The organism is Cupriavidus sp. 2KB_3 (assembly GCF_052115685.1).
Classification (GTDB): domain Bacteria; phylum Pseudomonadota; class Gammaproteobacteria; order Burkholderiales; family Burkholderiaceae; genus Cupriavidus; species Cupriavidus campinensis.
On record NZ_JBFRHD010000011.1, the window covers coordinates 57,672 to 113,509 of the forward strand.

Here is a 55,838-nt window from a genome sequence, read left to right on the forward strand (position 1 = left end):
TCATGAGCGTGAACACGGCGCTGATTTCCGCGATTTTTCCGATGCACCGGCTCGGGCGCGGGCTGGGGCTGAACGCGCTGATCGTCGGAGTGTCGTTCGCCGTCGGGCCGACCGTGGCATCCGTCATTCTCTCGTTCGGCACCTGGCCGTGGCTGTTCGCCGTGAACCTGCCGATCGGGCTGCTGGCGCTGTCGATCGGCTGGCGCTCGCTGCCGGAAAGCAAGCGCAGCACGCATGGCTTCGACCCCGTGGCGGCCGTGCTCAACGTCATCACCTTCGCGGCGCTGATCTTCGCGCTCGGCGAGGGCGTGCAGCGCGAGCCAGTGGAATACGTGGTGGCTGCCGCCGCGGTGTTCGCCATCGCTTTCGTGCTGCTGCTGCGCCGCGAGCGCGGCCACCCGGCGCCGATGCTGCCGGTGGACCTCTTCCGCCGGCCAATGTTCGCGCTCTCCACGCTGACCGCCGTCTGCTCGTTTGCCGCGCAGGGGCTGGCCTTTGTGTCGCTGCCGTTCTATTTCGAGCATGTGCTGGGGCGCAACCCGGTGGAAACCGGCTTCCTGCTCACCCCTTGGTCTGCCGTGGTGGCCCTGATGGCGCCGCTGGCGGGGCGCCTGTCTGACCGCTATCCGCCCGGCCTGCTCGGCGGGGTGGGGCTGGCCGTGATGGCGGCCGGCATGGCGTCGCTGGCGATGATGCCGGCGGACGCCAGCGCGCTGAACATCGGCATCCGCATGGCGATCTGTGGGGCTGGTTTTGGCTTCTTCCAGTCGCCGAACCTCAAGGCGTTGATGGGCAGCGCACCGCGCGAGCGCTCGGGCGGTGCGAGCGGGGTGATTGCCACGGCCCGCCTGATCGGCCAGGCCATGGGCGCTGCGCTGGTGGCGCTGTCCTTCAGCATCGCCGGCGAACATGGCCCGACTCTGGCGCTGTCGCTCGGCGCCGGCTTTGCCGGGCTGGCGGCCATCGCCAGCGGCCTGCGGCTGGTGACGCCGCAAAGTGCGGACAGCGCGGACAGCGCCGCCATGCGGGCCACCGGCAAGTAAGCGGCAAATAGGCGGGAAATAAGCGGCGCCGCTTTGTGCGCGCACGGCTTGTAGAAACTGCATGCCGTGAGTGAATTATTCGCCACACCGAGCGCCCGCCGGGCTCGGTATGAAACTTGCCGTTTCTTCCGTATCGGGGCCGCGACTCGCGCCCCAGTCCATGGAGGAACGCAATGAAGCGATCAGACGACTATGGCCAACGCCGGTGGCCGGACCAGCGTTACGGCGGCTCGGAGCAAGGCTACGGTCACGTACCGGGCGATGATCGGAACTGGCGGGGACGGGACCTGTCGGGCGGCCGGTACGGCAACACGCGCGACCGCAATCCCTACGACGCCAGCGACAACGCCTGGAACGCGCCCGAAGACAGCGTGCGTGATGGCGGCGCCTGGCGACGCGGCCGCACGGAGGGGAGCCAGTGGGGTCGCCAGGGCAACCAGGCGCGTGGGGGCCCGGTCTACTATCCGGCCCGCTCCACCTTCGACGAGAACCGCGACGAGAGCGCGCCCCACAACCGGGGCTACGTCAGCGCCTACAGCAGCGGCTATGAGGATGGCTATCAGGCCGCCTCGCGCTCCCCGGCAGAGCCCGCCCGGGGCGCCGACTCCTATCCGCCGCACGAGCCCTCCCAGCCCTCCCAGCCCTACCAGCCCCAGCGCGGCTACGAGGCAGACGCCGGCCGCAACTACCGCCAGCGTTCACGCGGCGACCAGTCATTCGGGCAGGAGCGGTCGCCCTATGGCTATTCGCGCCGGGTGGGGCCGAAGAACTACACGCGCAGCGACGAGCGCATCCGCGAGGAACTTTGTGAACGGCTGGCCCATGAGTCTGGGCTGGACGTGAGCGAGGTGGATGTCACCGTCATGGGCAGCATCGTCACCCTGACCGGCTCGGTGGACAACCGGCGCATCAAGTACGAGGTGGAAGACATCGCCGATGACACCTTCGGCGTGACGGATGTGATCAACAAGCTCCACATCCGCCCATATGGCGTGCTGGCATCGGAATAAGCCGGTCCCACGCCCAATACGATGCCCCGGTCCGCCGGGGCATTTTTCATGGCGGGTTTCATGGCCGGGAGGGCGACCTACAGATCGCTGCCGTTGGGCGGATTCTCCATGCGCTTGTCGGTCTGGTCGGCGCGGTCGACCGGGGTGTCGGACGGCAGGGATTCGGCGGCGCGCTGTACTTCCTCAGAGATCTCGTCCTCGGGGTTGTCTTCCTCGGTGGCAACGTGGAGGTCGCGCTCGGTCTGTCCCATTTCGAGTTCCAGTTCGCGTTCCAGGTCGCCGGCATCGGTGTCGAGGTTGGGGTCGAGCGTGCTCGGGATGCTTGCGGGGTCGCTGGCGCCGGTCTGGTCCGCTTGTCGGGCCGGCGTGTCATGCGGATGGCGGGACCTTTTGCTCATGATGGGGCTCCTGATGATCGTTTTCACATGTCCTTCGACTCGGAAGGGCGGCAAGTTGCATGCCAGTCGGCACATCCCGCGCGGCAGGGCGGCCAGCATGCGCTACGGCACGGACGAGGGTTTTCACCAAGACCCGCCGCCGCCTATAGTTCCAGGCAGGGGACCGCGACACACATGCGTCATGCAGACCGCCCGCCAGAGGCTGGAATGCCAATTGCTCAGGGATGGTGGGCTGCGTGACCCACGCGGTGCAGGGCACCGCCGGGCGTCAGCCAGGGAGATCACGATGAACTTGTCCGGCATCCTGGTGACGATGAGCCTCGCCTCATCGGTGGCCGTCTCCTCCACGCCCGTGGAAAAACAACTCCTCTCGATCAGTCCGCGCGACTTCGCCCACCAGTTCAACGCGGTGGCCACGGGCGCTGGGTCTCGCCTCACGCTGCCCGATTTCCGCGCCAAACCCGGCTGGCATCGCGCTACCACCAGCGAGGGCATTTCCGTGCTCGTGCGCGCGGCCCACACCGGGTACGCCATCGACGAGGTGGTGGTGGTCTGCCGCGCCGTGGAACAATGCCTGATGACGATCTGCACGGCTGCGCTCGCCATCGACGCCACGGTGGACCCGGTGCTGCTCCAGCGCTTCATTGCCGCGCGCATCGCTGCGCAACTGGGCGAGGTGGCCCTGGTCATGTCGGGTCTGGTGTATCTGGTGGTGTCGCCCAAGAACGACGATTACGTGGCGTTGGTGATCCGGCCGTACCAGCCGCAACAGGAACTGACCGCGCCGCGCCAGGCGGGGCTGCTGCACGCCGCCTATCCGCAAGGCTAGGACGCTCCCGTCTTCCTTCTACCGTCTAATGTACCGGCGGACTCATGCGCCGGGAGGCCATGCCCGCAGCCCGCGCCGGGGAGAACTCGGCCACACGCTGTTCCAGCAGCCGTTGCAATTCTGTCGCGCCCCGGTAGTAGTGCGCAAGCAGCAGCCGCAGGTCCGGGTCGTCGATCGGCTCGCGCAGCAGCGCGCCATAGGCGCTGGCCGCTCGGCCCGCCTGTTGTGCCGCGTGGCGCAGCAGCAGCAACTCGCCGGCGTCCGCCGAGGGCATGCCGGCGCTGCCCGGCGCGTCGCGGCGCGGCGGGGGCACGGAAGCGCCGTGCAAAGTACCGTGTCCGTCGCCCAGCGTGGCCCCGGCCCGGACGGCGAGTTCGGCCGCCGCACAGCGCTGCATATTCGCGCGATGGGCCAGCACGGCGCGCATCTGCGGGTCAGACGCCGCGGCGACCACGGCGGACAACGACTCTGCGCACGACTGGGCATGTTGGCTCAATCGGGCGAGTGTAGTAGTCAATGCATCCATCAACGTCTCCGTCATGTCCTTGCGGTTGTCTTGTCATGTCTCACTGTAGGAGACCGCAGCCGCTCCGGGACGAAAGGCCGATCCATATCTCCCTGAAATTTCGTGCAGATCAGTCTTGCACGCATGCAAGCCGCGCAATACGTGCACCACGCGCAAGCGCCAAAGCGCCGCCCCGCTGCAAGACGCAGTTGGGCGGCGCGGGGCCGGTCGGCGGGCTGGTTGAGAATTAGCGCTTGGTGCCCGGGGCCGGGTCCGGCGAATCACCCTTCGGGCCGGATGGCGCATCGGCGGTCGGCACGGCCGGGGCGCCTTGCTCGCGCGGCTTCTTCGAGCGTGCCGTGGAATCCTTCTTGGTCGTGGTGCTGTCCTTTTGCATGGTCGAGCCGCTGCTCATCGTGCCGCTGCCGCCGGGTTGGGTGGCGGAAGGCAGCGTGCCGCGCTGCGTGCTGGGGCCTTCCGGGGCCGGGGGTGCGCTGGGGTTCGGCACGTTCGGCGAGACGGGGGCCTGGCCGCCCCCCTGGGCCATGGCGGGCATCGCGATCAGTGCGCTGAGGGCGAGGGCGGTGGCGGTAAGCGTGCGTTTCATGTTGGTTTCTCCAAGATTGTGTCCTCACGGTACTTCCACGATATTCGGGACGGCCGCCGGCCACTTGGGGGCGATGCCTGAAACACATGTAGGACATCGACTACTTGCCCGCCGCGCCGGTGCAGGCTTTTGCACCTTTTATATCGGCATGTAAAAGGGGGACGGGGCGAGCACGCCCGGCGTGCGCCGTGGAGCGCACGAGCCCCGTTGCAGCGTGCGGTATGGAATTTGCGTCCCTGGTCAAAGGCAACCGCGTGGCGCGGCACGACAGCGCCGCGATCGACGATCAACCGGAGATCGACATGAACCAGGGCAACAACAGGGGCAACTACGGGGGCGGCGGGTCTGACGACCGCGCCTCGGGCGGCAACGGCAGTGACCGCGACGACGATCGCAACACCGACGACCAACGCGACCAACGCAGCAGCGCCCAGCGCGCCGGTTGGCAGAATCAGGGCGGCAACCACTGGCAGGCGCAGCGCCAGCAACAGGCCGACAGCGGCGGCTGGCTGTCCCATCAGCAGCAAGGGAACCCGCAACAAGGCGGCGGCTCGGACTGGCAAGGACGCGCCAGCCAGCAGCAGGGCGGCGGCAACGACTGGCAGAACAACTGGCAGGGCAGCGGCCAGCAAGGTGCTGACCGGTCATCGTCGCAGGAATCCTCCGTGCGGACGGGAAGCGGCTACGGCGGCTATCAGGGTCAGGCCGAGCGCTACGGCAATGAGCAGAACGAGCGCAGCCGGGGCGAGCGTGAACGTTATGGTGACGATCCATCGTCTTCGTCCCTCTACGGCCAGCGCAGCGGCTATGGCGGCGAGCCGCGCCGCATGGAAGCCCACCGCTACGGCGGCAACCGCGCTGGCGAGGGCTGGAACCCCGGCGGCGGGCGCGATCTGGGCGGCCCCAGTGGCTATGGCGAAGACCGCTATGGCGAATATGGCGAAGGCCAGCAGCGCGGATCCCGCGAGCGCTTCGTCGGCGCGGGCGAGCGCGAGCGCTGGGGCGACTGGCATCAGGAAGGCCGTGCGGGACGTGGCAGTGAATGGTCGAGCCAGCAAGGGAGTGCGAGAGATGAATGGCGCCAGGGCCGCAGCCCGAGGGGCGGGCAGGACTGGAGCCAGGGCCGCGCGCGCGGCGGCTGGGAAAGCCAGCAGCAGAACCGGCGCATGCAGGAGCAGTCCCCCCGCATGCAGGAGCGCAGCCGCCAGATGAGCGGGCAGTGGCCCAACACGTCGCGCAGCAGCGGAGCACCGTGGGAGGAGCCGAGTCGTTCGCCGGACATGCGCACTCACTATCCCGGGGCCTATGGCGTGTCCGATTACGAAACGTCCGGCGGTCAGCAGGGCACCCGCAACTGGGGTGGGCCGGCCTCCGGCTCACGGGGGTACGGCGGCTACGGCGGCTACGGCGGCTACGGCGGCGCCAACCGCTCGGCAGGCTTCGACCGGGCCGGGTATGACCGCGACGACCGGGCTTACGAGCAGTTCACCGGCGCCAATGAGCGCAGTTCTCTCAATCGCGGCCATGGCGGGGCGGGCGGCTCGGCGGCGGCGCGTGCCCAGCGCGTGGCGCCCAAGGGTTACCAGCGCTCCGACGAACGCATTCGCGAAGACCTCTGCGAGCGCCTGACCCACAGCGGCCGCCTCAACGTCCGCGACGTGGAGGTGACGGTGTCAGGCGGCGTGGTCACCCTGAGCGGCTCGGTGATGGACCGCCAGCAGAAGTACCGCATCGAGGATATGGCCGACGACGTGTTCGGCGTGAAGGACGTGCAGAACCAGTTGCGGGTCCAGCGCGAGGGGGCTGCCCAGTCCGGCAGCCAATCGGACAGGCAATCGGACAGGCAATCGGGCACCCAATCCGGCAGCCGCCTCAGCGGGATGAGCAGCTCGGGGAGCGCCACCGGATCCTCCGCCAGCAGCTATACGGGCGGGCTGGAGGCCGGCAAGAGCGGCAAGGCGCCCGCGATTGAGCAGCACCTTGGCTCGACCACGCCGGGGAAATCATCGACCTGAGCATCGACCTGAGCATCGACCCGAGCATCGACCTGAGCATCGACCCGAGCGTCTGGTTGACCGCCGGTACCGCATCGCGACGCCGCAGCGCGCCGCGATGCGGCGGTCCCCCCAAATCAGGAGCCACCATGACTGAACTGAACCCGGCGCCCGGCAGCCAGCGCGCCACGCGCGTGCGCTCCGATGCGTCGCTGCAGGACCTGCTCTGCGAATGCCTCTGGCGCAGCGGGATCGATGTCAGCGAGGTGTCGCTGACCGTACGGGAAGGCGAGGTGACGCTGGAAGGCGCCATCGGCACCCGCGCAGACCGCGCGCGCATCGAGGACACCATCGACCACATTCCCGGCGTGCGCGCCGTGGAGAACCGCGTCCGCGTGGCGCCTGACCGCACCGGGGCAGGCCGCTAGCGGAGACGGAGACACCCAAGCCGGACGTTGCAACGCAGGACGACCATCCGCATCACAGCAAGAAGAAGGAGACGCCCATGCCATTCGCCTATGCAGGAACGCGCCGCCGGCGCAATCGGGACCGCCGTCGCGCCCATGATGCGATCGGCGCCGATGCTGGCCAGCGCGGCGACAACCCGCAGGCCCCGCAGCCCAGCACGGAGTCGGGCCCGCAGTCCAGCCCGCAGTCCAGTCCGCAGTCGGGCCCGCAATCAAACCCGCTGGAGGAGCGGGGCAAGCAGGAAGGGCGGGGCAATGCGCCGCCCGGCGTGGGCGAGCAGGACCTCCACGACCCGGGCAGCCGGGACCCCGATGCGCCGCCGGTGGACAACCGCTCCTGACACGCCTCCCCAACGCAAAAACGCCCCCGAGGGGGCGTTGTCACAGGGAGGGATGGGGCTGGACGGGCCTGGACGGGCCTGGACGCGGGTCAGGCCGCAGCCATGCGCGCAATCCCGCAATCCGTCTGGAACTTGGGGGGGCCGCCGGACGTATCGGCCTGCCCCTCTGCCACCTCTGCCACCTCTGCTACCGCTTCGGCTTCCTCAGCCTGTTCGTCCTCCACGCGCAGCGAGACCTTCAGGCGTGCCGCCGCCGCCCGGCCCACCCGGATGGCTTCGTCCCGGGTCTTGTGACGGCTGATGGCGCGCGGCACGCCGTCGGCGCGCAGATCCCAAAAGCCGTCGTTCAACACGATGTGAAAATTCTTCGGCATGGTGAAAGTGCTCCTGGTCGCTTCCCGAATGATGAGAGGTCCGTCTCCACGCGGACTGCCAATATTCTCGGATGGCGACGCCGGCACGTTGCATCGGCGTTTGTCTGACAGGGCTGTCGGTGGCCGCCGCGTGGCGTGTGATGCGGGCGGCCGGGGCAGGGTCAGCCGCCCCGCCATGTTCATGTTTCGCCGCCTGTTCAACCGGGCTGAACAGCGCGAAAAGTTGAACAGCGGCGTCCTTTGGTCCATGATCGGGGTTACCTTTCCCGATTCCCGTTCGGCGACCTGGAGGACGCAGCCATGGACCAGAAGGCGGGCGATATCGACTGGGTGGAGGCCGCGCTGGTGGCGCTGCACCGCACCACCGGCATGCAGGCCCGCATCCGCCATGGCCGGCGCGATCCGGGCGGCGAGGCGCCGGTGGCCGCCATTTCCCTGCGGCGCGGCGACGCCGCCCATCGCTACGCGGTGGAGTGCCGGCGCTCGGTGCGCACGGTGGCGGACCTCTCCGTGGTGCGCGCCCAGTTGCAGGAGCGTGCGCCGGGCCTGCTGGTTACCACCTACCTGACGCCGGCGCTGGCCGGGCAATGCCGCGAAATGGGGCTCCAGTTCCTCGACACGGCTGGTAATACCTTCCTCGACGCCCCGGAGTTGTTCGTCTTCGTCATCGGCCAGACCCCGCCGGACAGCGTGGTGCGGCCCGCCGTGCGCATCAGCGGCAATCCGAGTTCGCAACGGATGGTGTTCGCGCTGCTGTGCCAGCCGGAACTGCTCCAGGCCACGTACCGGGAGATCGCCCGGGTCAGCGGCATTGCGCTGGGCTCGGTGGGGGCGGTGTTCAACGGCCTCTCCGCGCGCGGCTGGCTGCTGGAGACGCGCGAGGACGAGGGACGCCGCCTGACCGCGCCGGACCGGCTGCTCGATGAATGGGTGGCCAACTATCCGACCATCCTGCGCCACCGGTTGCAGCCGCGCCGCTTCAGCGCGCCGGCGGCCGACTGGTGGCAGGCGGTCAACGCGGCGGAGCTGGAGGGCTACTGGAGTGGCGAGGTCGCGGCGGCGGCGATGGTCGGCGGCATCCGTCCGGCCAGCCAGACGCTCTATATTGCGCCCGCGCGGATGGCGGCGGCGCTCCAGGTGCTGACCCAGAAACACCGGCTGCGGCCCGACCCGGACGGCATGGTGGAAGTGCTGGAAGCGTTCTGGGACCCATCGGTGGAAGGCGGGGAGACGCCGGCACCGGGCCGCACAGACCTGGCGCCGCCGGTCCTGGTCTATGCCGACCTGATGGCCACGCTCGATGCGGACCACCTCGCGGCGGCCACGCAGCTGCGCAAGGCGCGCATCAAGGACGTGCTGGACCGGTTCTGACGCTCCCGGCCCACCATCGCCCGATCCTGCCTTACTGGTTCTTCATCGCCGCTGCCAGCCGCGCGATGATCTCGCCCTCGCTCTTGAATGCCTTCTGCGCATAGGCCGAATACTGCTCCGGGCCCATGTAGTTGGTCACCATGCCGTACTGGCGCGTCACGTTCAGGAACTTGGGGTCCTTGAGCGCGTTGCGGAACGCTTCGTCCAGCCGCTTGACCACGGCGGGCTTCATGCCGGCCGGCCCGATCACCCCGAACGGCGAGTTCGACCAGACCGGATAGCCGATCTCCTTGAGCGTGGGGGCATCCGGGAAGTCCGCCGCGCGCTTCTCCGACAGCGTGGCCAGCACCCGCATCTGGCCGCTCTGCACATAGGGCAGCAGGGTGTTGGACAGCACCGCCACGTCCGACGAGCCGCTCAGCAGGGCGGTGATGGCCTCGGCGTCGCCCTTATAGGGCACGTGGGTCCAGTTCGATTGGGTGACACGCGCCAGCTCGGAGATCGTCAGATGCTGGCTGCCATAGATGCCGGTGGTGCCGTAGCTGATGCCGCGCTTGTCGGCCTTGGCCTCGGCAATCAGCTCCTGCATGGTCTGCCATTTGGCGTCCTTCTTCACCGCTACCGCGAAGTTGTAGTCCGCGATCATCGACACGTAGGTCAGGTCCTTGAGCGGGTCGTAGCGCATCTTCTGCACGTGCGGCAGGCGGAAGATCACCACCGGCGCCATGCTGAGGGTGTAGCCGTCCGGCTCGGTGGTCACCATCTGCGTGGCGCCCAGTGTGCCGCTGACGCCCGGCTTGTTCTCCACCACGATGGTCTGGCCCAGCTCGCGCCCGGCGGCATCGGCCAGCGCACGGGCCACCTGGTCGGTCACGCCGCCGGCGCCGTAGGGCACGATCAGGCGGATCGGGCGGGTGGGGAATTCATCGGCGGCCTGGGCGACGCCCGGCAGGATGCCGGCGCCCGTGGCGGCCACGGCGGCGCCGGCCATGGCGAAGCGGACGAAGGTACGACGTTGCATGTGGTCTCCTTGGGTTCATCACGCCGGATCGTGGTTGTCCGGCTGGCAATACATCTGCCGCAGTATGACCGGGAGACAGGGCGCGCGGGGCGGCCTTGCAGGGGGTGCGAGCCCGCTATCCGTCGATTTCATCGACGTCATGCGCCGGCTGCATTGGCGCCTCCGGGTAAGTCCGGAGGCGGCGGTGAGGGCGGTGAGGGCGGTGAGGAGCGCTGCCCGACGAATGTCAGGCGGCGATCACGCGGGTGCGGATGAAGGCCTCGTCACGCATCAGCGCCTCGGCCCAGCCGGCGGGCGGGACCAGGCTGATATCGGTGATGGCGTAGCCGATATCGCCGGCGGTCTGCAACTGCTGCGCCACGATATTGGCGCCAATCTCGGCCAGCGCCTGGTTGAAGTGCGACAGCGTGCCGGGCCGGTTGTAGTGGATGTTGAGGATGCGCGCCGGGGCCTCGAGCGGGTTCGGCTGGATCTCGGGCAGGTTCACCGCCCCGATGGTCGCGCCCGTTTCCAGAAAGTTGGCCAGCTTGGTTGCCACTTCCACGCCGATGTTCTCCTGCGCCTCTTCGGTGCTGCCGCCCACGTGCGGGGTCAGGATGACATTGGGCTTGCCCTGCAGCGGCGTGACGAACGGATCGGTGTTGCTGCGCGGCTCTTCCGGGAACACGTCGATGGCGGCGCCGGCCAGGTGGCCATCGTCCAGATGCTGGGCGAGGGCGGCAATATCCACCACCGTGCCGCGCGAGGCGTTGAGCAGGATGGCGCCGCGCTTCATGGCCGAGAGCGCCCGGGCGTTGATCAGGCCGCGCGTCTGCGGGGTGGCGGGCACGTGCAGCGTCACCACGTCGGCCTGCGCCAGCGCGTCTTCCAGCGTGTGGGCGGGCATGGCCGAGCCGATCGAGAGGCGCGGGCGGATGTCGTAGAACACCACGCGCATGCCCATGGCTTCGGCCAGGATGCCAACCTGCGCGCCGATATTGCCGTAGCCGATCACGGCCATGGTCTTGCCGCGGATCTCGAACGAACCCTTGGCGGATTTCTGCCACTCGCCCAGATGGGCCGCGCGGCTTTTCTCGGGGATACGGCGCATCAGCATGATCGCCTGGCCGATCACCAGTTCGGCCACGGAGCGCGTGTTCGAGAACGGGGCGTTGAACACCGGAATGCCGGCGTGGGCTGCCGCGCCGAGGTCGACCTGCGAGGTGCCGATGCAGAAGCAGCCCACCGTCAGCAGCTTGCCGGGCTGGGCGAAGGTTTCCGCCGTGAGCGTGGTGGCGGACCGGATGCCAAGCAGTTCGTGCCCCTGCACGGCGTGCTGAAGGGCCTCGCCGGCGAGGGCCTTGCCCTGCGTGGCGACGTCGATCTGGTGGCGCCCAAGCATCTGCTGGGCGCTGGCGTGGATATTTTCGAGGAGGATGGCGGTGGCCATGAGGATCTGCCGGTGGATCAGGAAGGTTGGAGGTCTTGTGCGGGCGCGCAGCCATGAGGAACTGAGGGCCGGCGCGCCGATGCGCTCACCTTATCACTGTCCGTTACCCGTGCTCATGACGTGGGCATGGCGGGCCACTCGCCGGGCGACGTCGGGAAGATGTCTTTGTCATCGTACAACTAGGGCAATTCAAGGCAATTGCCGCCAACATCCCCCAACTGAATGCTTGCGGCGCCGCTTTTGTTCTCATATGATGTCCGATAACTATAACGAGGACGGAGACAAAACGATGCAAGACACCCCATTCGACGCGCGCCGGCGGACGCTGCTGAAAGCCGGCGGCGCGGCCGCAGCGGCCGCAGCGGCTACAGCCAGCGGCGGGGCCCTCGCCCAGGCGTTCGAGTTCAAGCCGAGCCAGCGCTATCCCGACGCGGCGGTGGAAATCCTCGATCCCAGCTTCGCCAAATACCGGCTGTACAGTTCGACCGTGGAGCAACTCGCCACGGGCTTCCGCTGGGTGGAAGGGCCGGTCTGGTTCGGCGACGGGCGCTACCTGCTGTTTTCGGACATCCCCAACAACCGCATCATTCGCTACGACGAAGCCGCCAACCAGTGGAGCGTATTCCGCCAGCCGGCCAACTTCAGCAACGGCCACTGCCGCGACAGGCAGGGCCGGCTGGTCAGCTGCGAACACCTGACGCGCCGCGTCACCCGCACCGAGTACGACGGTTCCATCACGGTCCTGGCCGATCGCTACCAGGGCAAGCGCTTCAATTCCCCCAACGACATCATCTGCAAGTCCGACGGATCGCTCTGGTTCTCCGATCCGCCCTTCGGCATCGCCGGCGAGTGGGAGGGGGACAAGGCCACGCCAGAACTGCCGCATGCTGTCTATCGGATTGATCCGAAAGACAACTCGGTTACGCAGGTCATTGCCGATCTCAACGGCCCCAACGGCCTGTGCTTCTCGCCGGACGAGAAGAAGCTCTACGTGATCGAGGCGCGCGCGCAGCCGCACCGCGTGGCCTGGGCCTATGACGTGGCGGCGGACGGCGGTTTGTCGAACAAGACCAAGCTGATCGACGCCAACGGCCCCGGCGCGCTGGACGGCATGAAGTGCGATGTGGACGGCAATATCTGGGCGGGCTGGGGCAGCAGCGGGGCGCCCGGTGCGGACCCGGCCAAGCTGGATGGCGTGCGGGTGTTCAATCCGCAGGGCAAGGCCATCGGCCATATCCACCTGCCGGAACGCTGCCCGAACCTCTGCTTTGGCGGCCCCAAGCGCAACCGTCTCTATATGGCGTCCAGCCACTCGCTGTACGCGCTGTACGTGGAGACGCGCGGCGCAGTCTGAGGTCTCGGAAAGGCGCCGAACATCGCTCAACCGCGCTGAAAAGTTTCAACTCGCCGACGAGAAAACTGAATTCCATTCCGTACGGATTCTGTCAGCATGCCTGCATGCTGGCAGATACGGGATGGAGGCAATCAATGGTCGGGAAGTCGCTTCTGTACGGCGCGGTGGCGTGCGGCGCGGGCCTGCTCCCGCTGGCCGCGCAGGCCACGGAAGGGGCGCTGGGCCGCCCGGTGTCTGGCACCAGCGTGCAGGCCAACGCTGGCGTGGTGCCGCCCGAGCCGGTCTGGGTGGTCAACTTCGGCGAGATCTACCTGAACGGCTCCGTGGGCGGCGACCGGCAGGTGCCCATCGGCGGTCGGACCACGCTCGGTGTGGAAGCCAAGATTGCCTTCACGCTGGCCACCGCCATGAAGGTCTGGGACACCGGCCCCGGCGCGTGGAACTTCGCCTCCAGCTTCACGCTGCCCTATGTCTGGACCACCGTGCACGCCACGGCCGGCGCCAGCGGCGCCCTGGGCACCTTCTCGACCGGCACGTCGGACCGGGCTTCGAACTTGTTCGATATCTACTTCGCCCCGATCATCGCCGGCTATCACTTCTCCAAGACCAGCCACATGGCGTTGAGCTTCAACGTCTGGGCGCCCACCGGCCAGTACAACAAGGACGCGCTGGCCAACCCGAGCCTGAACAACTGGACCTTCATCCCGCAGGTGGCCTTCACCCACCTGATGCCGCAGTACGGACTGGAATTCAACACCGTGGCCGCGTTCCAGTTCTACACGCGCAATACGGCCACCGACTACCAGAACGCGCCGCTGTTCACGCTGGACGTGATGGGCGTGAAGCGCTTCGGCCCATGGGGCGTGGGGCTGGTCATGGGCACGGTGCAGCAGCTGGGCGGCGACAGCGGCCCCACGGCGGACCTGCTGCACGGCTTCCACGGCCACGACTTTGCGATGGGGCCGATCGTCACGTACGACACCAAGCTCGGCGGCAAGCATCCGCTCTCGTTCGGGTTGCGCTGGGTGCCGACGGTGAGCAGCAAGAACCGGCTCGACAGCACCTCCACCTTCATGGCGACTGTCACGCTGGTGTTGTAGCGGGCGTTCCATCCTACGCAATGATTTTCTGAAAATACGCACCACTATCACTTTCCTGTCATGAGTCGCCGGCACTATCGGCGCTCAAACTAGAAATCAGGGAAGTCTGTCATGCGTAATACCCACTCCGCGATCGGGATCGCGGCAGCTGTGCTTGTCTCCGCCTTGTTCTACGGCTGCAACAGCAGCGACGATGCCCCGGTATCGAACCCGGCCACGCCGTCCGGCCCGACCACCCCCACCGAACCCAGCACCCCGGTCAACCCCACGCCCGCCGCAGCCACGGGCAAATGGACCACCGGCGACCTGCACGTCCACACCGTGGAATCGGACGATGCCCAGAGCCTGCTCGCCAGCGTGCTGGACGAGGCGCTGGTCAAGAACAACCTCGACTGGACTGCCATCTCGAACCACCTGCGTCCGTCCACGCGCGACCAGAACGGCACCGCCATCGTCGGCGGCCCGCTGCCGTTCTCGCAGGCCATGGCGCAGTACGAGATGCCGGCGGTGCGCCAGATGCAGGTCAATGGCGCATACGTCAACAAGCTGATCTTCTCGGCCTTCGAATGGGACATGCCCACCCATGACCACATGAACGTGGGCATTTTCGGCGGCGCGCCGCTGGGCACGGCCACCAAGGCGGCCAACGAGTTCGAATACTTCTTCACGAACCGCCCGGACACCCAGTTCGATCCGGTGGACGTGACCAACTGGAACGCCAAGGGCCCGCGCGCCTACACCACGCACGCGGACGCCGTGAAGGCCGTGGCCTGGCTGCGGGACAACTATCCCGACACCAGCTACGCGCTGATCAACCATCCCTCGCGCAACACGGGCAAGTACACCGCCGCCGACTACCGCGAATTCAACGACACCGCCCCGAACATCGTCTTCGGCGTGGAAGGCATGGTCGGCAACCAGATGGAGCCGGACCGCGGCGGCTACACCACCGCCTACGTGGACGCCAACCTCAAGAACCGCGTCTACGGCGGGGTGGACTACGTGGTGGCGCAGGTCGGGGGCATCTGGGACGCGTTGCTCGGCGACGGCCGGCGCTTCTGGAACGTGGCCGACTCCGACCACCACTTCAAGACCATCGGCGCGAACAGTAGCGGCTACTTCCCGGGTGAGTACGCCAAGACCTATGTCTGGATCGAAAACCAGTACACGGGCATCAAGGGCGTGCTGGAAGGCGTGCGCTCGGGCCGCATGTTCTCGGTATTCGGCGACCTGATCAACGCGCTCGACTTCCACGTGGCCGGCGCCGCGGGCAAGGGCGAGATGGGCGGCGAGCTGAAGGCCAAGGCGGGCGAGACCGTGACGGTGACCATCCGCTTCAAGAGCCCGGACCGTAACCACTACGAGTACCCGATCAGCAGCGGCATCAACGTGAACGTGCGCCCCACGGTGGACCACATCGACCTGATCGCCGGGGACGTGACGCCACGCGCCGCGGCCGGCACGCCGGGCTACAGCAAGGAAACCAACGACTCGACCAAGGTGATCGCCACCTTTACATCGGCCGACTGGAAGCTGGATTCGGACGGGTACTACGCCGTGACCTACACCTACACGGCGGCGAAGAACCAGTACTTCCGCCTGCGCGGCACCAACCTCGGCATGAACGTGGCAGGGGAGACCCAGAACGGCAACCCGCTGCCGGACGCCAAGACCACGGTCACCGAGGACACCGCGCGCTTCAACGCCATCAACGCCCGCAACTACAACGACCTCTGGTTCTACTCGAACCCGGTGTTCGTGACGGTGGGTTCGTGACGGTGGTTCGTGACGGCGAGCCGCTGGATTTGCGGCGCTAAACATCGGGTAGAGATAATGGTAATTATCAAGACACCGGTGTTTCTGTAAGGGGTGGTTTTCCCCTCTCCTGGAAGCGGGAGAGGGGCGAAAAACAAACAGCGGTATCATCGCGGCCTTCGCCTTGATGTCCGCATTGCACCTTGTCTGACCCTGAACGTACTGCCGTCCGTCGCCGGCAGCGCCCGCCCGTTGCCCCGGAGCGGCTGCTTGGCCCGCATCACTTCGCTTTCTATCGCGGTTACCTCGAGGGGATCGACCTCGCCCGGCTGGCCGACCGCTATCTGGAGACCGGGCTGGACCTGCGCGTGGCCCGCACCACCATCGGCTGGATCGAGTCCGAGCTGGCGCGCGGCGTCAAACGGATGGAAACCCGTGCCGACGGGCAGCCGACCATCTCCGAGCGCGCCTGGCTGGGCCTGTTCCGCACGCCGGCCGAGGAGAGCGCCACCGCGCGCCAGAACCGTCGCCGCAAGCTGCTGCGTGTGCTCGACGCGCTCAAGCCCCAACTGGTTTCCCGCCCCACGCCCAATGACGCCGTGACCGGCTGGTTCGCGCCGGCCATCGCCCAGCGGCTGGTTGAGGCGGGCTGGGCCACGCTCGGCGCGCTGCAAGCCGTGATCGCCCACGAGGGACCGCGCTGGCACCGCCATGCGCGGCGCATTGGCGACCATACCGCCCGGCGCATCGAGGCATGGCTGGCCGATCAGGCCGACGATATCGGCGCGATTCCCGCCGCCGCGCTGGTGCCGCGCCGCACCGCCACGGCCGCCGAACTGGCGAGCCTGCGTGCGCCGGCAGCGGCGGTGGCGCCGCTCGAATCGCTGCTGCTGCCGCCCGCGCTGGACGGCCGGCAGGGCCACAACCGCACGCCGCCCGGCGTCGATTCCCGCATTTCGGCCCAGAACGACCTGATGGCCATCCACGCGTGGCTAGGCGTGCATCCTCCCGTGGGCGGCCACACCTGGCGCGCCTATCGCACGCAGGCGGAGCGCTTCCTGCTCTGGGCCGTGTTCGCGCGCGGCAAGGCCCTGTCCGATCTGACCGTCGAGGATTGCAGCGCCTACCTGACCTTCCTGGCCGATCCGCAACCGGCCGCCCAGTGGGTTGGCCCGCGCGGCACGCCGCGCTATCGCCACGACTGGCGGCCATTCGAGGGGCCGCTGTCGGCGGGTAGCGTGCGGCAGGCGTTCACCATCGTCAAATCGCTGTGCGCGTGGCTGGTCAACGCGCAGTACCTGCGCTACAACCCGTTCGAGCTGCTGCCCAAGCCCAAGGCGGCGGGGCAGGGCCGCATCAAGGTGGCGCGCAGCTTTACCGACGCCCAGTGGCAGTTCCTGCGCAAGTTCACGGCTGGCCTGCCGGCGGATGACCCGCGCACGGCACGGCTCCAGTTCATGCTGCGCTTCGTCTACGCCACCGGCTTGCGGATTTCCGAGCAGGCGCAGGTGACCGTGGGCGACCTCGCCCAGCAGGACCTGGCTGCCGACCAGCGCGGCGTGTGGACGCTCTCCTTTGTCGGCAAGGGCACGCGCGCCCGGGAGGTGCATGTGCCGGGCCCGGTGATCGAGGCGCTGCGTGACTATCTGGAAGTGCGCGGCCTGGGGCGCGAGCTGGAGCGGCTGCACCCGTCCACGCCGCTGATCGGCCGGGTGAAGGACGATGGCGCCGTGGGCCGGCTGTCCGTGGCGCAGCTCGACGCGATCTGGAAGGGCTTCTTCGCGCAGGCGGCGCAGGCCATGGCCGCCGATGACCCGGCCGGCGCGGCGCGGTTGGGGCAGGCCAGCGCGCACTGGCTGCGCCACACCTTCGGCTCGCACGCGATTGCACGCGGGGTGGCGCTGGACGTGGTGCAGCACCAGCTGGGCCATGCCTCGCTGGCGACCACCTCGATCTACGTCCACGCCGAGGACGCCCGCCGCGCGCGCGAACTCGATCAGGCGGGGATGTATTAGGCAACTACGCGTCGGCCGCGGGCAGGCAGTCCAGGAACGCCTGCGCCAGCGCTGGCACCGGGCGTTGCTGGTTGTGCAGGACGTAGCGCTCGAACGGGATGGCCGGCTCAAAGCGGATGGCGCGCACGCCGGGCAGCTTCAGGCTGCGCACCACCACTGGGTTCACCACGCTGACGCCGAGGCCCATCTCCACCATCGTGCAGATGGTGGCGGCGTAGGGCGTCTCCAGCGTCAGCACGCGCCGGTCCGGCGCGAAGGCGGCATCGACGATGGCGCGCGTGCCATCGCCATGGGTGAGCGAGATAAAGCGCTCGCCGTCCAGGTCCGCCGCGTGGACGACGCGCTTGCGCGCCAGGCGGTGCTCGGCGGGCACGATGCAGACGCCGGGCTCGTCGCGCAGCAGCGCGCTGTCGATGCCCGCCATCTCCACCACGTAAGACACCAGCCCGAAGTCGCAGAACTGGTTCGCCGTCCATTTGGCGACGGTCGGCGAATCGCTGGTATGCACGGCGATAGGCACGTCCGGGTGCTGCTCCCGGAACCGGGCGATGGCCTGCGGCATCACGCTCATGGCGATGGACGGCACGGTGCCGATGCGCAGCGTGCCCACGCCCACCTCCCGGATCGACCGCGCCGAGGCGCGCAGGCTGTCGAGCCCGAGGAAGGAGCGCTCCACGTCCCGGAACAGGGCTTCCGCTTCCACGGTTGGCGTCAGCCGGCCGGCAATCCGCGCAAACAGCTTGAATCCCGTCTCCCGCTCCAGCTGGGCGATCACGCGGCTGATATTCGGCTGCGAGGTGTGCAGCTGGGTGGCGGCGGTCGTCATCGAGCCGGTCACCATCACGGCCCGGAAGGCTTCGATCTGTTTGAAATTCATGCGGGCGATGGTATATCAAATCCGTATGTACAGGCCGAAAGAACTGATTTGACGATATGACCACCGGATTTCCATACTTGGCTCCAACGTACCGGAGAACAACACACGTATGGAATCGAAAGTCAGCCGCCGCCTGACCCAGGCTACCGCCCCCGAGGTCTGCGAACACATCTACCTGCCGCGCCTGGCGCGCGAATTCGGCAGTGGTTTCCCGTATCTGAGCGATATCAACCAGGCGCATCTGCTGATGCTGCACGGCGCCGGACTGGTGCCGGCCGAGGTGGCCGCGCAACTGGCGCAGGCGCTGGTGCGCATCGAGGCCGAGGGCGCGGACGCCGTGCCGCTGGACCCGGCCCGCGAGGACGCCTATTTCAACTACGAGGCGCGGCTGATGGCATTGGCGGGCGCCGACGTGGGCGGGCGCCTGCACGTGGCGCGCAGCCGCAACGACATCCTGGCCACGCATGACCGCCTGCGCGCCCGTGATGCGGCGCTGGCCATCCTCGACGAGCTGCTGGCCACCCGCACGGTGTTGCTGGACCGCGCCGCCGAGCATGCCGGCACGGTCATGCCCGGCTACACCCACCTGCAATCGGCCCAGCCGATTACCTATGGCTATTACCTGGCCGGCGTGGCTGAGTCGCTGGGGCGGGACATCGCCCGGCTGCGGCAGGCGCTGGCCCGGCTCGATGCCTGCCCGCTTGGCGCCGGTGCGCTGGCCGGCACGGCGTTCCCGATCGACCGCACGGCCACGGCGCGCTGGCTCGGTTTCTCCGCCCCGACCACCAATTCGCTGGACGGCGTGGCCTCGCGCGACTTTGCGTGGGAAATCCTCGCCGCCATCACCATCGGCACGGTCACCTGGGGCCGCGTGGCGCAGGATCTCTATGTCTGGGCGACGCCGGAGTTCGGGCTGATCGACTTCCCGGACAGCGTGGCGGGCACGTCGAGCATCATGCCGCAGAAGAAGAACCCGGTCGTGCTCGAATACCTGAAGGGCAAGGGCGGTCACATGATCGGCCTGCTCACGGCCTCGCTGGCGGCGCTGAAGGGCAGTCATTTCACGCACAGCGGCGACGGCAACCGCGAAAGCATGCGCGGTTTCTGGGAGGCGGCGGACGAGTGCAAGCGCTGCGTGGCCCTGCTGCGGCTGGTGCTGACCCATGCCACGCCGCAGGCCAGTCACATGCTGGCGCGCGCCCGCCGGGATTTTTCGATGGCCACCGATCTGGCCGACACGCTGGTGCGCAGCGCCGGCATGTCGTTCCGCGAGGCCCACCACGTGGTGGGCGCGGTGGTGCGCGATGCGCTGGACCGCCATCTGCCGGCCAGCGAGATCGATTCGGCGATGGTCGATGCCGCGGCGCTGCGCCACACAGGCCGCGCCGTGCACCTGTCCGCCGAGGCCGTGGCGCGCAGCCTCGACCCGGAATCTGGCGTGGCTGCACGCACTGCCGCCGGCGGGCCGTCGCCCGCGTTGGTACAGGCGCAGGTTCTGGCCCAACGGGCCGATTTGAGCGCCGCACAAAGTGATGTGAACGCCATGCGAGAGCGCGTGGAATCGGATCGCGCCGCGCTGAAGCGGGCCGTTGCAGAACTGGCCAGCGCCCACCCAGGTCAGCCCCCGCATTTGCACCCCTAGCGGGCCACCGACCCGCATCCCTACACTGACCGACCGGAGATCCTGCCCCATGAAACCGATTGCGCACGCGCTGGCTGTGGCCTGTTTTTCGCTGGCATCCACCCTGGCTGCGGCCGGGTCCTTTCCCGACAAGCCGATTCGTATGGTGGTGCCGTTCCCGCCCGGGGGCACCACGGACCTGCTTGGCCGCGTACTGGCCAACCGCCTGTCCGAGACGCTCGGGCAGCAGGTCATCGTCGACAACCGGCCCGGCGCCGGCGGCACGATCGGTTCCGATGTGGTGGCCAAGGCTCCCGCCGATGGCTACACGTTGATGTTCGGCACGGTCGGCACACAGTCGATCAACACCACGCTCTACAAGCGCCTGCCGTTCGACGCCCAGAAAGACTTCACGCCGGTGGCGCTGTTCGCCGGCGTGCCCAACATCCTGGTGGTGAACCCCAAGGTGCCCGCCAGGAACGTACGTGAACTGGTGGACTACGCCAAGCGCCATCCCGGCGCGCTCAACATGGGGTCGGCGGGCAATGGCACCACCAACCACCTGTCCGGCGAGCTGTTCAAGTCGATGGCGCATGTGGAGATCGTGCACGTGCCGTACAAGGGCAGCGGCCCGGCCATGGCCGATTTGCTGGCCAACCAGGTGCAATTGATGTTCGACAACCTGCCGGGCTCGCTGCCGCACGTGAAGGCGGGCCGCCTGCGTGCGCTGGCCGTGACCAGCGCCACCCGCTCGCCGGCACTGCCGGACGTGCCCACCATGGCCGAGGCCGGCATCACGGGGTACGAGGCCGATGTCTGGTTCGGCGTGGTTGGCCCGCGCGGCATGCCGGCGGACGTGGTGAACAAGCTGTCGACGGAAATCGCCCGCATCGCGCAGGACAAGGCGATGAAGGAGAAGCTGCTGCAGGCCGGCGCCTCGCCGCTGACCGCCACGCCGGAGCAGTTCTCGGCGCTGATCGGCAAGGACACGGTCAAGTGGGCCAAGCTGGTGAAGGAATCGGGCGCGTCGATCGATTGACGCGCGCCGGGTGGTGGCTTCAGGCCGCCATCGCCGCGTTCCACCAGTCCCGGAGCGCATGGGCGAGGGTGTCGCCCTGATGCAGGCCGGCCGCGGCGCTGGCCGGGCGGCGGGCGGGGTCGAGGACGTTCGGGCCCATCGCCTCCAGCGACGCCGGGCTGGGCGCCACCACATGCACCGCGCAGCCCGCCGCCTGGAGCGCTGCCACTTCGGCGCCCAGGTGGCCGCTGACCGGATTGCCTTCGGCATAGCCGAACGGCGACAGCACCAGCACCCGCTCCGCGTCGATGGCCACCTCGGCGTTGGTCATCGAGGCAATCCCCCCATCTATATAGAAGGCGTCGCCGATCTGCACCGGCGGCCAGACGCCCGGCACGGCGCAGCTGGCGGACACCGCCTCCACCAGCGGCACCCCGCTGGCCGCATCGAACACCCGGCGCGTGCCGGTGGCCGCGTCCACGGCGGTGACGCGCAGCGTGTGCCCGGGCCAGTCGGGCTGGGGCAGCCGCGCCGCGATGATGGCGCGGCGGGCGGCTGGGGCGGGGGTCTCGCTGCGCCGGGCGAAGTCACCGATGCGCTGGCGCGCCGCCGTCAGGTCGCCCTCGACCTTGGCCACCAGCTTGCGGTTCTGCGCGTCCGCCTCGGCCTGCGAGTAGGGGCGAAACTGCTCGGGGGAATCGGCGGGCGGATGCAGCTGGGCGTGCAGCAGCGCCTCGATGGGCATGCCGCACGCCAACTGGGTGCCGACCACCGCCCCGGCCGAGGTGCCGACGAACAGCCCGGCCCGATGCCCGGCCACGCCGGCCCGCGCCAGCCCGGCCAGCACGCCCACCTCCCACGCAATGCCGGCCACGCCGCCGCCGCCGAACACGGCGGCCGTGCGGAATCGATGCTGGCCGGCCATCAGATGATGCCTTCCTGCGCCAGTTGGCGCTGCGCGTCGGCGTCCATGCCGAGCAGTTCGCCGTAGATCTCGGCGTTGTGCTGACCCAGCGCGGGGGCCGGCTCGATCGGCTTGGCAGGCACCCCCGAGAACTTCGGGAAGACGCCCGCCATCTTCACCGGGCCGATCTTTGGATGCTCCACCGTGGCGATGCTCTCCCGCGCCGCGTAGTGCGGGTCCTGCATGATGTCCTCGATGGTGTAGATGAAGGAGTAGGCCAGCCGCGCGTCGTCCAGCTTGCGGCACAGTGTGTCCTCCGGCTCCGTGGCGATCCAGTCCGCGACCAGCCGGTTCAGCTCGTCCACGTGCTCCCAGCGCTGGCTGTGCGAGGCGTAGCGCGGGTCTTCGGCCAGATCCGGGCGGCCCATGGCCACGCAGAGCCGCTGGAAGCCGGCGTCCGCCGAGCAGGTGAAGATCAGGTAGCGCCCGTCGCGCGTGCGGAAGTGCTCGCCGGGCGCGGCGGCGAAGTGCTTGTTGCCGCGCCGCTCGCGCACCACGCCCAGCCGGTCGTACTCGGGCACCAGCACCTCGGTGAAGCGGATGATGGACTCGTACATCGACAGGTCGATCTCCTGCCCCTCGCCGCCGTGCATGTCGCGGTGGTAGAGCGCCATCATCAGGGCGAAGGCGCCGAGGATGGCGGTCTGGTAGTCGGCGGTGGAGGTGCCGCTGCGCACCGGCGGGCGGTCCGGGTAGCCCGTGATGCCCATCAGCCCGCCGAAGGCCAGCCCGATGCGGTCATAGCCGGCGCGCTCCCGGTACGGGCCGGTCTGCCCGAAGCCGGACACGCGCAGCATGATCAGGCCAGGATTGTGCTGGCGCAGCGTCTCGAAGCCGCAATTCCACTTCTCAAGCGTGCCGGGGCGGAAGTTCTCCACCACGGCGTCCACCTCGCGCACCAGGCGGTACAGCAACGCCTGGCCGGCCGGCTCGCGCAGGTTCAGCGTGATCGACTTCTTGTTGCGCGCCTCTACCTGCCAGTACAGGCATTCGTCGTCCACGAAGGGGCCGAGGTCGCGCACGGTGTCGCCGCGCTCGGGGACTTCCACCTTGATGACTTCGGCGCCAAAGTCGCCGAAGAGCGTGCAGGCCACCGGCCCCGCGACCATCGTGCCGAGGTCGAGGATGCGCAGGCCGCTCAGCATGTGCGGACCGGGCGCTTTCATGAGCGGTCCTCCAGCGTGGCGGGTTCCTCGTCCGTAGCCGCCGTCTCGGTCGGTGCGGTCTTGAGCCGGTAGTCCGAGAAATCGGCCTTGCGCGTCATGTGCCAGTAGTCGTCATTGCGGAACGGCGTGGTGGCCACCACGCGGTCCTGCGCGTTGCGATACCAGTTGCTCATGCCCTTGTGGGTCCAGATCATGGCGTTGTGGGCGGCCTGCACGCGCTGGTTGAAGGCGTCGTGGCGGTCGCGCCGGACTTCGATCTCGAAGCGGCCCGCGCTGTGCGCCATGGCCTGCCGCACGATGTTGAGGATGTAGCTGACCTGCGTCTCCAGCAGCGAGACCACGCTGCCACCGTGGCCGAGCGCCGTGTTTGGCCCGGCCAGCATGAAGAAGTTGGGGAAGTCCGGCACCGCCACGCCGAGGAAGGCTTCGGCGCCGTGGCGGTCCCACGCCTCGCGCACGGAGCGGCCGCCCCGGCCAAACAGCTGGAACGAGGCCAGCATGTTGATGGCGTCGAAGCCGGTGGCCACGACCAGTACATCGGCCTCATGCCGCTCGCCCTTGTCCGTGACCACCGCGTTGCCTTCCACCCGGCTGATGCCACCCGTCACCAGCGAGACGTGCGGGCGGGCCATCGTGCGATACCAGCCGTTGTCCATCAGCATGCGCTTGCCGAACGGGGGGTACTCGGGCAGCACGTCCGGCAGCAGGTCCTGGCGCTCGCCCAGTTCGGCCTTGATGTAGTCCGTGAAGTAGGCGCGGTGGCGGTCGTTGGTCTGGTTGATGGCGCGCTCGGGGTGCGGCCATGCCGGGTCGATCTGGAGCGAGCCGTGGATGCGGTCGTTGAAGATGTAGGCCAGCCGCTGGCGGTACCACTCCTGGTAGAACGGCACCTCGCGCAGCAGGAAGCGGGCGGTCTCCGGCACCGGCTTCTGGAATTTCTCGAACGGCGCCGCCCACTGGCGCGAGCGCTGGAACACGGTCAGCGCGGCCACGCGGTCGGCAATGGCCGGTACCACCTGCATGGCACTGGCGCCATTGCCGATCACGGCCACGCGCTTGCCGGTCACGTCCAGGCCCTCGGGCCAGCGGGCGGTGTGGAAGCAGGGCCCGTCGAACTGGTCGAGCCCTTCGATGTCGGGCATCTTCGGCACGTTGAGCAGCCCCACGGCGCTGATGACCATGTCGGCGTGCAGGGTTTCGGCCTGGCCTTCGGCGTCCAGCGTGTGGACGGTCCAGCGCAGCGAGGACTCGTCGTAGTGGGCTGACTCCACCGTGGTGCGCAGCCGGATGTGGCGGCGCACGCCAAAGCGGTCCGCCACGTCCTCGAAATACTGCTGGATCTCGTCGCGCAGCGCGAAGTAGCGCGACCAGTCGCCCTTGGCGAACGAGTACGAGTAAATATGGTTCGGCGTATCCACGCCGGCGCCCGGGTAGCGGTTCTCGTACCACGTGCCGCCCACCTCGTTGTTCTTCTCGATCAGCACGAAGGGGATGCCGGCGCCCTGGAGGCGGATGGCAGCGCACAGCCCGGCCACGCCGGCCCCGATCACGATCACGCGGAAGCCTTCGGGCACGTCGATGCGGCCGCGCTGGTCGATGTGCATGTCCGCGTCCAGCCCCAGCCAGGCGGCGATCATCGGCCCGTAGGAGAAGGGGATTTCCTCGCCCACGCTCAGGCGCATCATGGCGACCAGCGTGTCCGGGTCCGGCGCGGGCAGCGCGGGCGGCACGCCGGACTTCCATGCCCGGATGGCGTCGCGGGCGGCAGCCAGCACTTCAGCGCGGACGTCATCGGGCAGGCCGCCGGGGTCGTTGTCTTCCAGGCCGCGGATGCGCGAGCACTGGTAGCGCGGGTCGAGCCAGCGGCGGTCCCCGGTCAGGTGCAGCAGCACCATCAGCAGGGTGGGGTAGTTGGCGTCTTGCAGGGCGTGGTCGAGCGTGGCCTGCCAGTTGGCGGTGGCGGTGGCGGTGGCGGTGGCGGCGGCCTGGATGTCGGGGGTCATGGGCGATGGAGTCGGATGAATTAGGGGTTTACTGGGCAGCCAGGCCGGCAGATTTCACGACGGCGCCCCACTTGGCGTACTCGGCGCGGATATCCCGGGCGAACGCCTGCGGCGTGTCGGTGTTGGGCTCGAAGCCGAGGGTGAGCAGCTTGTCGCGGACCTCGGGCTTGGCCATGATCGTGCGCAGGTGGCCGTTCAGGCGGGTGACGATGGCCTCCGGGGTGTCCTTCGGCGCCACAAGGCCCAGCCAGCCCACCGCCTGGTAGCCGGCCACGCCGGCTTCGGAGACCGTCGGCACGTCCGGCAGGATGGCGGAGCGCTTGTTGTCCAGCACGGCCAGCGCGCGCAGCTTGCCGGCCTTGATATTGGCCTGCTGGGCGCCGATGGTGTCCACCATCACCGGCACGCGGCCCGCCATGACGTCGATCGACGCCTGGCCGCCGCCGGGGTAGGACACCGAGCCCATGCGCAGATCGGCCTTGGCGGCGAACAGCCGCATCGCCAGCTCGAACGCCTGGGCGCCGGAGGCGAACATCATCGGGTCCGGCTGCGCGCGGGCAGCCTGGATCAGCGACGGCACGCTGTTGAACGGTGCGGACGGCGCGCCGACCATCACCATCGGCGCCGTGGCGATCATGCTGACCGGCTCGAACGCGGTCAGCGGGTCATACGGCGTGGCCTTGACCAGATGCGGCCCGATCACCATCGTGCCGCTAACCGGCACGCCCAGCGTGTAGCCGTCCGGCGCGCTCTTGGCGACGGTGCCCATGCCGAGCATGCCGCCCACGCCCGGGCGGTTTTCCACCACCACCGGCTGGCCGATCATCGCGCCCAGCTCGTTGGCGATGATCCGCCCCACCGTATCGGACGCGCCGCCGGCGGTATAGCCCACCACCAGCCGCACCGGCCGGCTCGGCCAGGTATCGGCATGGGCCGGCGCGGGCAGATGCAGCGAGGCGGCCAGGCCAAGCAGGATGGCCAGCCGCGGTATGCAAAGTACGCGGGGGAGCGCGCGGGGGAACGCACTGGCAAGGCGGCGGAACGTCATGGCTTTGTCTCCGGGTATGTGCACGTGTCGTGCTTGGTATGGTTGCATTTCATCCCGGACGTGTTCAGTATTCAAACGGAATCTTTCTCAATGTTCACTATGTGAATATCGCGGCCGGCGAGGGGTCGAAAACATGGCAAAAGCAGAGACGGACGCCGGCGAGGACGTCGGCACCGCTCCCAAGGGTGCACAGACCGTCACGCGGGCGATGGTGCTGCTCAAGCTGATTGCGGCCCATCACCCGGCCGGCGTGGCGCTGGGCGTGCTGGCGCAGGCGGCCGGGCTGGACCGCGCCACTGCCTACCGGCTGGCGATGAGTCTGGCGGACTCCGGCATGGTCGAGCGTGAACAGCGGCTCTACCGGCTCGGGCTGGACGCCATGCAGCTCGGGCTGGCGGCGATGAAGGGCGCGCCGATCCTGGACCGCTGCCGGCCGGTCATGCAGCGGCTGGCGCGGCGCACCGAGGACACGGTCTTCCTGGTGGTGCGCAACGGCGACTACGGGCACTGCCTCCATTGCGAGGAGGGGGCGTTCCCGGTCAAGGCGCTGGTGCTGCAGGTGGGCGGCATGCGTGTGCTCGGCATCGGCTCGGCGGGCATGACGCTGCTGTCGATGCTCGACGATGGCGAGATCGCCGCGCTGTACGCGCGGCACACGTCCGAATTCACGCCGCACGGGCTGTCACTGGCCAAGCTGCGCACGCTGGTGACGCGCGCGCGCTCGGCCGGGCTGGCCAAGACGGATAGTCTCGTCAACGAGGGCGTGAGCGGCGTCGGCATGCACTTCGAGATCACGCCGGGCAACTTCGCGGCGGTGAGCGTGGCCGCCATCCGCAGCCGCATGCAGGAGAGCCGCAAGCAATGGATTGCCGACCTGATCGCGGAAGAGCTGCGCTCGGCGGGCTTCCGGTGCGCGTATGCTGGGGCCGGGCAGGATGGCGCCCCGGGCGCTGATCCGGCGTAGCCCCTTCGACCATAACGGAGAACGGACGATGCGAATCCACGTACGCGGCATGGCCTGTCTGGCGCTATGCCTGATGCTTGGCGCGGGCCGGGCCACGGCGGTTGGCGCGGAAGGTGCCGTGGAGACCTACGCGGGACTCTGCGACGCCTCGGCCGGCTTTGCCCTCGGCCCGGACCACTTCGTGGTGGTGGGCGACGAGCGCAATGTGCTGACGGTGTACCAGGCCGGTCAGGCGCGTGCGGTCAAGACCCTCACGCTCGGCGGCTTCCTCGGCACCGATGACGATGGCGAGTCGGACCTCGAAGGCGCGGCCGTTGTCGGCCAGCGCGCCTACGTCATCTCGTCGCACGGGCGTAATGCCAAGGGCAAGGAGCAGGGGCGCCGGCATCGATTCTTCGCGGTGGAACTTGATCCGGGTCGGCTATCGCTCAAGCCGGTGGGCCGGCCCTACAAGGATTTGCTGAAGGATCTCGTGGCGGCTCCGGCGCTGGCGTCGCTGCCGCTCAAGGCGGCCGCCGAACGGGCGCCGGAAAGCCCGGGCGGGCTCAATATCGAAGGACTCGCGGCGGCGGACGGCGGCTTGCTGATCGGCTTCCGCAATCCGCTGGTCGATGGCAAGGCCATCCTCGTGCCGCTGGAGAACCCCGACGGGCTGATCGACGGCAAACCGGCAAAGTTTGGCCGCCCGGTATTGCTCGACCTGGGCGGGCGGGGCATCCGCAGCATCGAGCGCGTGGCGCACGGCTACGTGATCGCGGCCGGGCCGGTGGCCGATGACGGCACCTTTGCGCTGTATCGATGGTCCGGTGCCGCCAGTGACCGGCCCGTGGCGTTCGGCCAGTCGGCCATCGCCACGCTGAAGCCGGAAGCCATCTTCACGATGCCCGGCACGCAGCGCCTGCGCATTCTCAGCGACGATGGTGGCGTGCTGCGCGACGGTGTGGAATGCAAGCGCCTGCCGGCGGCCCGGCAGGGGTTCCGCAGCGTGACGGTAGCACCGTAAGCGCGCTAGCGCACCAGCACCGCGCGCCCGATATAGAGCACCGGACCGGTGGGGCGGCCGATGGGCGACCCGGCGGCGGGCTCGAGCGTGATCTCGAACAACTGGTTGTCCTGGAGGGCTGGCAGGCGGTCCAGCGCGACGTCGAGCGACTGGTTGGCCTGCACCAGACCGAGCGAGACCGGCCCGCTCCAGTTATCGGCCTTGGTCCAGAACTGCAACGCGCGATTGGTCGGCGCGGCCTGTGCCCCGAGCGGAATCAGCTTCAGCCGGCGCGGGCCGGAGGCCTGGATCAGCCAGCCCGGTGTTTTGTCCTGCGGCGCGGCCAGCACCACCACATAGCGCGGCGGCGCGGGTGGCGCGAATGCGCGCAGGCCCAGCATGGCGGCCAGCAGCAGCGAGCAGGCCGTCGCCCCGAAAGCGATGCCGCGCCATAGCGCGAGCGAATGCCACCATCCGGGCATGGCGGTGGCCGGCGTGGCCGGGTTGGGACGCTGCTCGGCGTGGCCGATGCTGCGCGCGATGGCGGTCCAGACCCGGGGCGAAGGCGTGACCGGCTCGGCCAGGTCAGACAAGGGGTGCAGGCGCGCTTCCCAGGCATCGACGCGGTCTTGCAGGCCGGGCTCCTGGGGCAGGCGGCGCGCCACGTCTTCGCGCTGGGCGGCGGAGAGCGTGCCCAGCACGTAGCCGGCGGCGAGTTCATCCAGCGCATCCCCATCGCCGCGGTGCGGATCTCCGGCATCGACGCTCATTGCATGCACTCCTTCAGCGCCTGCAGGCCGCGCCGCACCCAGGCTTTCACACTGCCCAGCGGCGCGCCGAGCCGCGCGGCGATCTCGCTGTGCGAGCAGCCATCGACATAGGCATAGAGGATGCTGTCGCGCTTGGGCGGGTCCAGTTGGTCGAGACAGATGGCCAGCCGGCCGAGCATCACGCGGGTCTCGCCGGCCGGAGCCGTGCCCGCCGCGGCGGCCAGGGCCGCCTCGTCCTCGATGGCCTGCGCCGTCTCCTCGTCGGGCAGCACCAGCCGCAGGCGGTCACGTACGAGGTTGAGCGCCTGATGCCGGACCAGACTGAACAGCCAGCCGCGCGCCGCGCCGCGCGCGGGGTCGAACGTATGGGCATGGCTCCAGACCTTGACGAAGGCGTCGTGCAGCACGTCTTCTGCCAGGGCCCGGTCCCGCACGATACGGACCGCCACGCCCAGCAGGTACGGCGCTGCATGCTCGTAGAGACGGCGCAAGGCCGTCACGTCCCGCGCGGCGCAACCGGCGAGCGCGGATTCGTAGTCGAAATGGTCGTTGACGGAGGGCAGGGCGGCGGTCAAGAGCGGGCTCTCTGTTGGCTGCGGGGCTGCAAGGCTGCGGAGGGCGCGAGGGGCGCCCGAGCGCACATCTTACGCCCGACAGTCGGCAGCGACCCGCTGGGCTTTCCCTAATACCGCGCCCGGCCGCCCGCTCAGGCCGCCGCTTTCCAGAACAGGTAGTCCGCCTGGTAGCGCACCATCTGCGCCGCGCCGCGATTGGCCGCGCTGCATGCCATGGCGGGTGCCACGCCGCCCCGGGTGGCCACGCGCTGGATGAAAGTGATGCCGCTCATCATGCCGCTGCCGGTCGCCGGATTCGCTTTCACGAGCTGGTGCGGGATATTGCCGTCGCCGCCCGGCGCCACGGCGACCTGGGTGGCGGTGACCTTCGAGCCGTCCATGGCCTCCCACGTCGCGGGCGGGCCGTAATACTTGCCGACGGCCTTGCCGCTGCGGTCGTTCAGCGTGGCGGTGGGGCCGACAAACGCCCATTCGAACTGGTCAGCGGCGTTGGCCTTGGGCCGGCATTCGTAGCGCAGCTCGCCCACGCCAACCGTCTGCATGGCGAGCTTGTGGCCGTCTGGCACCTTGATAGCATCGGCCACCGGCATGGGCGCGGACATAGAACCGGCTTGGTGCATGCCGCCGCAGGCGGTCAGGGCGAGGCAGGCGGAGACGGGAACAAGAAGGGAGGTGCGGATCATGGTGGGGCTCCTTGGTGTGTTGTGGATCGGTGCGAACCCGGAGGCTGCACAGGGGCTACACACCAGCGGAGCGTTTGGATGCAGTGGCGCGGAAATTTTTATCCGGCAGATTTGCCGGCGGCGGCCTGGAGGATCAGGCTGGCCACCTCCTGCGGGCGCGACAGCAGCGAGACATGGCTCGCCGGAATCTCCACGGTCTGCGCGCCCATGCGCTTGGCCATGAAGTGCTCCAGATCCGGGTTGATGGTGCGGTCCTCGGTGGACACCGCGTACCACGTGGGCTTGTCACGCCATGCCGCGACGGTGGTCTTCGCCATGGTGATGGCCTTGCCCATCGGCTGCTGCACGGCGTAGTAGGCGCGCGACTGGGTCTCGGGCAGGTCCCCGGCGAAGTCGTGCAGGAACGCCTGTTCGGACAATCGGCCATAGCCGTCCGCACCCCATTGCAGGCCGGCGGAGGCGGGCGCGGCGGGGAACTTGCGCGTCAGGGCGGGGTAGTCCTCGCCGGCGTCCGGCGCGCGGGCGGCGATGTAGACCAGGCCGGCCACTTTCGGGTCGTCGCCGGCCTGGCTGATGACCATGCCGCCATAGGAGTGCGCCACGAGCAGCGTGGGGCCGTCCTGGAGCGCGAGGGTGCGCTTGACGGCATCGACGTCCGCGTCCAGCGACGTGGTGGGGTTCTGCACCGAAGTGACGTGGTAGCCCTTCGCCTGCAGCAGCGGAATGACCTTTTCCCAGCTCGATCCATCGGCATACAGGCCGTGCACCAGCACGATGTTCTTGACGGGGACGGTGTTGGCCGGCGAAGGCGTCTGCGCCATGGCGCCGGAGGCGAGGGTGAGGGCGGCAAGCGCGGCCAGTGTGGCCGGGAGGGTACGGTGGAGGTTCATGGTCTGTCCTTTTGATCAGGTAGAGGGATGAATTGCAGCGTCATGGGCTGTCTGCAGTAGGACGAACCGGTGGCGGCGGCTATTCCGTCGCCGCTGACTTCCTGCCCGCAGCCCCGTGGGATCGTGCAAACATCGTGCGAAATCCGCCGGCGACCCGCCGCGCCCGGGCAATATCGATAGTTGAAAGACTTCGTTGTGCGCGCCGCGCCCCTTTCCGATACTGAATGCCGCTCCGCATTTCAATCTGAACAGAGACTTCCGATGCCGTCGCACTCCGTGGCCAACACCCGTCGTACCGCGCTCAAACAACTCGTATCCCTCGCCGTTGCCGGCGGCGCAGGCTCGCTGCTGGCCGCGTGCTCTCGTGGCGACGAGACCGCCACGCCGAAAGCGGCGGCCGGTGCGCCGGCGGTGGTCGGCAAGGTTGGCGACAAGGTGCGCTTCCGTTACCCGGACAACCCGACCTTCGATCTGGTCTACCTGGCCGACCAGCTCGGTTATTTCGAAGGCACGAACACGCGGCCCGAGTACATCGGCAAGGTGGCGGCGCCCCAGATCATCCCGCTGGTGGGCACGGGCGAGATCGATTTCGGCTCACGCATGGTGCCGCTGGTGATCTCGGCGGTGGCCAGCGGCTCCGACATCAAGGTAGTGGCGGCCGGCAACAAGACGCTGCAGGACGCGCCGCACATGAAGTACTTCGTGCGCAAGGCGTCCGGCATCCGCGCCCCGAAAGACCTCGAAGGCAAGACCGTCGGCATCAACAGCTTCGGCGCGTGCGCGGAGTTCGTCACCAAGACCTTCCTGCGAGAGAAGGGCGTGGACGTCAACAAGATCAACTTCGTCGTGATTCCGGACGATCAGGCCGAGCAGACGCTGGTCACAGGCAACACCGACCTGGCGATCATCCACGCACCGTTCTCGGGCCGCGCCGACCACGCCGACAAGCTGGTGCGGCTGTGGAGCGACTTCGACCTCGACGCCGGGCTCGGCGGCATGCAGCCCTACAGCGCGCACGGCAAGTTCATTCGCGAGCATCCGGAATCCGTGCGCGACGTGGTGACCGCGCTCGCCAAGGCGGCCAACTGGGTCAACGCGAACCCGGAGGATGCCCGCAAGCTGGTTTCCAAGCGGATCAACCTGCAGCTCGACTACGTGGACCGCTACGCCTACGTCGATAACCTCGTCGTCACCGAGCCGCCGATCCAGTACTACATCGACGTGCTCGAAACCGAGGGCAAGCTCGCCAAGGGCAAGGTCGCGGTGCGCGACATCTACACGAATGAATTCAACCCGTACGCCACGCAGGGACCGGCGAAGGCATGAGCACGACCGCCCCCCAAAAGATCACCGCGCGCGGCGTGCGCATGGACTATGCCGTGCGCAACGAGGCGGGGCGCCCGGAGAACGTGGCCGTGCTGCGCGACTTCGACCTTGATATCCGCGACGGCGAACTGCTGTCGATCCTGGGGCCGTCCGGCTGCGGCAAGTCGACCTTCCTGAGCATCCTCGCCGGCCTGACTGACCGCACCGGTGGCAACATCGCCATCGACGGCAAGCCGCTGCAGGGCATCAACCCGGCGCAGGGCGTGGTGTTCCAGGGCTACGCCTTGTTCCCGTGGCGTACCGTGCTCGAGAACATCGAGGTCGGCCTCGAGATTCGCGGCGTGCCGCGTGCGGAGCGGCGGCGCATTGCGGGCGAGTACCTCGAACTCGTGGGGCTGACCGGCTTCGGCCCGCGCTTTCCGCATGAAATTTCGGGTGGCATGAAGCAGCGCGTGGCGATTGCGCGCGCGCTGGCCTACAAGCCCGAAGTGCTGCTGATGGACGAGCCATTCGCCGCGCTGGACGCACAGACGCGCGAGATCCTGCAGGGCGAACTGCTGCGAATTTGGGAGCAGACGCGCAAGACCATCGTGTTCATCACCCACAGTATCGACGAGGCGATCTTCCTGTCGGACCGCATCGCCATCATGACGCGGCGCCCGGGTACGGTGAAGGCGATTCTCGACGTGCCGCTGCCGCGCCCACGTGCGCCCGAGGTGCGAAATTCCGAAGCGTTCGTGCGACTGCGCCAGCAGGCGTGGGACGTGCTCAAGGACGAAGTGCAGTTCGCGAACCCGGCCGCCGTGCCGCGCCCGCTCGGCGCCACGGCCAATCCCGGCGAGCGTGCGGCCGCCGAACCTGTGCTGGCGAGGGCCGCATCATGAGCGGCAAGGCTACCGACCGCGCGCTCGGCGTGCTGGGCATCATCGGTTTCCTGCTGCTGTGGGAACTGGTGCCACGGCTGGGCATCGTCAGCGCCGCCTACCTGAGTCCGCCATCGCAGATCCTGGGCGCCATCTGGCAGCTGATCGGCAGCGGTGCGCTGTGGAAGCACCTGCTCGCCAGCCTCCAGCGCTCGCTGTGGGGCCTGGCGGCTGCCATCGGGCTCGGCGTGACGCTGGGCCTGCTGATGGGCTGGTTCAGCCGCTTCGAAGCGATTGTCGATCCGATTCTGCAACTGTTCCGGCAAACCTCGGCCTTCGCGCTGTTCCCGGTGTTCATCCTGTTCCTTGGTATCGGCGAGACCTCCAAGGTGGCGATCATCTTCTGGGCGTCGTTCTGGCCGGTGCTGCTGAGCACGATTGGCGGCGTCAAGCAGGTGGATCGGCTGTTGATCGACTCGGCCCGCTCGATGGGCGCGTCGCGGCTGTTCGTGTTCCGCAAGGTCGTGCTGCCGGCGGCGTCGCCGTCGATCTTCACGGGCGTGCGGCTGGCTGGGACGTATTGCATTACGGCACTGGTGGCAGCGGAGATGATCGGTGCGCACTCCGGGCTCGGTTTCATGACGCTCAACGCGCAGGAGGTGTTCCAGATTCCGACCATGTACGCGGGCATCCTGCTGCTGGCGGTGCTGGGGCTGGTGCTCAACTATGGGCTGGCACGCGTGGAGCGCCGCATGACGCGCTGGCGCAAGGGGCTCACGCTCAATGGCTGAGATCGCGTCCGAATGCGGGTGCGCGCCGGCGGCCGAAGCGCCGCGTTCGATCCCCGGCGCGTGGCATGCCATCGCGCTGGCGGTGGCGGCGTGTCTGCTCGGCATGGCTGCCGCGCCACGCTGGCTAGAACAGTCGCCGCATCTTGTCGAACGATTGCCGGTTGCCTTGCAGGCGGGGGCGCGGTACCTGGAGCGGGAGCCCGACTGGACGACGATGCCGCGCGGCCCGTTGCTCGAAGCCGTGCGGGCGCGTGGCGAGCTGGTGGTGGGCGTGCGGCAGTACGCCCGTCCCGCGCCGCCTAGCCGGCCGACGCCGCCTGAACCCGATGCGTTCGATGTCTCGCTCGCGCGCTATCTTGCTGAACGATTGCAGGTGCGTCTGCGGGTAGTCGGCCTGCCTGCCGATGCGCGCGGCGTGAGCGTGCCCGGTGTCGATCTTGTGGTGGCCGGCGCCATCGATAGCGGTCCGTATGCCGTGCCGACCGCCTACACCGGCGGCGCCGGCGCGCTCGTCACGCTGCGCGGCAGCGACTATCGTGCGCCGAGTGATCTCGCCGGGCGCGCGGTCTGTGTCGCACAGGGTAGCCCTTATGCGCATCCCGTCACGGAGACGCTGGGCGCGCAGGTACGTTCCTATTCTTCGTCGATCCGCGCCGTGGCCGCGTTTATGGCCGGCGAATGCCAGGCGCTGGCGGAAGACGCCCCTGTGGTGGCGCGGCTGATGGGATTGCCCGAGTGGCGCTTCTATCGGCGGCTCGACGCGGGCCTGCTTCCCGACAACGCCAGTCCGCAGATCGTGATCCGGCAGGACGACTCCCGCTCCGCCGCGTGGCTCGATCGCGCCGTGCGGCATTGGAAGATTGGCGGGGCGCTCGCCACTGCCCGTACGCAGCGCGCCGGCGATATTGCCTACGAAGCCAGCCAGCTTGGCGACGGCCTCGTCTGCCATTCGTGAAGCCGGCGCGCATCTCCGCGCGGCTATCGATATGCGGGCCGCAGCGCCTAAGCATCCTCGAAAAAATTCGTCGTGACGTGTAGGGGGGCCATGCTCCAATGGCCGCTTGTTCCCCCACTCGCTGCACCATGACCAACCTCTCGGAATTGCACGTCCTACAGCGCTCCGGTGCGCCTGTGCGGCGCATTGCGGACGACGCCGAAGCCATCGCCGTGGCACATGCCCTCGCTGCCGATTTTGCCGAAGGCGCCGCGCGGCGCGACCGCGAGCGCATCCTGCCGTGGGACGAACTGAACCGCTGGTCCGCCAGCGGACTTGGGGCGATTACGATTCCCCGCGCGTTTGGCGGTGCCGGCGTGTCATACGCCACGCTCGCCGAAGTCTTCGCGATTCTCAGCGCCGCCGATGGTTCGTTGGGCCAGATCCCGCAGAATCACTTCGGCCTGCTCGGCGTGCTGCGCGAGATCGGCACGCCGGCGCAGAAGCAGCGCTACTACGCCGAGGTGCTCGCCGGGCAGCGGCTTGGCAATGCGGGGCCGGAACGCCGCTCCGCCACGAGCCAGACCGTCCTGCAAACCGGCACGCGGCTGCGCCGCACAGAACAGGGCTTGCGGCTGACTGGCCAGCGCTTCTATTCGACCGGCGCGCTGTTCGCGCATCGGGTGCCCGTACGCGCGCTGGACGACGAAGGCCGCGCCGTGCAGGCATGGGTGCCGCGCGATGCGGCGGGCCTGACCGTGAACGACGACTGGTCGTCGTTCGGCCAGCGCACCACCGCCAGCGGCACGGTGCTCTTCGACAACGTGGCCGTCTCAGAGGAAGACGTGTTGCCGGTCTGGCAGCTTGCGGAGCGCCCCGGGATCTACGGGCCGACTTCGCAGCTGATCCAGGCCGCCATCGACCTGGGTATCGCACAGGCTGCCTTTGACGATGCCATCGCCTTCGTGCGCGCCTACGCGCGGCCGTGGATCGACGCCAAAGTGGAGCACGCCACCGACGATCCCTATCTGATCGGCGATGTCGGCCGGCTTGCCGTGGATCTCCACGCCGCGCGCGAAGTGCTGGGGGAGGCCGGGCGCACGCTCGATGCCATCGCCGCTGGCACGGTGACGGACGAACTGAGCGCGGAGGCGTCGGTGGCCGTGGCGGAAGCCAAGGTGCTGACCACCGAGATCGCGCTCGCGGCCAGCGAGAAGCTGTTCGAGCTGGCGGGCTCCTCCGCCACGCGCGCCAAGCACAACCTCGACCGCCACTGGCGCAACGCGCGCACCCATACCCTGCACGATCCGGTGCGCTGGAAGCTCCACCTGATCGGCAACTATCACCTCAACGGCGTTCAGCCGGCACGGCATTCCTGGAACTGACATGAGCCTCTTGTTTACGCCGCCACCCGCTGCCGATCACCGGGACAGCCGTCCCGCACCGGCCGCGCCGCCGCCGCGCGCCCATCGCATTGCCGATGACGCCGAAGCCATCGCCGCCGCGCAACTGCTGGCGGAACGCTTTGCCCCCGACGCCGCGCTGCGCGACCGCGAGCGCCGCCTGCCGTGGGAAGAACTCGACGCGCTGAGCGCCAGCGGCCTGCTGGGCATCACCGTGCCGCGCGAGCACGGTGGCGCCGGCGTGTCCAACGGCACGCTGGCCGAAGTGATCGCGACACTGGCTGCTGCCGATGGCTCGCTGGGCCAGATCCCGCAGAACCACTACTACGCGCTCGAAGTGCTGCGCGTGGGCGGCACGGCGGCGCAGCGAGCGGCGTTCTACGCCCGGGCGCTGGCCGGTGAGCGCTTCGGCAATGCGCTGGCCGAGATCGGTCACAAGGACTTCAAGCGCCGCACGCGGCTGGTGCCGGATGGCGACGGCTTCCGGCTGATCGGCAACAAGTTCTATTGCACGGGTGCGGTCTTCGCGCACCAGATTCCCACGCTGGCCGTGGCGCAGGAGGATGGGCGCGAGGTCACTTACATCGCTATCGTGCCGCGCGATGCAGCCGGCATCACCATCGTCGACGACTGGGATGGCTTTGGCCAGCGCGTCACGGGTAGCGGATCGGTGACGTTCGACAACGTGCGCGTCGAGGCGGCCTGGGTGCTGCCGTTCCAGGCGTCGTTCGAGACGCCGACCACCATCGGTCCCGTGGCGCAGCTGATGCATGCGGCCATCGACCTTGGCATTGGGCGCGGCGCGTTCGCCGCCACGTTGCCGTTCATCCGCGATCATGCACGGCCCTGGGTGGATGCGAAGGTCGCGCGTGCCAGCGAAGATCCGCTGACGATCGATCAGGTCGGTGACGTCAAGGTCAGGCTCCGCGCCGCCGAGGCGCTGGTGCGGCGGGCCGGGCGCAACGTCGATGCGGCGCAGCGCAGCCCCGACGCCAAGACCGTAGCGGCGGCATCCATCGCCGTGGCGGAAGCGCGCGCGGCCACAACCACCGCCTCGCTGCTGGCCGGCACCCGGCTGTTCGAACTGGGCGGCACGGCATCGACGCTCGACGGGCAAGGGCTAGACCGCTTCTGGCGCAACGCGCGCACCCATACCCTCCACGATCCGGTGCGATGGAAGTATCACGCCATCGGCAACTACTACCTCAACGACCGCCTGCCGACGCGGCACGGAGCCCTCTGATGGCGCGCAAGCAGATCCTGCTCAACGCGTTCAACATGAACTGCGTCGGGCACATCAATCACGGCCTGTGGACCCACCCGCGCGACCGTTCCACCGAGTACAACACGCTCGAATACTGGGTGGAGCAGGCGCGCACGCTGGAGCGCGGGCTGTTCGATGGGCTGTTTATCGCCGATATCGTCGGTGTCTACGACCTCTATCGCGGCAATGTCGATGTCACGCTGCGTGAGTCGATCCAGCTGCCGGTCAACGATCCGCTGCTGCTGGTACCGGCCATGGCCGCCGCCACGCGCCACCTCGGCTTCGGCGTAACCGTGAACCTGACCTACGACGCACCGTACCTGCTGGCGCGGCGCTTCTCCACGCTCGATCACCTGACGCGGGGCCGGGTCGGCTGGAACATCGTCACTGGCTATCTGGACAGCGCGGCGCGCGCCATGGGCCTCGACGGGCAGTTCCCGCATGACGAGCGCTACGACCGCGCCGACGAGTATCTGGAGGTGCTCTACAAGCTCTGGGAGGGCAGTTGGGAGGAGGGCGCCGTGCTGCGCGACAAGGCCTCCCGCACGTTCGCCGATCCGGCGCGGGTGCACAAGGTGATCCATCACGGCCGCTACTACGACGTGGAGGGCTACCACCTGGCCGAGCCTTCCGCGCAACGCACCCCGGTGCTGTTCCAGGCTGGCAGCTCCGGGCGCGGGCAGCAGTTCGCGGCGCGCCACGCGGAATGCGTGTTTATCTCGCCGCCGAGCAAGGACGCGGCACGCAAGACCGTCAGCGCGCTGCGCGAGCAACTGGTGGCGGCGGGCAGGCGCCCGGACGACGTCAAGGTCTTTGCCGGCGCCGCCGTGGTCACGGGCCGCACCGAAGCCGAGGCGCGCGCGCTGCACGCCGAGTACCGCGACTACGCGAGCCGCGAAGCCGGGCTTGCGCATTTCGCCGCCAGCACGGGCGTGGACTTCGCGCGCTACGGCCTCGATGAGCCGGTGGACTACGGTGGCGGCAACGCCATCGAGTCCGCGCAGCGCACCGCCGCCCAGCATGGCTGGACACGCCGCAAGCTCCTGGACCTGTTCGAACTGGGCGGACGCTATCCCGCGATCGTCGGCGATCCTTCCCAGGTGGCCGACGAACTCGAGTCCTGGATCGACGAGACCGGCATCGACGGCTTCAACCTGAGCCGCACCGTGGTGCCGGAGAGCTACACCCACTTCGTTGACCTGATCGTTCCCGAGCTACAGAACCGGGGCCGCTACAAGACGGCCTATGCCGAGGGGTCGCTGCGCCACAAGCTGTTCGGCGACGGCGACCGCCTGCCAGATCGCCATGCGGCCGCGCAGTTCCGCCGCCTTTGATTCTCCATCCTGCCTATCACCATGCTGAAATCCTCACTGCTGCTTCCCCTGATTGCTTCGCTGACGATCGTCGCTTCCGCCTCTTCAGCCGCGCACGGCGCGCCGCTCACCATTGGCGTCACGCCGGGCTCGCTGGCCGATTCGGTCGAGGTGGCCGCCACCGAGGCCCGCAAGCAGGGTCTCGACGTCAAGGTGATCGAGTTCACCGACTGGACCACGCCGAACGTGGCGCTGGCTGCCGGCGACCTCGACATCAACTATTTCCAGCATCAGGCCTTCCTGGACAACGCCGTGAAGGAGCGCGGCTACAAGTTCCGCAGCGTGGCGCTTGGGGTGCTGCCCAACATCGGCCTGTATTCCACCCACATCAAGCGCTTCGGCGACCTCAAGGACGGCGCGCGCGTGGGCGTGGCGAACGATCCGGTGAATCAGGGGCGCGGCCTGCTGCTGTTGCAGAAGGCGGGGCTGATCAAGCTGCGCGATGGCGTGGGCGCGAAGGGCAGCGTCAACGACATCGTGGACAACCCCAAGAAGCTCAAGTTCGTGGAAGTGGAGGGGCCGCAGCTCGTGCGCGCGCTCGATGACGTGGACCTCGCGCAGGGCTACCCGGCGCACTTCGTCAATGCCGGCAAGCCGCAGGTGGCGGGCTCCGGGCTGCTTTACTCGGGCATCGACGACACCTACTTCGCCATCCGCTTCGTGACGCGGGAGAACAATGCCAGCGATGCCCGCGTGGCGCGCTTCGTGAAGATCTACCAGGAGTCGCCGGCGGTGCGCAAGCAGCTCAGCACCTCGTTCGCGAACAACGACAAGCTCTACAGCCTGCCCTGGCTGAAGCCCTGACTGGAGACTCGTGCAGATGGCCGCCACCTTTCCGTTGTTCCGCAGGGGACTTCTCCAGACTGCTTCGCGTAGCGCGCCGCCGGTGGCACGCGCGGAAGGCACAACCGCGCCCAATGCGGGTTCGATCCGATTCGAGGGCGTGGGCAAGACTTATCACGCGGCGAGCGGGCCGGTGGAGGCGCTGCGCGAGATCGACATCGAGATTCCCGCCGGCGGTATCTTCGGGATCATTGGCCGCAGCGGCGCGGGCAAGTCGAGCCTGCTGCGCACCATCAACGGGCTGGAGACGCCGAGCGCAGGCCGGGTCACCGTGGGCGGTGTCGATGTCGCGACGCTGGGGACGGGCGAGCTGGTAGCGTTGCGGCGGCGGATCGGCATGATCTTCCAGCACTTCAACCTGCTGTCCGCCACGACCGTGGCTGAGAACGTGGCACTGCCGCTCAAGGTCGCCGGCGTACCCCGGGCGGAGATTGCGGAGCGCGTGGCGTCGCTGCTGGCGCTGGTCGGCCTCGACGGCAAGGCGGATACGTACCCCGGCCGGCTGTCGGGCGGACAGAAGCAGCGCGTGGGCATTGCGCGCGCGCTGGTTCATCGGCCAGACATCCTGCTTTGCGACGAGGCCACCTCCGCGCTGGACCCGGAGACGACGCAGTCGATCCTGGCCCTGCTGCGCGACATCAACGCGCGCCTTGGCATCACCATCGTGCTGATTACCCACGAAATGCGCGTGATTCGGGCGATCTGCGACAGCGTGCTGGTGCTGGAGCGCGGGGCCATCGCCGAGACCGGGCCGGTGTGGCAGGTCTTCGGCAATCCGCAGCATGACGCCACGCGGGCGCTGCTGGCGCCGCTGGCCACGCGCGTGCCCGAGGACATCGCGCAGCGCCTGCATGCGCAGCCGGAGGGCGCGGGGGACTGGCATCGAGTGGTCGAACTGCGCTATGCCGGCGGCGAGGTGCCGGATCTGTCGCGCGTGGCCGCCGCGTTCGGCGCCGGCGTGCGGCTGCTGCATGGCAGTCTCGACCGGATTCAGGGGCACACGCAAGGCGCGCTGCTGCTTTCCATCCCCGCCCACGCTACGCCGGACGATGCGGCGACGTCTGACGCGCCGCTCGCCCATCACGTCACCACGCTAGGTTATGTCTCCGATACTCATTGACCGCCTCTGGGCCGCTTTCCTCGATACGCTGACGATGGTCGGCGCCTCCGCGCTGATCGCCGCGCTGGCCGGGCTGCCGCTCGCCGTGCTGCTGGTGGTGACTGCGCCGGGCGGCATGCGGCCCGCGCCGCGTTTCCATCGGCTGGCCGGCACGGTGGTCAACGGCTTCCGCGCTACGCCATTCATCGTGCTGCTGGTGGCGTTGCTGCCGTTTACGCGGCTGGTGGTGGGGGTGACGATTGGCGTCTGGGCGGCCGTGGTGCCGCTCGCGATCAGCGCCACGCCGTTCTTCGCGCGGATTGCCGAGGTGAGCCTGCGCGAAGTGGACCATGGTTTGATCGAGGCGGCCCAGGCGATGGGATGCCAGCGCCGCCATATCGTCTGGCATGTGCTGCTGCCGGAAGCGTTGCCGGGCATCGTCGGCGGGTTCACGATCACCGTGGTCTCGCTGATCGGGGCGTCCGCGATTGCCGGCGCGGTCGGTGCGGGCGGGCTGGGCGACCTGGCGATCCGCTACGGCTACCAGCGCTTCGATACGGTGGTGATGGTCGTGGTGATTGTGGTGCTGATTGCGCTGGTCACCGGCGTACAGGCAGCCGGCGACCGGTGGGTCAGGCGCTTGCGCCTGCGCTAGTCGGGCGATTCAACCCAGTCGGGCATCGACCAGCACGCGGCCCGTGAGCCGGCGGATGCGGGGATCGACAAAGTAGCCGCCGCCTTCCACATAGCGCAGGAACGCGCGGTCGCAGACCGTGCAGGCCCAGACATCGCAACGGTTGGCCGGGTAGTACAGCGGCGCCACCGGGGCCTCGGGCGACCAGAAGCCGACGCTGTCGGGGTCGTACTCCTGGAACGTCGCTTCCTCATAGGCGCTGGCAACCAGCGTGCCGATCTTCTTCAGTTGTGCGTCGGGAAACGAAATTGGCAGGCTGGCCCAGCCGCGTAGCGCGTCGGCGGCGCAGGTGCAGTCGGTGGTGACGTGGTCGGTGCGCTGCGCCAGTTGCTGCAAGGCGTCGAAATCAAGGTAAGGAAAGTCTTCCACGGTGGAGGCAAGGCTGAGGAGTGGGGCCATCTTACCTCCAATCCCCCGGCAAGGCGTGTCACACCGTCGGCGCAGTCCGCACACCGCCCGCCCCGGCGATGCGGCGGTCCAGCAGCCAGACCGCGAGCAGCGTGACGCCCATCATCGGGAACACGGCGCCGAGCAGGCCCAGGCCGATGGCCCAGGCGCGCATCGGCGGCAACGCGGCGGGATGGCTCGGTGCCCCGAGCTTGCGCGCCGGCTTGCGCTGGATCCACATCACCAGGCCGGTCACAGCCATTGCCATCAAGCCCAGGGAAATCGCCGCGCAGATGAGCTGGTTGGCCAGCCCGAAGTAGCGGCCCATGTGCAGGGAGGTGCCGTAGGAGATGGCCTGCGCCACGGGGCCGTAGTCGTCGAAGCGGAGATCCTTGACGACCCGCCCGTTGGCGGGGTCGATATGGAGCGTGCGCTCGCCGCGCGGATCGGCAGGGAAGCAGGAGGCGGTGTAGACGCCGCCGGGCGCCTTCGGGAAGACCACCTGGCAGCCGGTGGTGATGCCTTGGTTGGCCACCACCGCGACGACCTGATCCAGCGACAGCGGCGCGGTCTTCGCCGGGGCGACGCTGGGCACGGTGGTCAGGCCGACGGCCCAGGGCATGTCCGCCAGCGGCAGCGATTCCATCGTGTGGTGGTGCTTCATGTGATCGGCGCCGCTGGCCGGGGGCGCGGCATGCGCGTGCATGTCGCCCTGGCCATCGGCCGGGCGGCCGAGATTGGCGGCCGTGGCGAGCGCCTTGAACTGCTTGCCCCACGAGCCCGTCCACGGCAACCCGGAGAGGATGAACGCCAAGGCGCCCACCGCCAGCCATGCGCCGAGCGCGAGATGGATTTCCTTCCACCCGCCGCGTGTTCCCGTGGCGGGGCCGGGCACGAAGGCGCGCGCGCCGCGCTGGCGCAGGCGCGGCCACCACATCGCCAGACCCGTGGCAATCATCACCAGCACCCAGCATGCGGCCAGTTCCATCAGCAACTCGCCGGGCTTGCCGACGAGCAGGGCCCGGTGGAGCATGCGCACCTGCTTCATCAACCGGTCTTCCACGCTCAGGCTGCCGAGGTAGGCGCCGGAGTAGGGGTTCAGGTAGACGCTGTCGCTGCCGCCCGCCGGCAGGCGGAACACGAATTCGGCGCTCGCCCGGGGATCGGTATCGAGCGTGTAGTTGGTGACCGTTGCCCCGGCGGGCGCGGCCTCCCGTGCGCGGTCCAGCAGCCGCTGGGCAGATAGCCGCTCGCCGGACGGCTCGACCTTCAGCACGTGCGGGTAGAGCAGGGGCTCGATCTGCGGCTGGAAGCAGTAGAGGGTGCCAGTCACGGCCAGCACGATCAGGAACGGCATGACGAACAGGCCGGCGTAGAAATGCCAGCGCCAGAGCATGCGGTACGAGGCGTCCGCGTTGGCGGTGGCGGCGGGCCGGGGAGCGATAGAGGGCATGGGGCGTGCGAAACAAATGTGGGCCAAGGATACCGTCCGGGTGGCGTTTGCGGCTGCGACCGAATGCCGCTGCAGCGTGTGATCGAGCCGACTCCCGTCACAGGACCCCGCCGCGCCAGGTGGTTACCTCAAAATGCCGGAAATTGGTAATTGGGAAATACCAATCCGACTCCTAAGCTTGGGTCCAAGGCGGCGACAATCCTGGCGCCGCCATCGACTACATCGATTACATCGACTACTGGAGCAAGCCATGCAACAACGTCTCGACTTCTACAAGGCCGGTCCCGCCGCCATCAAGGCAGTTCTCGGGCTGGAAGACCGCATTGCCAAGAGCGAACTGGAGAAGTCGCTGACGGAACTGGTACGCCTGCGCGCCTCGCAGATCAATGGATGTGCCTTCTGCATCGACATGCACACCGCCGATGCGCGCAAAGGCGGCGAGGACGACCGCCGTCTGGCCACGCTGCAGGTGTGGCGCGAAACCCCGTTCTTCACGGCGCGCGAGCAGGCCGCGCTGGCCTGGACGGAAGCGGTGACGCTGGTCTCGCAGGATCACGTGCCGGACGCTGTCTGGGAAGCCGTGCGGCCCCATTTCTCGGACGCCGAACTGGTCGACCTGACCCTGCTGATCTCGGCGATCAACACCTGGAATCGCTTTGCGATTGCCTTCCGCAAGACGCCGGCCTGAGCGGTGAGGCGCGATGCCGGCGAGGTATCATCGCCGCTGCATCGCGCCAATCCTCGCTCAGACCATGAATCCCACCTCGATTTTCTTCGCCCAGGCCTGCCTGGTCGTCGGCACACCGCTGCTGCTGTGGCGCGGCTTGCGCATGGGCGGCATTGTGCCGCTCGTGGTCATGCAGATCGTGGGCGGGATCCTGCTCGGGCCGTCGCTGCTCGGGGCCTTCTGGCCGGATAGCTGGCAGGCGCTGTTCGGCGCCACCCGGCTGACCGCGCTGACCGGCCTGCAATGGCTGGCGGTGGTGCTGTTCGCTTTCCTGTCTGGTCTGCACATTGGCGGCGGCGAGGCGCGCGGCCTGCGCAAGATCGCGATCAGCGCCGCGCTGGGCTGCGTGCTGGTGCCGTTTGCGCTGGGCGTGGGCGCCGGGTTGGGTCTCGGCCACTACCGGCCCGGGCTGCTTGGCGACGCCGCCACGCTGTGGCAATTCGCGATTGCCGTGGGGGTGTCGATGGCCGTGACCGCGCTGCCGGTGCTTGGCGCCATCCTGCGGGAAATGGGCTTGAGCGATTCCACGGCCGGCCGGCTTGCGGTGGCCTGCGCGGCGGTCAGCGATGCCGCCATCTGGATCGTGCTCTCATGCATCCTCGCCAGCACCGGGCAGGCGGCCCAGGCGCCGCTGCGGCTGGTGCTGACTGGCGCCGTATACGTAGCCGCCATGTTCCTGATCGTGCGGCCGCTGCTGGCGGCGGGGCTGCCGCGCCTGCGTGGGACGGATGCGCGGCTGGCGGCGGTGGTGGTGCTGATCTTCGGGTCGGCCTGCGCATCGGAGATGATCGGCTTGCACTACATCCTGGGCGGATTCCTGGCCGGCGTGGTACTGCCGCGCGGCGCGGCGGCTGATATCGGCCGGCAACTGGAGCCCACCACGGTGGTGGTGCTGATGCCGTTCTTCTTCCTGATGACTGGCCTGCGTACGGACCTGACCACAGCCGGCGGCGACGCCCTGGTGGTATTTGCCGTGGCCACCGTCGTGGCCGTGGTGGGCAAGATGGCCGGCACGGCGCTGCCGGCGCGGATGGCTGGCCTGGGGCGGCGCGACGCCTGGACGCTGGGCGCGCTGGCGCAGACCAAGGGGCTGATGGAGGTGGTGGTGCTGGCCATCCTGCTCGAGAACCGCCTGATCGGCGCGGCGGCGTTCTCGGGCCTGCTGCTGATGGCCCTCGCCACGACCGTCGTGGCGAAACCGCTGGCGCTGGCGGCGCTGCGGCTGCGCGAGGCGCCCTGACATGATTACCCGCCCGCCGCTGCACTGGTTCCGGATGCTGTTTGTCCTGCGGGGCTCGGTGCTGCCCAAGATCGCCCCGCAGCTCATCACCATCACGCTGTTTGCCGCCCTGATCACCACCTTCCACGGCAGGATTGGCGACTGGAAGGTATCGCTGAACTTCGTGCCGTTCTCGCTGATCGGCCTGACGCTGGCGATCTTTCTCGGTTTTCGCAACAGCACCAGCTACGCGCGATTCTGGGAGGGGCGCACGCTCTGGGGCAGCGTGCTCAATGAAGCGCGCTCGCTGACGCGGCAGGCGCTGACGCTGGGGGCTGACCCGCGCGACGCCCGCCAGCTGGCGTACCGGCTCTGCGCATTCGTGCACGCGCTACGCCATCAGTTGCGGGGCAGCGACGCATGGCCCGACATGGCGCCGTTCCTCGACCAGACCGATGCGGCCCGCCTCAAGGCCGCCAGGTTCAAACCCGCCATCGTCCTGCTGATGGCGGGCGAATGGGTAGGCGAGCGGCTCCGCGCCGGCCAACTGGCGCCGCCGCTGGCCCAGCCGATGGAGATGTCGCTCAATCAGCTCAGCACGGCACTGGGCGGCTGCGAGCGGCTGGCCGGCACGCCGATCCCGTTCACCTATTCGGTCATCATCCATCGGTGCATCTATCTGTACTGCATGCTGCTGCCGTTCGGCCTGCTGGATTCGATAGGACTGATGACGCCGGTGATCGTGTGCTTCATCGCCTACACGTTCTTCGCGCTGGAGGCCCTCAGCGCCGAGATCGAAGAGCCGTTCGGCGAGGAACCCAATGACCTGGCGCTGACCGCCATGTCGTACATGATCGAATCCACGGTGCTGGAGATGATCGGCGAAGCCCCCAAAAGTGCTGCCCCGGCCCATCGGGATTTCATCCAGACCTGAAGCCTTGCCGCGCCGAAGGCATTTTCGTGCGGCGGCAACACTTTGCCTGGGAAGTCCCCGAATTTCACACTGGTCTTAAACAGAAAGCTCGTACCGATAACCGTTATCATTTACATTCATTGGCTTTGTAAAGTTGTCGATACAAGGGATCAAAGCCATGAAGTCGAGCCGTTGCGGCAAGCTGCCTGCCGCACCCCAGATCGCGCTGTGCGCCACGGCGCTTGCGGTGTCCATCTTGTGTCTGACGCCGGGCATGGCTCGCGCGCAGCAGGCCGAGGGCCAGACCGGGCAAGCGGGACAAAGCGGCAACGACGAGCGGATGCTGGAGACGGTTCAGGTCAGCGGCAACTGGCTCGGCACCGGGCTGCAGAACAGCGTCAAGACCTTCCCGGGCGCCCGCACCGTGGTCGACGAGAAGCAGATCGAGCAGAGCGGGGCGTCCAGCATCAGCGATGTCATGCGTCGCATCCCCGGTGTGCAATCGACCGATAACTCGGGCACCGCAGGCAGCGCGATCTCGCTCAACATTGGCGTGCGCGGCCTGGCCGGCCGGTACTCCCCGCGTTCCACCGTGCTGCTCGACGGCATCCCCATGGCGGTGGCGCCCTATGGGCAACCGCAGCTGTCCTTCGCGCCGGTGAGCCTCGGTAATATCGAAACCATCGACGTGGTGCGCAGCGGCGGCGCGGTGCGCTACGGCCCGCAGAACGTGGGCGGCATCATCAACTTCACCACCAAGCCGATTCCCGCCGGGCCGGGCATCAGCGGCGACGCTTCGATCCGCCAGAACCTCTACACGGAAGGCGGCGGCAGCAACACCCAGTACGACGCCTTCGTGGGCACCACGCTCGAAAGCGGCCTGGGCCTGGCCTTCCTGTACTCCGGCATGACCGGCCGCGAATGGCGCAAGGGCAGCGACGACAACGTCAACGACGTGGCGCTGAAGTTCGCGTACGACATCACCCCATCGCAGCAGGTTTATGGCAAGTTCTCGTACTACGACGTGCGCTCGCGTACGCCGGGCGGGTTGTCGGTGGCGCAATACAATGCCGACCCGTTCCAGAACACCCGACCGAACGACTACTGGAGCGGCAATCGCACCGGCTTCGACCTGGGCTACGTGAACACGATCTCCGCCAACCAGGAGTTCGAGATCCGTACGTTCTTCAACGACAGCTATCGCCAGAGCACGCTACAGCAGAGCCCCACCCAGATTGCCCACCAGCCGCGCAACTACACCACCTTCGGGATCGAGCCGCGCTACACGCAGCGCGTGTCCCTGGGGCCGACCCAGCATGACATCACCGTCGGCTACCGCTATATCCGCGAGCGCGGCGACGACAACGCTTACAACCAGAGCCTGGTGACGGGCGTGTCGGGCCCGACCACCACGTTCGACAATGCCACCGATGCCCATGCCGTCTACATCGACGACCGCATCGCCTACGGCAACTGGCGCTTCGTGCCGGGTGTGCGCTTCGAGCACATCGACACCAACCGCCAGCAGCGCGGCACCAATACGCAGTTCGAGAGCAACAACAACAAGGCGCTGCCGTCGGTGAACGTCTCGTACCTGGTGAACAATGCGTGGACCGTGTTTGCGGACTACAGCACGTCGTTCGGCCCGGTGCAGAACACCCAGCTCAACTCTCAGACGCCTTCCAACCCGCTGCAGCCGGAAGTCGCCCGCACCTTCGAGTTGGGCACGCGCTGGACCGACAGCCGCATCCGCGCCGAGCTGACCGCGTTCAAGATCAAGTTCGACAACCAGATCCAGCAGGTGCCCGGCCTGTTCCCGGCCACGTTCCAGAATATCGGCGCCACCGACCATGACGGGGTGGAATCGGCGATCGACTACACCTTCGACCGTGCCAGCCTGCTCGGCGGCCTGAACCTGTACGCCAACTACACCTACACGCGCGCGATCCAGAAGTCGGGCACCACGGCTGGGCTGGACGTGCCGTTCTACTCGCGCGATACCGACACCATTGGCGCGCGCTACGACTGGCGTAGCTGGACGTTCAATATCTCCACCACGCACCAGAGCTCGCAGTACGCGGATCTGGCCAACACCGTGGCCGAGTCGGCGGACGGCAGCGTGGGGCGGATTCCGGGCTTCCGCACCTGGAATCTCCAGGCGATGTTCAAGGTGCCGCAGATGAAGCGCACCGACATCACCATCGGCCTGAACAACGTGTTCGACAAGCGCTACTACACCCGTACCACGGACAGCAATGCTGGCCGTCTGGTGGGCGCACCGCGCATGGTCTACGTTCAGGCGCGCGCCGGGTTCTGACCGGCCAACGGGGGGGGGGGGGCGGGGAAACTTTCCGGCGCCCCATCCCGGCGGGCACGCCGCGCGGTGGGCCTAGGACCTATTTCCCTTTGCGGACTTCCGGCCTATGCTGAAGCATCGCGCCGCATGCGGCGTGCCTGCCCACCCCTCCATGGCCAACGCATCTGCCCCGCGTGACGCCCCTTCCTCCCTATGGCGGCGCTGGTTGCCCGGACTGGTAACCCTCGTGGCCTATCAGCCTGCGTGGCTTCCCAGGGATCTTGCTGCCGGACTGGTGCTGACCACGATGCTGGTGCCGGTGGGCATCGCCTATGCCGAGGCATCGGGCGTGCCCGGCGTGTACGGCCTGTACGCGACCATCGTCCCCCTGCTGGCCTATGCGCTGTTCGGTCCGAGCCGGATCCTGGTGCTGGGGCCGGATTCCGCGTTGGCGGCGCCGATCCTCGCCGTCGTCATCGCCGCTTCCGCCGGCGATCCCGCGCGCGCCATCGCCACGGCCAGCCTGATGGCCATCGTTTCCGGGTTGTTCTGCATCGTGCTGGGGCTGCTGCGCCTGGGGTTCATCACAGAACTGCTGTCGAAGCCCATCCGCTACGGCTATATGAATGGGATTGCGTTGACCGTACTGGTCAGCCAGTTGCCGAAGCTGTTCGCCATCCAGCTCGAGGATGCCGGTCCGCTGCGCGAGTTGTGGGAGCTGGGCCGGGCGATTGCCGATGGCCAGACCCACGCGTACAGCCTGGCAGTGGGGGCGGCCAGCCTGACCGTCATACTGCTGCTCAAGCGTTTCGACCGGGTTCCCGGCATCCTGATCGCCGTGATCCTGGCCACGCTGGCGGTCAGCGTGTTCCATCTGGATGCCCTCGGCGTGAAAATCCTGGGCGAGATTCCGCAGGGCCTGCCGGCGTTCGCGGTGCCCTGGCTCAGCGAGGCCGATCTGGTCAAGATCGTGCTCGGCGGCGGCGCCGTGGCGCTGATCGCGTTTGCCGATACCAGCGTGCTGTCGCGCACTTTCGCGGCACGCTCGCACATGCGCGTGGATCCGAACCAGGAGATGGTGGCGCTCGGCGCCGCCAATCTGGCGGCGGGCTTCTTCCAGGGCTTCCCGATCAGCAGCAGCGCCTCACGCACCCCGGTTGCGGAGGCGGCCGGCGCGCGCACGCAACTGACCGGCGTGGTCGGCGCCATCGCCGTTGCGGCGCTGCTGATGTTCGCCCCCAACCTGCTGCGCTACCTGCCCACCAGCGCCCTGGCCGCTGTGGTCATCGCTGCGGCCATCGGCCTGTTCGAATTCAGGGACTTGCAGCGCATTTTTCGCATCCAGCAATGGGAGTTCTGGCTGTCGATGCTGTGCTTCGCGGGCGTGGCCGTGTTCGGGGCGATTCCCGGCATCTGTCTGGCAGTGGTGGTCGCCGTGATCGAGTTCCTGTGGGACGGCTGGCGTCCGCACTTCGCGGTCCTGGGTCGGGTGCCCGGGCTGCGCGGCTATCACGACATGAAGCGCTATCCGAACGCCGCACGGATCGACGGACTGGTGCTGTTCCGCTGGGACGCGCCGCTGTTCTTCGCCAATGCCGAACTGTTCCAGCAACGGCTCACCGAGGCGGTGGCGGACTCGCCCACCCCGGTGCGCCGCGTGGTGGTGGCCGCCGAGCCGGTCACCAGTGTCGATGTCACCTCGGCGGACATGCTGCGCGAACTGGGCCTGGCCCTGGGCGCGGACGGCATCGCGCTGCATTTCGCCGAGATGAAGGACCCCGTCCGCGACAAGCTCAAGCGCTTCGAGCTGACCGAGGTCTTCAGCCATGATCGCTTTCATCCCACCGTGGGCAGCGCGGTGGATGACTATCTCGATCCGCCGGCTGACCCTGCACGCGTGGGCTGACGCGGCTGGTGTCGCCCCGTTCTCACTCCATCCACCCTCCGCCCAGCGCGCGGAACGTTGCCACGGCTGCGCGGGCGTTGTCGGCGCGCACGCTTGCCTGCTGGTCACGCGCTGCCAATAGCAGGCGGTCTTCCTCGAGGACTTCGAACAGGCTGACCGCGCCGCCCTTGTAGGCTTCCTCTGCGGCGCCGCGCGAGCGAGCGTGGGCCGCCACTTCCACCGCCAGTTCCCGGCTCTGCACCTCCAGCTGGGTCAGCGCGATGATCGCGTTCTCCACGTCCTCGGTGGCGCGCAGCATGGATTTGCGATAGTTCGCCAGGGCCTCGGCGTTGGCGCCCTTGGCCTGTGCGACTTCGGCGTCCACCCGGCCGAAATCGAACAGTCTCCAGCGCAGTCCCGCGATGGCGGCGGGTTGGAATGCCGACGCGGTGAACAGCTTGCTGGCGGTCAGGCTCTCGAAACCAAGCAGGGCGGAGATCGACACCTTGGGGTAGTACTCCGCCGTGGCGACGCCGATCTGGGCGCTCGATGCCGCCAGGCGGCGCTCGGCCGCCATCACGTCCGGGCGACGTTGCAACAGGTTGGCCGGCCCCTGCGCCACGGAGATCTGCGGCACCGTCATCCGCTCGTTGGGCGCCGCCAGTTCTGCCCCATAGGTGCCGGGTTGCGCGCCCATCAACACGTCGAGGCGGTTGAGCTGGGTCTCCAGTTCAATCTGCAGCGGTGGGAGGGTGACGCGGGTCTGTGCGAGCTGCGCTTCCGCCTGGGCCCGTTCGCGCTCGGCGCCAATGCCATCGGCCAGGCGCAGTTGCACCAGTTCCAGCAGCCTGGCATTGGTGCGCACCTGCTCCTGGGCGATGGCGATGCGTTGCTGCGCGCCGCGCACGCGGAAGTAGGCGTCGGCGGCTTCCGCCACCACCAGCACGCGCACGCCCAGATGCTCGGCTTCGGCGGCCTGGGCTTCCGCACTCGCCGCCTCGGCGCCCCGGCGCAGGCCACCGGCCACGTCGATTTCCCAGCTTGCCCCCACGCCCGTGCTGTACAGCGTCTGGTTGCGGTCATAGCCCGGCAGGTTTCTGCCGAGCCGGCCTTGCGGACCTTCCAGCGACTGGCGCTGCTTGCCCACGCCGGCAGAGAACGACCCCTGCGGCAGCAACTCGGCGCCGGCCCGGCGCGCGGCGGCGCGGGCCTGATTCACACGGGCGATGGCAGCCGCCAGATCTAGGTTCTGCTCCAGCGCGCGCTGGATGACCCGTGTCAGCGCGGGATCGTCGAAGCCGAGCCACCAACTATCCAGTGACGGCGCCGGTTGGGTGGCTTCGCGGGCGGTCAGGGCGGCGGCATGCGGGTAGGCCGCCGGCATATCCGCCGCAGGCGCTTGGTAGTCCGGGCCGGCGGCGCAGGCGGCCAGGGTGGAGACGACACCGGCGGCGATCAGCGTGGACAGAAGGCGCGCGAGACCGGCGCGGGTAGGGCGGGAGGTATGAAGCGGCATTGAGGACACCTTTCGGCAGCAACCAGGGAACATTGCATCAACTAACTTGCATGATGATAGTGACTAGTCTAGACTAACTTTCAAATTGATAGCAACGCGTATTTCCCAGGAGTCCAGAAATGCAGAAAAAGCCGCTTGGCGAGACGCCGTGCCCCATCGCCCGCACGGTCGCCCGGGTCGCTGACAGCTGGAGCGTGCTGATCATGCGCGAGGCGTTCTACGGCATCACCCGCTTCGATGCCTTTCAGCAGAACCTGGATATCGCCCCGAACATGCTGACCCGCCGCCTGAACACGCTGGTGGAGGAGGGCATGCTGGAGCGTCGCCAGTACTGCGAACGCCCGCCGCGCTTCGAATACATCCTGACCGAGCGCGGCCGTGATTTCCGCCAGGTGCTGCTGGCGATGCTGGCCTGGGGCAACAAGCATCTCGCGCCCGAAGGTGAAAGCGTGCAACTGGCTGACCGCCAGACCGGCGAGCGTGTTGAGCCTGTGCTGGTGGATGCCGCCAGCGGGCGCCCAGTTACCGGCGCTGATTTCCACGTCGTGCCCGGCCCGGCCGCCACCGAGCGCCTGCGCCAGCGGCTGGACCGCTCGGCCGAAGCCTGAGTCGCCCCACCTGACTGGATCCCCCTTTACCCACACCGCTGCGCAGGCAGCGGGCAATCCCCGCATGCAGAGAGGAAGTGCCATGAGCAGCGAAACGCTGACTGAACGGGTCGGAGCCGACTCCATTCCCGCGTCAAAATCCAAGGTCAGCGCCAAGCGGCTGCTGGCGACTGGCCTGTTGGTGGCGGCCGGACTGGCCGGGGTGGGCTACGGCTACCACTGGTGGACATCCGCCCGGTTCGTGGAAAGCACCGACGATGCCTACGTCGGTGGCGATATCACCGTGATTGGCGCCAAGGTGGGCGGATATATCGCGGAAGTGGCGGTGACCGACAACCAGTCCGTCCGCGCCGGTGACCTGCTGGTGCGCATTGACGACCGCGATTACCGCGCCGCACTGGCCAAGGCCGAGGGCGCCGTGGCGGCCCAGCAGGCGTTGCTCGCCAACCTCGATGCAACCGCGCGCCTCCAGGAGGCCGTGATCGGGCAGGCCAAGGCCGGGATTGCGTCGACCAATGCCGACACCGTACGGGCCCGCGACGATCAGTTGCGCTACGCCAGCCTCGTGGCGAAGGCAGCCGTCTCCATCCAAAGCTCGCAAAAGGCGGACTCGGACTACAAGCAGGCGCAGGCCAACGGCGAGCGCGCACGTGCCTCGCTGCTCGCCGCGCAGCGCCAGCTGGACGTGATCGGCACACAGAAGCAGCAGGCGCAGGCCGCGCTGGCGCAGGCAATTGCCGAGCGAGACATCGCCAGGCTGAACCTGAGCTATACGGCGTTGCGCGCGCCCGTGGACGGAACCGTGGGCAACCGGCGTGCCCGCGTAGGCGCCTTTGCCGGCGCCGGTAGCCAGTTGCTGGCCATCGTGCCGGCGGGCGGCCTGTGGGTGGATGCTAATTTCAAGGAAGGGCAACTCGCGCACATGCGCCCCGGCATGCCCGTCGAGATCGAGGCCGACGTGCTGCCCGGCCGTGTCTTCCATGGCCACGTGGCAAGCCTGGCGCCTGCCACCGGCGCGCAGTTCAGCGTGTTGCCGCCAGAGAATGCCACCGGCAACTTCACCAAGATCGTCCAGCGCGTGCCCGTGCGGGTTCGACTGGATGAACAGGATGCCCGGCTTGGCGTGCTGCGCCCGGGCCTCTCCGTCGTCGCGCAAGTCAATACGCTGCCGCCGAAGCAGGTGCAGTGATGACGGCCGCCAGCCTGACCCGCTCGTCGCGCGCCGTGGCGGACACGCCTCCGGGCCAGATGTCCACCGCCGCCAAGGTGCTTGCCTTCGGCACGATGTGCGTGGGCATGTTCATCGCCTTGCTGGACATCCAGATCGTCTCTGCATCGTTGCGCGATATCGGCGGCGCGCTCTCCGCCGGGGCCGATGAGACGGTCTGGGTGCAGACCAGCTACCTGATCGCCGAGATCATCGTCATTCCGCTGTCAGGCTGGCTCTCGCGTGTGATGTCTACGCGCTGGCTGTTTGCCGCCTCCGCAGCAGGCTTCACGGTGACCAGCCTGCTGTGCGGCATGGCGTGGGACATCCAGAGCATGATCGCGTTTCGCGCGCTGCAGGGTTTCCTGGGCGGCTCGATGATCCCGATGGTGTTCACCACGGCCTTCGCATTCTTCAGCGGGCCGCAGCGGGTGATCGCGGCCGCCACGGTCGGCGCGCTGGCCTCGCTCGCGCCGACGCTGGGGCCGACGGTTGGCGGCTGGATCACGGACCATTTCTCGTGGCACTGGCTGTTCTTCATCAACCTGGTGCCGGGCATCTTCGTCACCGTGGCGGTGCCGCTGCTGGTCAAGGTCGACCGGCCCAACTGGTCGCTGGTGCGCGGGGCGGACTACCTCGGCATGGGGTTGATGGCGTTGTTCCTGGGTTGCCTCGAATACACGCTGGAAGAGGGCCCGCGCTGGGACTGGTTCGGCGACGATGTGATCCTGGCCACCGCCTGGATCTCCGGTCTGGCGGGCGCCGCCTTCATCTGGCGCTCGCTGACCCATGCCAATCCGGTGGTGGACCTGCGCGCGCTCAAGGAGCGCAACTTCGCGCTCGGCTGCTTTTTCTCCTTTGTCACCGGCATCGGCATCTTCGCCACCATCTACCTGACGCCGTTGTTCCTGGGGCGCGTGCGCGGCTTCAGCGCGCTCGATATCGGGCTGGCGGTGTTCTCCACGGGCGTGTTCCAGATGGCGTCGATCCCGCTCTATGCCTTCCTGGCCAACCGGGTGGACCTGCGCTGGCTGATGATGTTCGGCCTGGCGATGTTCGGCATCTCGATGTGGTACTTCGCACCTATCACGCACGATTGGGGATCGGCAGAACTGCTGCTGCCACAGGCGCTGCGCGGCATGGCGCAACAGTTTGCGGTGGCGCCTACGGTCACGCTGACGCTCGGCAGCCTGCCACCGGAGCGGCTCAAGCTGGCATCGGGGCTGTTCAATCTGATGCGCAACCTGGGGGGCGCTATCGGCATCGCGGCGTGTGCCACGGTGCTCAACGATCGCGGCAATATGCACTTCCTGCGCGAGGCGGAGCACCTGAATATCCGCAACGAGGCCATGGGCAACCTGCTGCAGAGCGTCAGCGAGCGGTTCATGGCAGCCGGCCACGATGCCCTTGATGCACAAACCGCCGCGCTGCGGCAACTGTGGGGGCTGGCCTGGCGCGAGGCCCAGACCCAGACCTTTGGCGACATCTACCTGTTGATTCTGGTCTGCTTCGGCATTGCCACGGCCATGGTGCCGCTGATGCGCAAGGTGGCAGCACCGAAGGCACCGTCTGCGGATGCGCATTGACGTCGAATCGCCCCGCGATGGTTCTCTGCCTAAGGGGCCCGCACCAGTAGCACCGGTACCTTCGATTCCCGCACCAGACCCTCTGCCACGCTGCCCATCACCAGGCGCCGCACGCCGCGCCTGCCGTGCGTGCCAAGTACGACCACGTCGGCGTGGGCGCGTTGCGCCGCCGCGTTGATGATCGTGGCGACGTCGCCAAGCCCGAGCAATTCGTCAAGCAGTTCCGTGCGACATGTGACCTGACCCGCATGAGCTCTTGCTTCGGCCTCGGTCAGCA

General features: G+C 68.2%; 52 protein-coding genes (2 of these 52 cut by a window edge). 33 read left to right on the forward strand and 19 right to left on the reverse strand.

The window, feature by feature from the left end; translation table 11 throughout:
• Positions 1–1,043: the 3' portion of an MFS transporter gene (locus tag AB4120_RS13605; protein ID WP_149139435.1), read on the forward strand. The gene continues 334 nt to the left of window position 1, outside the view; 1,043 of the gene's 1,377 nt are visible here — the last part of the coding sequence; its start codon lies beyond the left edge, outside the window; the stop codon is at positions 1,041–1,043.
• A 173-nt stretch (positions 1,044–1,216) separates the two neighbouring features.
• Complete coding sequence (locus AB4120_RS13610; RefSeq protein ID WP_262389806.1) at positions 1,217–2,053, forward strand: BON domain-containing protein; 837 nt, start codon at positions 1,217–1,219, stop codon at positions 2,051–2,053.
• 77 nt (positions 2,054–2,130) lie between these two features.
• Here the strand turns inward: AB4120_RS13610 and AB4120_RS13615 are convergent, their stop codons facing one another.
• Positions 2,131–2,451, reverse strand: coding sequence for a hypothetical protein (locus AB4120_RS13615; RefSeq protein WP_149137664.1), 321 nt, complete (start codon positions 2,449–2,451; stop codon positions 2,131–2,133).
• 286 nt (positions 2,452–2,737) lie between these two features.
• Between AB4120_RS13615 and AB4120_RS13620 the strand changes: the two genes are divergently transcribed.
• Positions 2,738–3,280, forward strand: a complete 543-nt coding sequence (locus tag AB4120_RS13620; protein ID WP_149137665.1) for a malto-oligosyltrehalose synthase — start codon at positions 2,738–2,740, stop codon at positions 3,278–3,280.
• Positions 3,281–3,305: 25 nt separating this feature from the next.
• Here AB4120_RS13620 and AB4120_RS13625 read toward each other — a convergent pair whose 3' ends face one another.
• The gene (locus AB4120_RS13625) at positions 3,306–3,734 is read right to left on the reverse strand and encodes a hypothetical protein (protein WP_262389929.1); all 429 of its coding nucleotides are present in this window, start codon (positions 3,732–3,734) and stop codon (positions 3,306–3,308) included.
• Positions 3,735–4,032: 298 nt separating this feature from the next.
• Positions 4,033–4,392: a hypothetical protein gene (locus AB4120_RS13630; protein WP_441642375.1), complete on the reverse strand. Its 360-nt coding sequence runs from the start codon at positions 4,390–4,392 to the stop codon at positions 4,033–4,035.
• 221 nt (positions 4,393–4,613) lie between these two features.
• Here AB4120_RS13630 and AB4120_RS13635 point away from each other — a divergent pair, with 221 nt between their 5' ends.
• The 3 genes from AB4120_RS13635 (at position 4,614) to AB4120_RS13645 (ending at position 7,194) form a co-directional block, all read left to right on the forward strand.
• Positions 4,614–6,407, forward strand: a complete 1,794-nt coding sequence (locus AB4120_RS13635) for a BON domain-containing protein (RefSeq protein ID WP_262389808.1) — start codon at positions 4,614–4,616, stop codon at positions 6,405–6,407.
• A 128-nt stretch (positions 6,408–6,535) separates the two neighbouring features.
• Positions 6,536–6,814: a BON domain-containing protein gene (locus AB4120_RS13640; RefSeq protein WP_149137667.1), complete on the forward strand. Its 279-nt coding sequence runs from the start codon at positions 6,536–6,538 to the stop codon at positions 6,812–6,814.
• A gap of 77 nt (positions 6,815–6,891) precedes the next feature.
• Complete coding sequence (locus AB4120_RS13645; RefSeq protein ID WP_149137668.1) at positions 6,892–7,194, forward strand: hypothetical protein; 303 nt, start codon at positions 6,892–6,894, stop codon at positions 7,192–7,194.
• 89 nt (positions 7,195–7,283) lie between these two features.
• On the opposite strand, the gene AB4120_RS13650 is transcribed toward AB4120_RS13645, so the two are convergent.
• Positions 7,284–7,568 (reverse strand): DUF2188 domain-containing protein, encoded by a 285-nt coding sequence (locus AB4120_RS13650; protein ID WP_441642376.1) that lies wholly within the window; start codon positions 7,566–7,568, stop codon positions 7,284–7,286.
• 300 nt (positions 7,569–7,868) lie between these two features.
• On the opposite strand from AB4120_RS13650, the gene AB4120_RS13655 reads away from it, so the two are divergent.
• On the forward strand, positions 7,869–8,939 hold the full coding sequence (locus tag AB4120_RS13655) for a type IV toxin-antitoxin system AbiEi family antitoxin (protein WP_149137670.1): 1,071 nt from the start codon (positions 7,869–7,871) through the stop codon (positions 8,937–8,939).
• Between the two features lie 31 nt (positions 8,940–8,970).
• On the opposite strand, the gene AB4120_RS13660 is transcribed toward AB4120_RS13655, so the two are convergent.
• Complete coding sequence (locus AB4120_RS13660) at positions 8,971–9,960, reverse strand: tripartite tricarboxylate transporter substrate binding protein (protein ID WP_149137671.1); 990 nt, start codon at positions 9,958–9,960, stop codon at positions 8,971–8,973.
• 226 nt (positions 9,961–10,186) lie between these two features.
• Entirely contained in the window at positions 10,187–11,389 is a 1,203-nt protein-coding gene (gene serA / locus AB4120_RS13665) for a phosphoglycerate dehydrogenase (RefSeq protein ID WP_149137672.1), read from the reverse strand.
• 289 nt (positions 11,390–11,678) lie between these two features.
• Between serA and AB4120_RS13670 the strand changes: the two genes are divergently transcribed.
• The 4 genes from AB4120_RS13670 (at position 11,679) to AB4120_RS13685 (ending at position 17,613) form a co-directional block, all read left to right on the forward strand.
• A complete protein-coding gene (locus AB4120_RS13670) occupies positions 11,679–12,743 on the forward strand; it encodes an SMP-30/gluconolactonase/LRE family protein (protein WP_149137673.1) in 1,065 nt (354 codons plus the stop codon).
• Between the two features lie 134 nt (positions 12,744–12,877).
• Positions 12,878–13,843 carry a SphA family protein gene (locus AB4120_RS13675; RefSeq protein ID WP_149137674.1) on the forward strand — a complete coding sequence of 322 codons (966 nt, stop codon included), beginning with the start codon at positions 12,878–12,880 and terminating at the stop codon, positions 13,841–13,843.
• A gap of 111 nt (positions 13,844–13,954) precedes the next feature.
• Positions 13,955–15,619 carry an S-layer protein gene (locus tag AB4120_RS13680; RefSeq protein ID WP_149137675.1) on the forward strand — a complete coding sequence of 555 codons (1,665 nt, stop codon included), beginning with the start codon at positions 13,955–13,957 and terminating at the stop codon, positions 15,617–15,619.
• Between the two features lie 182 nt (positions 15,620–15,801).
• Positions 15,802–17,613: a tyrosine-type recombinase/integrase gene (locus AB4120_RS13685; RefSeq protein WP_149137676.1), complete on the forward strand. Its 1,812-nt coding sequence runs from the start codon at positions 15,802–15,804 to the stop codon at positions 17,611–17,613.
• Positions 17,614–17,617: 4 nt separating this feature from the next.
• On the opposite strand, the gene AB4120_RS13690 is transcribed toward AB4120_RS13685, so the two are convergent.
• Positions 17,618–18,490: a LysR family transcriptional regulator gene (locus tag AB4120_RS13690; RefSeq protein ID WP_149137677.1), complete on the reverse strand. Its 873-nt coding sequence runs from the start codon at positions 18,488–18,490 to the stop codon at positions 17,618–17,620.
• A gap of 109 nt (positions 18,491–18,599) precedes the next feature.
• Here AB4120_RS13690 and argH point away from each other — a divergent pair, with 109 nt between their 5' ends.
• Together argH and AB4120_RS13700 are read left to right on the forward strand one after the other, a co-directional pair.
• A complete protein-coding gene (gene argH, locus AB4120_RS13695) occupies positions 18,600–20,132 on the forward strand; it encodes an argininosuccinate lyase (protein WP_149137678.1) in 1,533 nt (510 codons plus the stop codon).
• Between the two features lie 49 nt (positions 20,133–20,181).
• On the forward strand, positions 20,182–21,150 hold the full coding sequence (locus AB4120_RS13700) for a Bug family tripartite tricarboxylate transporter substrate binding protein (protein ID WP_441642377.1): 969 nt from the start codon (positions 20,182–20,184) through the stop codon (positions 21,148–21,150).
• A 19-nt stretch (positions 21,151–21,169) separates the two neighbouring features.
• On the opposite strand, the gene AB4120_RS13705 is transcribed toward AB4120_RS13700, so the two are convergent.
• The 4 genes from AB4120_RS13705 to AB4120_RS13720 are packed head-to-tail and all read right to left on the reverse strand — an operon-like array spanning position 21,170 to position 26,310.
• A complete protein-coding gene (locus tag AB4120_RS13705) occupies positions 21,170–22,054 on the reverse strand; it encodes a patatin-like phospholipase family protein (RefSeq protein ID WP_149137679.1) in 885 nt (294 codons plus the stop codon).
• Positions 22,054–23,259 carry a CaiB/BaiF CoA transferase family protein gene (locus AB4120_RS13710; RefSeq protein WP_149137680.1) on the reverse strand — a complete coding sequence of 402 codons (1,206 nt, stop codon included), beginning with the start codon at positions 23,257–23,259 and terminating at the stop codon, positions 22,054–22,056. The genes AB4120_RS13705 and AB4120_RS13710 overlap by 1 nt, the downstream gene beginning before the upstream one ends.
• Positions 23,256–25,262, reverse strand: coding sequence for a flavin-containing monooxygenase (locus AB4120_RS13715; RefSeq protein ID WP_441642378.1), 2,007 nt, complete (start codon positions 25,260–25,262; stop codon positions 23,256–23,258). The genes AB4120_RS13710 and AB4120_RS13715 overlap by 4 nt, the downstream gene beginning before the upstream one ends.
• A 28-nt stretch (positions 25,263–25,290) precedes the next feature.
• Complete coding sequence (locus AB4120_RS13720) at positions 25,291–26,310, reverse strand: Bug family tripartite tricarboxylate transporter substrate binding protein (protein WP_187645244.1); 1,020 nt, start codon at positions 26,308–26,310, stop codon at positions 25,291–25,293.
• Positions 26,311–26,443: 133 nt separating this feature from the next.
• Between AB4120_RS13720 and AB4120_RS13725 the strand changes: the two genes are divergently transcribed.
• Complete coding sequence (locus AB4120_RS13725; RefSeq protein ID WP_149137683.1) at positions 26,444–27,274, forward strand: IclR family transcriptional regulator; 831 nt, start codon at positions 26,444–26,446, stop codon at positions 27,272–27,274.
• A 28-nt stretch (positions 27,275–27,302) separates the two neighbouring features.
• Positions 27,303–28,277: a DUF3616 domain-containing protein gene (locus AB4120_RS13730; protein WP_149137684.1), complete on the forward strand. Its 975-nt coding sequence runs from the start codon at positions 27,303–27,305 to the stop codon at positions 28,275–28,277.
• A gap of 5 nt (positions 28,278–28,282) precedes the next feature.
• Here the strand turns inward: AB4120_RS13730 and AB4120_RS13735 are convergent, their stop codons facing one another.
• The 4 genes from AB4120_RS13735 to AB4120_RS13750 all read right to left on the reverse strand — a co-directional run bounded on the left by AB4120_RS13735 (position 28,283) and on the right by AB4120_RS13750 (position 31,174).
• Entirely contained in the window at positions 28,283–29,026 is a 744-nt protein-coding gene (locus tag AB4120_RS13735) for an anti-sigma factor (RefSeq protein ID WP_149137685.1), read from the reverse strand.
• A complete protein-coding gene (locus AB4120_RS13740; RefSeq protein ID WP_262389809.1) occupies positions 29,023–29,601 on the reverse strand; it encodes a sigma-70 family RNA polymerase sigma factor in 579 nt (192 codons plus the stop codon). The genes AB4120_RS13735 and AB4120_RS13740 overlap by 4 nt, the downstream gene beginning before the upstream one ends.
• A gap of 131 nt (positions 29,602–29,732) precedes the next feature.
• Positions 29,733–30,284 carry a DUF3455 domain-containing protein gene (locus AB4120_RS13745; protein WP_441642379.1) on the reverse strand — a complete coding sequence of 184 codons (552 nt, stop codon included), beginning with the start codon at positions 30,282–30,284 and terminating at the stop codon, positions 29,733–29,735.
• A 98-nt stretch (positions 30,285–30,382) separates the two neighbouring features.
• Positions 30,383–31,174, reverse strand: coding sequence for an alpha/beta hydrolase (locus AB4120_RS13750; RefSeq protein ID WP_149137686.1), 792 nt, complete (start codon positions 31,172–31,174; stop codon positions 30,383–30,385).
• Positions 31,175–31,435: 261 nt separating this feature from the next.
• Between AB4120_RS13750 and AB4120_RS13755 the strand changes: the two genes are divergently transcribed.
• The 10 genes from AB4120_RS13755 (at position 31,436) to AB4120_RS13800 (ending at position 41,725) form a co-directional block, all read left to right on the forward strand.
• Positions 31,436–32,500 carry an ABC transporter substrate-binding protein gene (locus tag AB4120_RS13755; RefSeq protein WP_149137687.1) on the forward strand — a complete coding sequence of 355 codons (1,065 nt, stop codon included), beginning with the start codon at positions 31,436–31,438 and terminating at the stop codon, positions 32,498–32,500.
• Positions 32,497–33,384, forward strand: coding sequence for an ABC transporter ATP-binding protein (locus AB4120_RS13760; RefSeq protein ID WP_441642380.1), 888 nt, complete (start codon positions 32,497–32,499; stop codon positions 33,382–33,384). The genes AB4120_RS13755 and AB4120_RS13760 overlap by 4 nt, the downstream gene beginning before the upstream one ends.
• Positions 33,381–34,154 carry an ABC transporter permease gene (locus tag AB4120_RS13765; protein ID WP_092300528.1) on the forward strand — a complete coding sequence of 258 codons (774 nt, stop codon included), beginning with the start codon at positions 33,381–33,383 and terminating at the stop codon, positions 34,152–34,154. Before AB4120_RS13760 ends, AB4120_RS13765 begins: the two co-directional genes overlap by 4 nt.
• A complete protein-coding gene (locus tag AB4120_RS13770; protein WP_441642381.1) occupies positions 34,147–35,109 on the forward strand; it encodes an ABC transporter substrate-binding protein in 963 nt (320 codons plus the stop codon). Before AB4120_RS13765 ends, AB4120_RS13770 begins: the two co-directional genes overlap by 8 nt.
• 128 nt (positions 35,110–35,237) lie before the next feature.
• Entirely contained in the window at positions 35,238–36,473 is a 1,236-nt protein-coding gene (locus AB4120_RS13775) for an SfnB family sulfur acquisition oxidoreductase (protein WP_441642382.1), read from the forward strand.
• A 1-nt stretch (position 36,474) separates the two neighbouring features.
• Positions 36,475–37,734 carry an SfnB family sulfur acquisition oxidoreductase gene (locus AB4120_RS13780; protein ID WP_441642383.1) on the forward strand — a complete coding sequence of 420 codons (1,260 nt, stop codon included), beginning with the start codon at positions 36,475–36,477 and terminating at the stop codon, positions 37,732–37,734.
• Complete coding sequence (locus AB4120_RS13785; protein ID WP_441642384.1) at positions 37,734–39,089, forward strand: LLM class flavin-dependent oxidoreductase; 1,356 nt, start codon at positions 37,734–37,736, stop codon at positions 39,087–39,089. The genes AB4120_RS13780 and AB4120_RS13785 overlap by 1 nt, the downstream gene beginning before the upstream one ends.
• Positions 39,090–39,110: 21 nt before the next feature.
• Positions 39,111–39,932, forward strand: coding sequence for a MetQ/NlpA family ABC transporter substrate-binding protein (locus AB4120_RS13790; protein ID WP_149137693.1), 822 nt, complete (start codon positions 39,111–39,113; stop codon positions 39,930–39,932).
• Between the two features lie 16 nt (positions 39,933–39,948).
• Positions 39,949–41,091: a methionine ABC transporter ATP-binding protein gene (locus tag AB4120_RS13795; RefSeq protein ID WP_441642385.1), complete on the forward strand. Its 1,143-nt coding sequence runs from the start codon at positions 39,949–39,951 to the stop codon at positions 41,089–41,091.
• A complete protein-coding gene (locus AB4120_RS13800; RefSeq protein ID WP_149137695.1) occupies positions 41,072–41,725 on the forward strand; it encodes a methionine ABC transporter permease in 654 nt (217 codons plus the stop codon). The genes AB4120_RS13795 and AB4120_RS13800 overlap by 20 nt, the downstream gene beginning before the upstream one ends.
• A gap of 9 nt (positions 41,726–41,734) precedes the next feature.
• On the opposite strand, the gene AB4120_RS13805 is transcribed toward AB4120_RS13800, so the two are convergent.
• Both AB4120_RS13805 and AB4120_RS13810 read right to left on the reverse strand, forming a co-directional pair.
• Entirely contained in the window at positions 41,735–42,163 is a 429-nt protein-coding gene (locus tag AB4120_RS13805; protein WP_441642386.1) for a hypothetical protein, read from the reverse strand.
• Between the two features lie 28 nt (positions 42,164–42,191).
• The gene (locus AB4120_RS13810; RefSeq protein ID WP_441642387.1) at positions 42,192–43,604 is read right to left on the reverse strand and encodes a PepSY-associated TM helix domain-containing protein; all 1,413 of its coding nucleotides are present in this window, start codon (positions 43,602–43,604) and stop codon (positions 42,192–42,194) included.
• Positions 43,605–43,854: 250 nt separating this feature from the next.
• Between AB4120_RS13810 and AB4120_RS13815 the strand changes: the two genes are divergently transcribed.
• From AB4120_RS13815 to AB4120_RS13835, 5 genes are all read left to right on the forward strand, one after another.
• Complete coding sequence (locus AB4120_RS13815; protein ID WP_149137697.1) at positions 43,855–44,292, forward strand: carboxymuconolactone decarboxylase family protein; 438 nt, start codon at positions 43,855–43,857, stop codon at positions 44,290–44,292.
• A 64-nt stretch (positions 44,293–44,356) separates the two neighbouring features.
• Positions 44,357–45,571, forward strand: a complete 1,215-nt coding sequence (locus AB4120_RS13820) for a cation:proton antiporter (protein ID WP_149137698.1) — start codon at positions 44,357–44,359, stop codon at positions 45,569–45,571.
• A gap of 1 nt (position 45,572) precedes the next feature.
• Entirely contained in the window at positions 45,573–46,484 is a 912-nt protein-coding gene (locus AB4120_RS13825; protein WP_441642388.1) for a bestrophin family protein, read from the forward strand.
• Positions 46,485–46,641: 157 nt separating this feature from the next.
• Positions 46,642–48,780 (forward strand): TonB-dependent receptor family protein, encoded by a 2,139-nt coding sequence (locus AB4120_RS13830; RefSeq protein WP_441642389.1) that lies wholly within the window; start codon positions 46,642–46,644, stop codon positions 48,778–48,780.
• A 151-nt stretch (positions 48,781–48,931) separates the two neighbouring features.
• The gene (locus AB4120_RS13835) at positions 48,932–50,665 is read left to right on the forward strand and encodes a SulP family inorganic anion transporter (RefSeq protein WP_441642390.1); all 1,734 of its coding nucleotides are present in this window, start codon (positions 48,932–48,934) and stop codon (positions 50,663–50,665) included.
• A 22-nt stretch (positions 50,666–50,687) separates the two neighbouring features.
• Here the strand turns inward: AB4120_RS13835 and AB4120_RS13840 are convergent, their stop codons facing one another.
• Positions 50,688–52,160: an efflux transporter outer membrane subunit gene (locus AB4120_RS13840; protein ID WP_441642391.1), complete on the reverse strand. Its 1,473-nt coding sequence runs from the start codon at positions 52,158–52,160 to the stop codon at positions 50,688–50,690.
• 119 nt (positions 52,161–52,279) lie between these two features.
• Here AB4120_RS13840 and AB4120_RS13845 point away from each other — a divergent pair, with 119 nt between their 5' ends.
• From AB4120_RS13845 to AB4120_RS13855, 3 genes are all read left to right on the forward strand, one after another.
• A complete protein-coding gene (locus AB4120_RS13845; protein ID WP_149137702.1) occupies positions 52,280–52,768 on the forward strand; it encodes a winged helix-turn-helix transcriptional regulator in 489 nt (162 codons plus the stop codon).
• 82 nt (positions 52,769–52,850) lie between these two features.
• Positions 52,851–53,957: an HlyD family secretion protein gene (locus AB4120_RS13850; RefSeq protein ID WP_149137703.1), complete on the forward strand. Its 1,107-nt coding sequence runs from the start codon at positions 52,851–52,853 to the stop codon at positions 53,955–53,957.
• Positions 53,957–55,561 carry a DHA2 family efflux MFS transporter permease subunit gene (locus AB4120_RS13855; protein WP_149137704.1) on the forward strand — a complete coding sequence of 535 codons (1,605 nt, stop codon included), beginning with the start codon at positions 53,957–53,959 and terminating at the stop codon, positions 55,559–55,561. Before AB4120_RS13850 ends, AB4120_RS13855 begins: the two co-directional genes overlap by 1 nt.
• Before the next feature lie 29 nt (positions 55,562–55,590).
• Here the strand turns inward: AB4120_RS13855 and AB4120_RS13860 are convergent, their stop codons facing one another.
• Positions 55,591–55,838, reverse strand: partial view of a universal stress protein gene (locus tag AB4120_RS13860; protein ID WP_149137705.1) — the 3' portion only. 199 nt of this gene lie beyond the right edge of the window; 248 of the gene's 447 nt are visible here — the last part of the coding sequence; the start codon falls outside the window, past its right edge — the gene reads right to left on this strand; the stop codon is at positions 55,591–55,593.

Bases quoted from the DNA above. Each gene is read 5' to 3' on its own strand.
- AB4120_RS13650 (WP_441642376.1), bottom strand. From the start codon at position 7,568: ATGCCGAAGAATTTTCACATCGTGTTGAACGACGGCTTTTGGGATCTG.
- AB4120_RS13735 (WP_149137685.1), bottom strand. From the start codon at position 29,026: ATGAGCGTCGATGCCGGAGATCCGCACCGCGGCGATGGGGATGCGCTG.
- AB4120_RS13830 (WP_441642389.1), top strand. From the start codon at position 46,642: ATGAAGTCGAGCCGTTGCGGCAAGCTGCCTGCCGCACCCCAGATCGCG.
- AB4120_RS13670 (WP_149137673.1), top strand. From the start codon at position 11,679: ATGCAAGACACCCCATTCGACGCGCGCCGGCGGACGCTGCTGAAAGCC.
- AB4120_RS13710 (WP_149137680.1), bottom strand. From the start codon at position 23,259: ATGAAAGCGCCCGGTCCGCACATGCTGAGCGGCCTGCGCATCCTCGAC.
- AB4120_RS13675 (WP_149137674.1), top strand. From the start codon at position 12,878: ATGGTCGGGAAGTCGCTTCTGTACGGCGCGGTGGCGTGCGGCGCGGGC.
- AB4120_RS13835 (WP_441642390.1), top strand. From the start codon at position 48,932: ATGGCCAACGCATCTGCCCCGCGTGACGCCCCTTCCTCCCTATGGCGG.
- AB4120_RS13785 (WP_441642384.1), top strand. From the start codon at position 37,734: ATGGCGCGCAAGCAGATCCTGCTCAACGCGTTCAACATGAACTGCGTC.
- AB4120_RS13620 (WP_149137665.1), top strand. From the start codon at position 2,738: ATGAACTTGTCCGGCATCCTGGTGACGATGAGCCTCGCCTCATCGGTG.
- AB4120_RS13635 (WP_262389808.1), top strand. From the start codon at position 4,614: ATGGAATTTGCGTCCCTGGTCAAAGGCAACCGCGTGGCGCGGCACGAC.
- AB4120_RS13615 (WP_149137664.1), bottom strand. From the start codon at position 2,451: ATGAGCAAAAGGTCCCGCCATCCGCATGACACGCCGGCCCGACAAGCG.
- AB4120_RS13700 (WP_441642377.1), top strand. From the start codon at position 20,182: ATGAAACCGATTGCGCACGCGCTGGCTGTGGCCTGTTTTTCGCTGGCA.
- AB4120_RS13775 (WP_441642382.1), top strand. From the start codon at position 35,238: ATGACCAACCTCTCGGAATTGCACGTCCTACAGCGCTCCGGTGCGCCT.
- AB4120_RS13720 (WP_187645244.1), bottom strand. From the start codon at position 26,310: ATGACGTTCCGCCGCCTTGCCAGTGCGTTCCCCCGCGCGCTCCCCCGC.
- AB4120_RS13660 (WP_149137671.1), bottom strand. From the start codon at position 9,960: ATGCAACGTCGTACCTTCGTCCGCTTCGCCATGGCCGGCGCCGCCGTG.
- AB4120_RS13610 (WP_262389806.1), top strand. From the start codon at position 1,217: ATGAAGCGATCAGACGACTATGGCCAACGCCGGTGGCCGGACCAGCGT.
- AB4120_RS13730 (WP_149137684.1), top strand. From the start codon at position 27,303: ATGCGAATCCACGTACGCGGCATGGCCTGTCTGGCGCTATGCCTGATG.
- AB4120_RS13790 (WP_149137693.1), top strand. From the start codon at position 39,111: ATGCTGAAATCCTCACTGCTGCTTCCCCTGATTGCTTCGCTGACGATC.
- AB4120_RS13745 (WP_441642379.1), bottom strand. From the start codon at position 30,284: ATGATCCGCACCTCCCTTCTTGTTCCCGTCTCCGCCTGCCTCGCCCTG.
- AB4120_RS13815 (WP_149137697.1), top strand. From the start codon at position 43,855: ATGCAACAACGTCTCGACTTCTACAAGGCCGGTCCCGCCGCCATCAAG.
- AB4120_RS13715 (WP_441642378.1), bottom strand. From the start codon at position 25,262: ATGACCCCCGACATCCAGGCCGCCGCCACCGCCACCGCCACCGCCACC.
- AB4120_RS13805 (WP_441642386.1), bottom strand. From the start codon at position 42,163: ATGGCCCCACTCCTCAGCCTTGCCTCCACCGTGGAAGACTTTCCTTAC.
- AB4120_RS13705 (WP_149137679.1), bottom strand. From the start codon at position 22,054: ATGGCCGGCCAGCATCGATTCCGCACGGCCGCCGTGTTCGGCGGCGGC.
- AB4120_RS13850 (WP_149137703.1), top strand. From the start codon at position 52,851: ATGAGCAGCGAAACGCTGACTGAACGGGTCGGAGCCGACTCCATTCCC.
- AB4120_RS13680 (WP_149137675.1), top strand. From the start codon at position 13,955: ATGCGTAATACCCACTCCGCGATCGGGATCGCGGCAGCTGTGCTTGTC.
- AB4120_RS13855 (WP_149137704.1), top strand. From the start codon at position 53,957: ATGACGGCCGCCAGCCTGACCCGCTCGTCGCGCGCCGTGGCGGACACG.
- AB4120_RS13795 (WP_441642385.1), top strand. From the start codon at position 39,949: ATGGCCGCCACCTTTCCGTTGTTCCGCAGGGGACTTCTCCAGACTGCT.
- AB4120_RS13770 (WP_441642381.1), top strand. From the start codon at position 34,147: ATGGCTGAGATCGCGTCCGAATGCGGGTGCGCGCCGGCGGCCGAAGCG.
- AB4120_RS13765 (WP_092300528.1), top strand. From the start codon at position 33,381: ATGAGCGGCAAGGCTACCGACCGCGCGCTCGGCGTGCTGGGCATCATC.
- AB4120_RS13810 (WP_441642387.1), bottom strand. From the start codon at position 43,604: ATGCCCTCTATCGCTCCCCGGCCCGCCGCCACCGCCAACGCGGACGCC.
- AB4120_RS13725 (WP_149137683.1), top strand. From the start codon at position 26,444: ATGGCAAAAGCAGAGACGGACGCCGGCGAGGACGTCGGCACCGCTCCC.
- AB4120_RS13820 (WP_149137698.1), top strand. From the start codon at position 44,357: ATGAATCCCACCTCGATTTTCTTCGCCCAGGCCTGCCTGGTCGTCGGC.
- argH (WP_149137678.1), top strand. From the start codon at position 18,600: ATGGAATCGAAAGTCAGCCGCCGCCTGACCCAGGCTACCGCCCCCGAG.
- AB4120_RS13750 (WP_149137686.1), bottom strand. From the start codon at position 31,174: ATGAACCTCCACCGTACCCTCCCGGCCACACTGGCCGCGCTTGCCGCC.
- AB4120_RS13760 (WP_441642380.1), top strand. From the start codon at position 32,497: ATGAGCACGACCGCCCCCCAAAAGATCACCGCGCGCGGCGTGCGCATG.
- AB4120_RS13630 (WP_441642375.1), bottom strand. From the start codon at position 4,392: ATGAAACGCACGCTTACCGCCACCGCCCTCGCCCTCAGCGCACTGATC.
- AB4120_RS13755 (WP_149137687.1), top strand. From the start codon at position 31,436: ATGCCGTCGCACTCCGTGGCCAACACCCGTCGTACCGCGCTCAAACAA.
- AB4120_RS13645 (WP_149137668.1), top strand. From the start codon at position 6,892: ATGCCATTCGCCTATGCAGGAACGCGCCGCCGGCGCAATCGGGACCGC.
- AB4120_RS13825 (WP_441642388.1), top strand. From the start codon at position 45,573: ATGATTACCCGCCCGCCGCTGCACTGGTTCCGGATGCTGTTTGTCCTG.
- serA (WP_149137672.1), bottom strand. From the start codon at position 11,389: ATGGCCACCGCCATCCTCCTCGAAAATATCCACGCCAGCGCCCAGCAG.
- AB4120_RS13640 (WP_149137667.1), top strand. From the start codon at position 6,536: ATGACTGAACTGAACCCGGCGCCCGGCAGCCAGCGCGCCACGCGCGTG.
- AB4120_RS13845 (WP_149137702.1), top strand. From the start codon at position 52,280: ATGCAGAAAAAGCCGCTTGGCGAGACGCCGTGCCCCATCGCCCGCACG.
- AB4120_RS13655 (WP_149137670.1), top strand. From the start codon at position 7,869: ATGGACCAGAAGGCGGGCGATATCGACTGGGTGGAGGCCGCGCTGGTG.
- AB4120_RS13800 (WP_149137695.1), top strand. From the start codon at position 41,072: ATGTCTCCGATACTCATTGACCGCCTCTGGGCCGCTTTCCTCGATACG.
- AB4120_RS13690 (WP_149137677.1), bottom strand. From the start codon at position 18,490: ATGAATTTCAAACAGATCGAAGCCTTCCGGGCCGTGATGGTGACCGGC.
- AB4120_RS13780 (WP_441642383.1), top strand. From the start codon at position 36,475: ATGAGCCTCTTGTTTACGCCGCCACCCGCTGCCGATCACCGGGACAGC.
- AB4120_RS13840 (WP_441642391.1), bottom strand. From the start codon at position 52,160: ATGCCGCTTCATACCTCCCGCCCTACCCGCGCCGGTCTCGCGCGCCTT.